Origin of the sequence: Streptomyces sp. NPDC058092, assembly GCF_042884935.1 — a bacterium.
Taxonomy (GTDB): Bacteria; Actinomycetota; Actinomycetes; order Streptomycetales; family Streptomycetaceae; genus Streptomyces.
Genome location: NZ_JBHVSY010000009.1, coordinates 154,783 through 211,176, shown reverse-complemented (window position 1 = coordinate 211,176; position 56,394 = coordinate 154,783). Strand labels below are relative to the sequence as shown.

51 protein-coding genes and 5 pseudogenes (2 of these 56 cut by a window edge) are annotated in these 56,394 nt (G+C 70.2%); 37 read left to right on the top strand and 19 right to left on the bottom strand.

Annotation, left to right across the window (positions count from 1 at the left end):
• Together hrpB and ACFVV1_RS17615 are read right to left on the bottom strand one after the other, a co-directional pair.
• A protein-coding gene (gene hrpB / locus ACFVV1_RS17620) for an ATP-dependent helicase HrpB (RefSeq protein WP_389990092.1) crosses the window boundary here: on the bottom strand, positions 1–823 show its start. Its footprint begins 1,670 nt before the window's first position; 823 of the gene's 2,493 nt are visible here — the first part of the coding sequence; it begins with the start codon at positions 821–823; its stop codon lies beyond the left edge, outside the window.
• A 64-nt stretch (positions 824–887) separates the two neighbouring features.
• Positions 888–1,700, bottom strand: coding sequence for a class I SAM-dependent methyltransferase (locus ACFVV1_RS17615; protein ID WP_389990091.1), 813 nt, complete (start codon positions 1,698–1,700; stop codon positions 888–890).
• Positions 1,701–2,099: 399 nt separating this feature from the next.
• Here ACFVV1_RS17615 and rpsA point away from each other — a divergent pair, with 399 nt between their 5' ends.
• Positions 2,100–3,614: a 30S ribosomal protein S1 gene (gene rpsA, locus ACFVV1_RS17610; protein ID WP_355759156.1), complete on the top strand. Its 1,515-nt coding sequence runs from the start codon at positions 2,100–2,102 to the stop codon at positions 3,612–3,614.
• A 108-nt stretch (positions 3,615–3,722) separates the two neighbouring features.
• On the opposite strand, the gene ACFVV1_RS17605 is transcribed toward rpsA, so the two are convergent.
• Positions 3,723–4,685, bottom strand: a complete 963-nt coding sequence (locus tag ACFVV1_RS17605) for a right-handed parallel beta-helix repeat-containing protein (protein ID WP_389990090.1) — start codon at positions 4,683–4,685, stop codon at positions 3,723–3,725.
• A 722-nt stretch (positions 4,686–5,407) separates the two neighbouring features.
• Here ACFVV1_RS17605 and ACFVV1_RS17600 point away from each other — a divergent pair.
• The 3 genes from ACFVV1_RS17600 (at position 5,408) to ACFVV1_RS17590 (ending at position 7,412) form a co-directional block, all read left to right on the top strand.
• Positions 5,408–6,328, top strand: a complete 921-nt coding sequence (locus tag ACFVV1_RS17600; RefSeq protein ID WP_389990180.1) for a PAC2 family protein — start codon at positions 5,408–5,410, stop codon at positions 6,326–6,328.
• A gap of 43 nt (positions 6,329–6,371) precedes the next feature.
• Complete coding sequence (coaE, locus tag ACFVV1_RS17595) at positions 6,372–6,974, top strand: dephospho-CoA kinase (protein WP_389990089.1); 603 nt, start codon at positions 6,372–6,374, stop codon at positions 6,972–6,974.
• Positions 6,975–7,043: 69 nt separating this feature from the next.
• Positions 7,044–7,412 carry a tetratricopeptide repeat protein gene (locus ACFVV1_RS17590; RefSeq protein WP_389990088.1) on the top strand — a complete coding sequence of 123 codons (369 nt, stop codon included), beginning with the start codon at positions 7,044–7,046 and terminating at the stop codon, positions 7,410–7,412.
• 48 nt (positions 7,413–7,460) lie between these two features.
• Here ACFVV1_RS17590 and ACFVV1_RS17585 read toward each other — a convergent pair whose 3' ends face one another.
• Positions 7,461–7,739, bottom strand: coding sequence for a DUF6343 family protein (locus ACFVV1_RS17585; protein WP_389990087.1), 279 nt, complete (start codon positions 7,737–7,739; stop codon positions 7,461–7,463).
• 79 nt (positions 7,740–7,818) lie between these two features.
• On the opposite strand from ACFVV1_RS17585, the gene ACFVV1_RS17580 reads away from it, so the two are divergent.
• The 3 genes from ACFVV1_RS17580 to ACFVV1_RS17570 all read left to right on the top strand — a co-directional run bounded on the left by ACFVV1_RS17580 (position 7,819) and on the right by ACFVV1_RS17570 (position 10,215).
• Positions 7,819–8,937, top strand: coding sequence for an ADP-ribosylglycohydrolase family protein (locus ACFVV1_RS17580; protein WP_389990086.1), 1,119 nt, complete (start codon positions 7,819–7,821; stop codon positions 8,935–8,937).
• A gap of 87 nt (positions 8,938–9,024) precedes the next feature.
• Positions 9,025–9,663 (top strand): PucR family transcriptional regulator, encoded by a 639-nt coding sequence (locus ACFVV1_RS17575; protein WP_389990085.1) that lies wholly within the window; start codon positions 9,025–9,027, stop codon positions 9,661–9,663.
• Between the two features lie 69 nt (positions 9,664–9,732).
• Positions 9,733–10,215, top strand: a complete 483-nt coding sequence (locus ACFVV1_RS17570) for a DoxX family protein (RefSeq protein WP_389990084.1) — start codon at positions 9,733–9,735, stop codon at positions 10,213–10,215.
• Positions 10,216–10,262: 47 nt separating this feature from the next.
• Here the strand turns inward: ACFVV1_RS17570 and ACFVV1_RS17565 are convergent, their stop codons facing one another.
• Positions 10,263–10,610 (bottom strand): hypothetical protein, encoded by a 348-nt coding sequence (locus ACFVV1_RS17565; RefSeq protein WP_389990083.1) that lies wholly within the window; start codon positions 10,608–10,610, stop codon positions 10,263–10,265.
• 252 nt (positions 10,611–10,862) lie between these two features.
• Here ACFVV1_RS17565 and ACFVV1_RS17560 point away from each other — a divergent pair, with 252 nt between their 5' ends.
• The 3 genes from ACFVV1_RS17560 (at position 10,863) to ACFVV1_RS17550 (ending at position 16,444) form a co-directional block, all read left to right on the top strand.
• Entirely contained in the window at positions 10,863–11,876 is a 1,014-nt protein-coding gene (locus tag ACFVV1_RS17560) for an SPFH domain-containing protein (RefSeq protein WP_389990082.1), read from the top strand.
• 258 nt (positions 11,877–12,134) lie between these two features.
• Positions 12,135–15,113, top strand: coding sequence for a DEAD/DEAH box helicase (locus tag ACFVV1_RS17555; RefSeq protein WP_389990081.1), 2,979 nt, complete (start codon positions 12,135–12,137; stop codon positions 15,111–15,113).
• Positions 15,110–16,444 carry an SWIM zinc finger family protein gene (locus ACFVV1_RS17550; protein WP_389990080.1) on the top strand — a complete coding sequence of 445 codons (1,335 nt, stop codon included), beginning with the start codon at positions 15,110–15,112 and terminating at the stop codon, positions 16,442–16,444. The genes ACFVV1_RS17555 and ACFVV1_RS17550 overlap by 4 nt, the downstream gene beginning before the upstream one ends.
• 24 nt (positions 16,445–16,468) lie before the next feature.
• Here the strand turns inward: ACFVV1_RS17550 and ACFVV1_RS17545 are convergent, their stop codons facing one another.
• Positions 16,469–16,780: a hypothetical protein gene (locus tag ACFVV1_RS17545; protein WP_389990079.1), complete on the bottom strand. Its 312-nt coding sequence runs from the start codon at positions 16,778–16,780 to the stop codon at positions 16,469–16,471.
• Positions 16,781–16,869: 89 nt separating this feature from the next.
• A complete protein-coding gene (locus ACFVV1_RS17540) occupies positions 16,870–17,448 on the bottom strand; it encodes a TetR/AcrR family transcriptional regulator (RefSeq protein WP_389990078.1) in 579 nt (192 codons plus the stop codon).
• Positions 17,449–17,535: 87 nt separating this feature from the next.
• Here ACFVV1_RS17540 and ACFVV1_RS17535 point away from each other — a divergent pair, with 87 nt between their 5' ends.
• Positions 17,536–18,084, top strand: a complete 549-nt coding sequence (locus tag ACFVV1_RS17535) for an HXXEE domain-containing protein (protein ID WP_389990077.1) — start codon at positions 17,536–17,538, stop codon at positions 18,082–18,084.
• Positions 18,085–18,171: 87 nt separating this feature from the next.
• On the opposite strand, the gene ACFVV1_RS17530 is transcribed toward ACFVV1_RS17535, so the two are convergent.
• Positions 18,172–18,684 (bottom strand): DUF3574 domain-containing protein, encoded by a 513-nt coding sequence (locus tag ACFVV1_RS17530; protein ID WP_389990076.1) that lies wholly within the window; start codon positions 18,682–18,684, stop codon positions 18,172–18,174.
• Between the two features lie 300 nt (positions 18,685–18,984).
• Between ACFVV1_RS17530 and ACFVV1_RS17525 the strand changes: the two genes are divergently transcribed.
• Together ACFVV1_RS17525 and ACFVV1_RS17520 are read left to right on the top strand one after the other, a co-directional pair.
• Complete coding sequence (locus tag ACFVV1_RS17525) at positions 18,985–19,716, top strand: hypothetical protein (protein ID WP_389990075.1); 732 nt, start codon at positions 18,985–18,987, stop codon at positions 19,714–19,716.
• A 31-nt stretch (positions 19,717–19,747) separates the two neighbouring features.
• Positions 19,748–19,833, top strand: a pseudogene (locus ACFVV1_RS17520).
• A gap of 316 nt (positions 19,834–20,149) precedes the next feature.
• Here ACFVV1_RS17520 and ACFVV1_RS17515 read toward each other — a convergent pair.
• Both ACFVV1_RS17515 and ACFVV1_RS17510 read right to left on the bottom strand, forming a co-directional pair.
• A complete protein-coding gene (locus ACFVV1_RS17515) occupies positions 20,150–20,803 on the bottom strand; it encodes a peptidase (RefSeq protein WP_389990074.1) in 654 nt (217 codons plus the stop codon).
• Between the two features lie 13 nt (positions 20,804–20,816).
• A pseudogene (locus ACFVV1_RS17510) lies at positions 20,817–22,027 on the bottom strand (pyridoxal phosphate-dependent aminotransferase).
• A gap of 86 nt (positions 22,028–22,113) precedes the next feature.
• Between ACFVV1_RS17510 and ACFVV1_RS17505 the strand changes: the two are divergent.
• Positions 22,114–22,815 (top strand): winged helix-turn-helix transcriptional regulator, encoded by a 702-nt coding sequence (locus tag ACFVV1_RS17505; RefSeq protein WP_389990073.1) that lies wholly within the window; start codon positions 22,114–22,116, stop codon positions 22,813–22,815.
• Between the two features lie 186 nt (positions 22,816–23,001).
• A complete protein-coding gene (locus ACFVV1_RS17500) occupies positions 23,002–23,508 on the top strand; it encodes a cupin domain-containing protein (protein ID WP_389990072.1) in 507 nt (168 codons plus the stop codon).
• A 41-nt stretch (positions 23,509–23,549) separates the two neighbouring features.
• On the opposite strand, the gene ACFVV1_RS17495 is transcribed toward ACFVV1_RS17500, so the two are convergent.
• Positions 23,550–24,065 carry a nuclear transport factor 2 family protein gene (locus ACFVV1_RS17495; protein ID WP_389990071.1) on the bottom strand — a complete coding sequence of 172 codons (516 nt, stop codon included), beginning with the start codon at positions 24,063–24,065 and terminating at the stop codon, positions 23,550–23,552.
• Here ACFVV1_RS17495 and ACFVV1_RS17490 point away from each other — a divergent pair.
• A pseudogene (locus ACFVV1_RS17490) lies at positions 24,046–24,225 on the top strand (uridine kinase); the annotation flags it as partial. The gene ACFVV1_RS17495 and the pseudogene ACFVV1_RS17490 overlap by 20 nt on opposite strands.
• A 376-nt stretch (positions 24,226–24,601) precedes the next feature.
• Positions 24,602–24,736 (top strand): annotated as a pseudogene (locus tag ACFVV1_RS17485) (uridine kinase); the annotation flags it as partial.
• A gap of 39 nt (positions 24,737–24,775) precedes the next feature.
• Here the strand turns inward: ACFVV1_RS17485 and ACFVV1_RS17480 are convergent.
• Together ACFVV1_RS17480 and ACFVV1_RS17475 are read right to left on the bottom strand one after the other, a co-directional pair.
• On the bottom strand, positions 24,776–25,708 hold the full coding sequence (locus tag ACFVV1_RS17480; RefSeq protein WP_389990070.1) for a carbohydrate kinase family protein: 933 nt from the start codon (positions 25,706–25,708) through the stop codon (positions 24,776–24,778).
• A 32-nt stretch (positions 25,709–25,740) separates the two neighbouring features.
• Positions 25,741–26,724 (bottom strand): pseudouridine-5'-phosphate glycosidase, encoded by a 984-nt coding sequence (locus ACFVV1_RS17475; protein WP_389990069.1) that lies wholly within the window; start codon positions 26,722–26,724, stop codon positions 25,741–25,743.
• Between the two features lie 121 nt (positions 26,725–26,845).
• Between ACFVV1_RS17475 and ACFVV1_RS17470 the strand changes: the two genes are divergently transcribed.
• Positions 26,846–27,208 (top strand): cupin domain-containing protein, encoded by a 363-nt coding sequence (locus ACFVV1_RS17470; protein ID WP_389990068.1) that lies wholly within the window; start codon positions 26,846–26,848, stop codon positions 27,206–27,208.
• Positions 27,209–27,230: 22 nt separating this feature from the next.
• On the opposite strand, the gene ACFVV1_RS17465 is transcribed toward ACFVV1_RS17470, so the two are convergent.
• The 3 genes from ACFVV1_RS17465 to ACFVV1_RS17455 form a co-directional block, all read right to left on the bottom strand.
• The gene (locus tag ACFVV1_RS17465) at positions 27,231–28,496 is read right to left on the bottom strand and encodes an MFS transporter (RefSeq protein ID WP_389990179.1); all 1,266 of its coding nucleotides are present in this window, start codon (positions 28,494–28,496) and stop codon (positions 27,231–27,233) included.
• Positions 28,497–28,713: 217 nt separating this feature from the next.
• Complete coding sequence (locus ACFVV1_RS17460) at positions 28,714–29,256, bottom strand: methylated-DNA--[protein]-cysteine S-methyltransferase (RefSeq protein WP_389990067.1); 543 nt, start codon at positions 29,254–29,256, stop codon at positions 28,714–28,716.
• A gap of 82 nt (positions 29,257–29,338) precedes the next feature.
• The gene (locus ACFVV1_RS17455) at positions 29,339–30,283 is read right to left on the bottom strand and encodes a glycerophosphodiester phosphodiesterase (protein ID WP_389990066.1); all 945 of its coding nucleotides are present in this window, start codon (positions 30,281–30,283) and stop codon (positions 29,339–29,341) included.
• 214 nt (positions 30,284–30,497) lie between these two features.
• Here ACFVV1_RS17455 and ACFVV1_RS17450 point away from each other — a divergent pair, with 214 nt between their 5' ends.
• The 5 genes from ACFVV1_RS17450 to ACFVV1_RS17430 all read left to right on the top strand — a co-directional run bounded on the left by ACFVV1_RS17450 (position 30,498) and on the right by ACFVV1_RS17430 (position 37,670).
• The gene (locus ACFVV1_RS17450) at positions 30,498–31,397 is read left to right on the top strand and encodes an MHYT domain-containing protein (protein ID WP_389990065.1); all 900 of its coding nucleotides are present in this window, start codon (positions 30,498–30,500) and stop codon (positions 31,395–31,397) included.
• Positions 31,398–31,460: 63 nt separating this feature from the next.
• Positions 31,461–33,596, top strand: coding sequence for an excinuclease ABC subunit UvrB (gene uvrB, locus ACFVV1_RS17445; RefSeq protein ID WP_389990064.1), 2,136 nt, complete (start codon positions 31,461–31,463; stop codon positions 33,594–33,596).
• A 131-nt stretch (positions 33,597–33,727) separates the two neighbouring features.
• A complete protein-coding gene (locus ACFVV1_RS17440; RefSeq protein WP_389990063.1) occupies positions 33,728–34,306 on the top strand; it encodes a TerD family protein in 579 nt (192 codons plus the stop codon).
• A gap of 148 nt (positions 34,307–34,454) precedes the next feature.
• Positions 34,455–36,401 carry a TerD family protein gene (locus tag ACFVV1_RS17435; protein ID WP_389990062.1) on the top strand — a complete coding sequence of 649 codons (1,947 nt, stop codon included), beginning with the start codon at positions 34,455–34,457 and terminating at the stop codon, positions 36,399–36,401.
• A gap of 264 nt (positions 36,402–36,665) precedes the next feature.
• Positions 36,666–37,670, top strand: a complete 1,005-nt coding sequence (locus ACFVV1_RS17430) for a TerC family protein (protein WP_389990061.1) — start codon at positions 36,666–36,668, stop codon at positions 37,668–37,670.
• A gap of 120 nt (positions 37,671–37,790) precedes the next feature.
• Here ACFVV1_RS17430 and ACFVV1_RS17425 read toward each other — a convergent pair whose 3' ends face one another.
• Positions 37,791–38,447, bottom strand: a complete 657-nt coding sequence (locus ACFVV1_RS17425; RefSeq protein WP_389990060.1) for an MBL fold metallo-hydrolase — start codon at positions 38,445–38,447, stop codon at positions 37,791–37,793.
• A gap of 10 nt (positions 38,448–38,457) precedes the next feature.
• A complete protein-coding gene (locus tag ACFVV1_RS17420) occupies positions 38,458–39,147 on the bottom strand; it encodes a maleylpyruvate isomerase family mycothiol-dependent enzyme (protein ID WP_389990059.1) in 690 nt (229 codons plus the stop codon).
• Positions 39,148–39,322: 175 nt separating this feature from the next.
• Between ACFVV1_RS17420 and uvrA the strand changes: the two genes are divergently transcribed.
• Both uvrA and ACFVV1_RS17410 read left to right on the top strand, forming a co-directional pair.
• Positions 39,323–42,382 (top strand): excinuclease ABC subunit UvrA, encoded by a 3,060-nt coding sequence (uvrA, locus tag ACFVV1_RS17415; protein ID WP_389990058.1) that lies wholly within the window; start codon positions 39,323–39,325, stop codon positions 42,380–42,382.
• Between the two features lie 376 nt (positions 42,383–42,758).
• A complete protein-coding gene (locus tag ACFVV1_RS17410; protein WP_389990057.1) occupies positions 42,759–43,187 on the top strand; it encodes a Rieske (2Fe-2S) protein in 429 nt (142 codons plus the stop codon).
• Positions 43,188–43,216: 29 nt separating this feature from the next.
• On the opposite strand, the pseudogene ACFVV1_RS17405 reads toward ACFVV1_RS17410, so the two are convergent.
• Positions 43,217–43,623: pseudogene (locus ACFVV1_RS17405) on the bottom strand (hypothetical protein); the annotation flags it as partial.
• A gap of 140 nt (positions 43,624–43,763) precedes the next feature.
• On the opposite strand from ACFVV1_RS17405, the gene uvrC reads away from it, so the two are divergent.
• The 12 genes from uvrC to ACFVV1_RS17345 form a co-directional block, all read left to right on the top strand.
• The gene (gene uvrC, locus ACFVV1_RS17400; protein WP_389990056.1) at positions 43,764–45,830 is read left to right on the top strand and encodes an excinuclease ABC subunit UvrC; all 2,067 of its coding nucleotides are present in this window, start codon (positions 43,764–43,766) and stop codon (positions 45,828–45,830) included.
• Positions 45,827–46,816, top strand: coding sequence for an RNase adapter RapZ (gene rapZ, locus ACFVV1_RS17395; RefSeq protein WP_389990055.1), 990 nt, complete (start codon positions 45,827–45,829; stop codon positions 46,814–46,816). The genes uvrC and rapZ overlap by 4 nt, the downstream gene beginning before the upstream one ends.
• Positions 46,813–47,847, top strand: a complete 1,035-nt coding sequence (gene yvcK / locus ACFVV1_RS17390; RefSeq protein WP_389990054.1) for a uridine diphosphate-N-acetylglucosamine-binding protein YvcK — start codon at positions 46,813–46,815, stop codon at positions 47,845–47,847. The genes rapZ and yvcK overlap by 4 nt, the downstream gene beginning before the upstream one ends.
• Positions 47,838–48,827, top strand: a complete 990-nt coding sequence (gene whiA, locus ACFVV1_RS17385) for a DNA-binding protein WhiA (RefSeq protein WP_389990053.1) — start codon at positions 47,838–47,840, stop codon at positions 48,825–48,827. The genes yvcK and whiA overlap by 10 nt, the downstream gene beginning before the upstream one ends.
• A 260-nt stretch (positions 48,828–49,087) precedes the next feature.
• Positions 49,088–50,095, top strand: coding sequence for a type I glyceraldehyde-3-phosphate dehydrogenase (gene gap / locus ACFVV1_RS17380; RefSeq protein WP_389990052.1), 1,008 nt, complete (start codon positions 49,088–49,090; stop codon positions 50,093–50,095).
• A 109-nt stretch (positions 50,096–50,204) separates the two neighbouring features.
• Complete coding sequence (locus ACFVV1_RS17375; protein WP_389990051.1) at positions 50,205–51,416, top strand: phosphoglycerate kinase; 1,212 nt, start codon at positions 50,205–50,207, stop codon at positions 51,414–51,416.
• A gap of 6 nt (positions 51,417–51,422) precedes the next feature.
• Positions 51,423–52,199 carry a triose-phosphate isomerase gene (gene tpiA, locus ACFVV1_RS17370; protein WP_389990050.1) on the top strand — a complete coding sequence of 259 codons (777 nt, stop codon included), beginning with the start codon at positions 51,423–51,425 and terminating at the stop codon, positions 52,197–52,199.
• A gap of 114 nt (positions 52,200–52,313) precedes the next feature.
• The gene (secG, locus tag ACFVV1_RS17365) at positions 52,314–52,550 is read left to right on the top strand and encodes a preprotein translocase subunit SecG (protein WP_266736497.1); all 237 of its coding nucleotides are present in this window, start codon (positions 52,314–52,316) and stop codon (positions 52,548–52,550) included.
• 109 nt (positions 52,551–52,659) lie between these two features.
• Positions 52,660–52,995, top strand: coding sequence for an RNA polymerase-binding protein RbpA (locus ACFVV1_RS17360; protein WP_072483070.1), 336 nt, complete (start codon positions 52,660–52,662; stop codon positions 52,993–52,995).
• 217 nt (positions 52,996–53,212) lie between these two features.
• Positions 53,213–54,865 (top strand): glucose-6-phosphate isomerase, encoded by a 1,653-nt coding sequence (pgi, locus tag ACFVV1_RS17355; RefSeq protein WP_389990049.1) that lies wholly within the window; start codon positions 53,213–53,215, stop codon positions 54,863–54,865.
• Positions 54,866–54,869: 4 nt separating this feature from the next.
• A complete protein-coding gene (locus ACFVV1_RS17350; RefSeq protein WP_389990048.1) occupies positions 54,870–55,373 on the top strand; it encodes a PH domain-containing protein in 504 nt (167 codons plus the stop codon).
• Positions 55,370–56,394 carry the 5' portion of a PH domain-containing protein gene (locus ACFVV1_RS17345; protein WP_389990047.1) on the top strand. The gene runs 541 nt beyond the window's last position, so 1,025 of the gene's 1,566 nt are visible here — the first part of the coding sequence; the start codon lies at positions 55,370–55,372; the stop codon falls past the right edge of the window. The genes ACFVV1_RS17350 and ACFVV1_RS17345 overlap by 4 nt, the downstream gene beginning before the upstream one ends.

Here is a 56,394-nt window from a genome sequence, read left to right as displayed (position 1 = left end):
CGGCCAGCACCGCGTCCTGCACCGCCGCCGGAGCCCGCCCGTGCACCTGGAGCACCTCGGCGGCCACCCCCGCCAGCTGACCCGCCACCCGGCCGATCTCGCCCACACCGGGCAGGAAACACAGCACGTCGCCGTCCCGTTCGGCGAGCGCCCGCCGCACCGTCGCCGCGACATGCGTCAGCAGCGCCGGATCGACCCTCATCCCGTGCGGCGGCCGCACCGGCCCGGCGGGCGGCGCCCAGACCACCTCCACCGGATGCGAAACACCCCGCGCCTCCACCACGGGGGCGTCGCCCAGCAGCCGCGCCCAGCCCTGCGCGTCCGTCGTCGCGGACGCGGCGACCAGCCGCAGATCGGGCCGGATCGCCTCCCGCACATCAAGGAGGAACGCGGCGACCGTGTCCGCGTCCAGATGCCGCTCATGGCACTCGTCGATGATCACCGCATCGACCCCGGCCAGCTCCTGGTCGCGCTGCAGCCGCTGGAGCAGCACCCCGGTGGTCACCACCTCCACCACCGTGTCGCGCCCCACCACCCGCTCCCCGCGGACCGTGAACCCCACCCGCCCGCCGGCCTGCTCCCCGACGAGCCACGCCATCCGCCGCGCCGCCGCCCGCGCCGCGATCCGCCGCGGCTCGGCGACCACCACCCTGCGCACCGGGCCGCCCCCGGCCAGACCGGCCAGGACCAGCGGTACGAGGGTGGTCTTGCCGGTGCCGGGCGGCGCGCACAGCACCGCGACACCGCGGTCGTCCAGCGCCCGCTCAAGGGCGGGCACAGCGGTACGTACGGGCAACTGTTCCAGGGCGTCGGTACGGATCACGCCCCCAGTCTCGTACGAGGCACCGGGTCTCCCGTACCCAGAGACCGTTCCCAGGACCTCCGTATCAGTCCCGTACGCAGACGAAGACCGCCGTGCCCGGGATCAGATTCCCGCGCAGCGGGGACCAGCCGCCCCACTCCTGGTGGTTCCAGGCGGGCCACTCCGGTTCGACGAGATCGACGAGCCGGAATCCGCCGGCCACCACGTCCCGCACCCGGTCGCCCAGCGTCCGGTGGTGCTCGACGTAGACCGCGTCGCCCCGCTCGTCCTGCTCGACGTAGGGGGTGCGGTCGAAGTACGAGGCCGTTACCGAGAGCCCCTCGGGCCCCGGTTCGTCCGGGAACGCCCAGCGGATCGGATGCGTCACCGAGAAGACCCAGCGGCCCCCGGGGCGCAGCACCCGGTGCACCTCGCGGAACACCTGCACGGGGTCGGCGACGAACGGCACCGCGCCGTAGGCGGAGCACGCCAGGTCGAAGGAGGTGTCCCGGAACGGCAGCGCCCCGGCGTCCGCCTCCACCAGCGGGACCTCGTCGCCGATCCGCAGGGCGTGCTGCAACTGTCGGTGCGAGAGGTCCAGGGCCACCGGACGGGCTCCCCGGGCGGCGAGCCAGCGCGAGCACTGCGCGGCGCCCGCACCGATCTCCAGGATGTCCAGGCCCTTCAGCGACCCGGCGGGGCCGAGCAGACCCGCCTCGGCCTCATCGAGCCCCTCCGGACCCCAGACGAAACGGTCGTCGCCGAGAAAGGAGCCGTGGTCGCTCTGGTACTCGTCGGCGTTCCGGTCCCACCAGCCGCGACTGGCCCGGCTGCTCTCGGCCTGCGACGCGCTGCGGCGTGTCGCTTCGGGCTCGACCGGGTGGATCTCTTGGCTCATCGTGTCCGTCGTTGTAGTTTGCCTGCACCCCGCCGCACGCGGTACGTAACCAGGGGTGCCTGTCCTTACGGCTCCGTGCCCACGGAATTGTCTCCCGGGGCCGATGTGGCCTCGGAGAACACGAATTGCGCCGGATTTGGGCCGTTGTGCCCCGGGTGTGCGCCTTCGCGCATTGACCGTGCCCGGCTGCCCCCGTATGCTACAAGTTGCGCTGCGAGCCTGCGCGCCTCAGACCTAGCAGGCCGCGCTCGCGTCTGTTGATATGTCCCCTCGGTTCACGAGGCGCCTCCCGCTCGCGGGTCGGGCGCTTCCCAGGCTGTCCGGCTTCTGCAGAGGCGATACGGGCTCTCGGCGTAGCAGTACCTACGACTCACTGTCCGTACCGGAGCCCTTTCCCACATGACGAGCAGCACCGAGACCACCGCCACCACTCCGCAGGTTGCGGTCAACGACATCGGCGACGCGGACGCGTTCCTCGCGGCGATCGACGAGACGATCAAGTACTTCAACGACGGCGACATCGTTGACGGTGTCATCGTCAAGGTTGACCGGGACGAGGTTCTCCTCGACATCGGTTACAAGACCGAAGGTGTCATCCCGAGCCGCGAGCTCTCGATCAAGCACGACGTCGACCCGAACGAGGTCGTCAAGGTCGGCGACGAGATCGAGGCCCTGGTTCTCCAGAAGGAGGACAAGGAAGGCCGCCTGATCCTCTCGAAGAAGCGCGCTCAGTACGAGCGTGCCTGGGGCACCATCGAGAAGATCAAGGAAGAAGACGGCATCGTCACCGGTACCGTCATCGAGGTCGTCAAGGGTGGTCTCATCCTCGACATCGGCCTCCGCGGCTTCCTCCCGGCGTCGCTCGTCGAGATGCGTCGTGTCCGCGACCTTCAGCCCTACGTGGGCAAGGAGCTCGAGGCCAAGATCATCGAGCTGGACAAGAACCGCAACAACGTGGTCCTGTCCCGCCGTGCCTGGCTGGAGCAGACCCAGAGCGAGGTCCGCCAGACCTTCCTCACGACCCTGCAGAAGGGCCAGGTCCGCTCCGGCGTCGTTTCCTCGATCGTCAACTTCGGTGCGTTCGTGGACCTCGGCGGCGTCGACGGTCTCGTGCACGTCTCCGAGCTGTCCTGGAAGCACATCGACCACCCCTCCGAGGTTGTCGAGGTCGGCCAGGAAGTCACCGTCGAGGTCCTCGACGTCGACATGGACCGCGAGCGCGTCTCGCTGTCGCTCAAGGCGACGCAGGAAGACCCGTGGCAGCAGTTCGCCCGTACGCACCAGATCGGGCAGGTCGTTCCCGGTAAGGTCACCAAGCTCGTTCCCTTCGGTGCGTTCGTGCGCGTCGACGAGGGCATCGAGGGTCTGGTCCACATCTCCGAGCTGGCCGAGCGCCACGTGGAGATCCCGGAGCAGGTCGTCCAGGTCAACGACGAGATCTTCGTCAAGGTCATCGACATCGACCTCGAGCGTCGTCGCATCAGCCTCTCGCTGAAGCAGGCCAACGAGGCCTTCGGTGCCGACCCGGCTTCGGTCGAGTTCGACCCGACCCTGTACGGCATGGCCGCGTCCTACGACGACCAGGGCAACTACATCTACCCCGAGGGCTTCGACCCCGAGACCAACGACTGGCTCGAGGGCTTCGAGGCTCAGCGCGAGGTGTGGGAGACGCAGTACGCCGAGGCGCAGGCGCGCTTCGAGCAGCACCAGGCCCAGGTCATCAAGTCCCGCGAGGCCGACGAGGCCGCTGCTGCCGAGGGCGCTGCTGCCCCGGCCGGTGGCGCCCCGGCTGCCTCCGGTGGCACCGGTGGCGGCGGCTCGTACTCCTCGGAGTCCGCGGACAACTCCGGCGCCCTGGCGTCGGACGAGGCCCTGGCTGCCCTGCGCGAGAAGCTGGCGGGCGGCCAGAGCTGACGCTCCGCGCCCCCTCCGGTCGGTGATCGACCGCAGTAGCTGAAAAGTGAGGCCCGCTCCCTTCGGGGGGCGGGCCTCACTCGTGTCCGCGGCCGTCCGTGCGGGCCGTTACGGCGTGACGGTGATGTTGGTCAGGCCCTTGCCACCGGTCACCGTGTTGCTGCTGTAGACGGTGGTCGGACAGCTCGCGCTGTAGTTGGTGACGTTGAACGCGATCTGCTTGTCGCCCGTGGAGCCGGACAGGTCCGACGTGTTGTTGCGGAAGACGGTGCCGCAGCCCCAGCCGCTCTGCTGGGTGTGGGTCTCGTAGCCGTTGTTGGTCGTACGGGAGCCCTTGTTGTCGTCGACCAGGACATTGTTGCCCTTCACGTCGACCCAGGAGTCGTCGTAGTTGGCCCCGGTCAGGCCGCTGCCGTCGAAGGTGTTGCCGATGATCTCCGCCCCGGTGGTGCCTTCCTTGATGTCGACGTTCTCACCGCCGACCCCGGGGCCGATCGTGTTGTTCAGGATCTGGACCCGGTCGCTCCGGTCGGAGAGGCTGCCCGCCGTGCCGACGTAGACGCCCTCGCCCATGCCGCGGCCGTCGAGCCCGGTGTCGTAGATCCGCGAGTTCTTGATGACGCCGTCCTTGCTGGAGTTGCGGAAGTGGACGCCCTCCATGCCCAGGTCGTGCACGGTCACGGAATCGATCACGACCCCGGTGGCGGTGTCGGCCATGATGCCCTTCTGGCCGCCGGTGACGGTGATGCCCTGGACGGTCCAGTAGGAGGCGCCGTTGAGGTGCAGCCCGTAGCCGCCGCCGGCGGTGAGGACCGCCTTGGCGGAACCGGTGAGCGTGATCCGGGCGGAGGCGGTGCCGGGGACGGTCGCCTTGAAGTTTCCGGTGTACGTGCCGTCGGCGAGCCGGATGGTGTCGCCGGGGCTCGCGGCGGTGAGGGCGGACTTGAACTGGGCGGTGGTGCTCACATCGATGACCGTCGCCGCGTCCGCGGTGGTGGCGGAGGCGAGCGCGAGGCCGCCGGCGGCGAGCGCGGTGGTCAGCAGGGCGGGGAGCAGCGTGCGGGTGCGCATGGGGGGTGCCTTCCCGTCGAAGGAGTTCGAGAGGTTCTCGTACGTGAATGAGAGGCGAGTCTCTGAACTTGCTGCCCAGTGACGGTAGGGACGAGGTGTGGCCGTGTCAAGGTATGGACCATTGTTCGCGGGTGGCCGGTGCGACTCGCCTTCCGTTGTCAACTCGGCGCCCTCGTGGAAGTGTTCACTGACATGAATGTCAACGCCCTTACCGACAACGGGAAGGCGGGCATCAGGGCTTCGGTGCGCTGTCAGCCGCCGAGGTCGACACGTACGGGTGTGTCGCAAGTGCGTCCCGGCCACATGAACGCCTGCGGCACGGGGCGTTCACCTCCGCGCAGAAGGTGGTGACGGCATTGCACGCCCGCGTTCTCGCATAAGATCCACCGGCAATTGGGGGGCGGCGTCGCGGGGTTGGGCACGCACTCCCCCAAGGCCTTGAGGGCCAGAGGCCCCCTCCCGCGTTGTCGTCAATCACCATGGCTCCTTCCCCGAGCTCTCGGCTTCGCTCGAGCAGGGGAGACCCCAGCTGCCTCCATCCTCCGCCTGGCAGCTGCACGCACCCGACCCCGCTCCTTCTTCCACCCTCCAATTGCCGGTCGGTCCAAGTTCCGCGCATGAACCGCCGGGTGAAGGGGATGGTCCGGGAATGCTCGTGCCCAGCCGGATGTTCTTGTCAGGGAACACGAGGAGGAGCGGTAACCGTGCTTGATCCGCAGAGTTTGTACGAATGGGAGCCGAAAGGGCTGGCCGTCGTCGACATGGCGCTCGCCCAGGAGTCGGCCGGCCTGGTCATGCTCTACCACTTCGACGGATACATCGACGCGGGCGAGACCGGGGAACAGATCGTCGACGGCCTGCTCGAAACGCTGCCGCACCAGGTCGTCGCCCGCTTCGACCACGACCGGCTCGTCGACTACCGCGCGCGGCGCCCGCTGCTGACCTTCCGGCGCGATCGCTGGGCGGCCTACGAGACGCCGACGCTGGACGTCCGGGTCGTCCAGGACGCGACCGGGGCGCCCTTCCTGCTGCTTTCCGGGCCCGAGCCCGATGTGGAGTGGGAGCGCTTCGCCGCCGCCGTCGAGCAGATCGTCGAGCGCCTCGGCGTCCGCCTCGCGGTGAACTTCCACGGCATCCCGATGGGCGTCCCGCACACCCGCCCCGTCGGCATCACCCCGCACGGCAACCGCACGGACCTCATGCCCGGCCACCGCAGCCCGTTCGACGAGGCGCAGGTCCCCGGCTCCGCCGAGGCCCTGGTGGAGTACCGGCTGATGGAGGCCGGACACGACGTCCTCGGCGTCGCCGCCCACGTGCCGCACTACGTGGCCCGCTCCGCCTACCCGGACGCGGCGCTCACCGCCCTGGAGGCGATCACGGCCGCGACGGGTCTGGTCCTGCCGACCGTCGCCCATGCGCTGCGTACGGAGGCCCACCGCACCCAGACCGAGATCGACCGGCAGATCGACCAGGGCGACGAGGAACTCGTCTCGCTCGTCCAGGGCCTCGAGCACCAGTACGACGCGCTCGCCGGCTCCGAGACCCGGGGCAATCTGGTCGCCGAGCCCGTCGACCTGCCGTCGGCCGACGAGATCGGTCTCGAATTCGAGCGGTTCCTCGCGGAGCGCGAGGGAGACATCTGACCGGCCCCACCGGCCTGCCGGGAGGGGCACTAGGCTGCCCGGCATGCTGAAAGTGGGCCTGACCGGTGGGATCGGCGCCGGTAAGAGTGAAGTGTCACGGCTGCTCGTCGGATACGGAGCCGTGCTGATCGACGCGGACCGGATCGCCCGGGAGGTCGTCGAGCCGGGGACACCCGGCCTCGCGGCCGTCGTCGACGCGTTCGGCGCGGATGTCCTTGCCGCCGACGGCACCCTGGACCGGCCCAGGCTCGGCTCGATCGTCTTCTCCGACGCCGACCGGCTCGCCACCCTCAACGCGATCGTCCACCCGCTGGTCGGCGCCCGCTCCGCCGAGCTGGAACGGGCCGCGGGCCCCGACTCGGTCGTCGTCCACGACGTCCCCCTCCTCACCGAGAACGGCCTCGCCCCGCTCTACGACCTGGTCGTCGTCGTGGACGCCAGTCCGCAGACCCAGCTCGACCGGCTCGTACGGCTGCGCGGCATGACCGAGTCCGAGGCCCGCGCCCGGATGGCCGCGCAGGCCACCCGGGAGCAGCGGCGCGCCGTGGCCGATCTGATCGTCGACAACGACGGACCGCTGGAGGACCTGGAGCCGCAGGTCCGCAAGGTCTGGTCGGAGCTGACGAAGCGGGCCGCCGCCGGCTGATGTCCGTACCGGAATACCGGGCCCCGGCCGGGTGTTGAGAAGCCGCGTAGTGAAGGGAAGGATGCAATCGTGCCCGAGAGGACCCCGGAAACCGACGTCATCGACTTCCGTGCGGCCGAACACCTGCTGGCGGCGCGGGACCCCCGGGGTGCGGTGAAGCTCCTGGACTCGGTGATTGCGGCCCATCCGGAGAACACGGCCGCCCGACTGCTGCGGGCCCGTGCCTTCTTCGCCGCCGCCCAACTGCGTCCTGCCGAGCTCGAATTCGAACTCGTCCTGGAGCGCGAACCCGACAACGCCTTCGCGCATTTCGCGCTCGCCCGCACCTTCGAACGCTCCGGCCGCTCCGACCGGGCCGCCCGCCACTTCCGGCTGGCCGCGGCCCTCGACCCGAACCCGGAGTACCTGAAGGCGGCCCGTTTCCGTGCGGAGGGCTGACACTGCCCCGCCGGGCGGCATGGCCGCCCGGCGGACGTCGCGCCCCGGTCAGTGCCCGTACCTGCCGTGCCCGCCGTGGTCGGGTTCGTACGGCGGAATATTGCGGCCCGGCTGGTAGTGCGGGCCCTGGTGGATGTGGTGGACGATCACCGCCATGTCCACAAGGACCAGCAGAAGCAGCGCACCGCAGGCGGCGGCCCACCCCGGGCGGCCGGTCAGCGTGAAGGCCGCCAGGCCGAAGACGGCCCAGGCCAGCCCCCATAGACTCAGGCAGAGCCGCAGCCGCAGAGGACTGCGTGCAGTCGTCGGTTCGTTACCGGTACGCATGGCAATCGCCCTCTCCTACCAGGATGGACCCGCGGAGCCGTTTTGGGGACATGTCGACATGGGATTGAGGGGATCGTGCGTGAACGGCACATCATGGGGGGACCGCGTCGGCCGCAGGGCGAGGGTCCGGGGCTGTCTGCTGGGCGGAGCGATCGGGGACGCCCTGGGAAATCCCGTGGAGTTCCTCTCGCTCGCCGGTATCCGCCGCGCGCACGGTGAACACGGTGTACAGGGACTTCTCGCGGACGAGGAGGGGGTCGTCGGACGTGTCACGGACGATACGCAGATGACCCTGTTCACGGCCGAGGGGCTGATCAGGGCCCATTCCCGGGCGAATTCGAAGGGAATCGGCGGCGCCGAGATCGGGATCGTGCGGAACGCGTACCTGCGCTGGCTGGACACCCAGAACCACCCCGCTCCGCCGGCCGGCGGAGCGGACAACCTGGTGCGGACCGGCTGGCTCAGGCAGCAGCCCTGGCTGTACGCGCGCCGGGCCCCCGGCAACGCCTGCCTGACGGGCCTCGCGACCGGCCATGTCCCCGAACCGTCAAGGCGGCTCGGCGAGCCCGGTCCCGTCAACACCGGGTCCAAGGGGTGTGGCACGGTGATGCGGTCCGCCCCTTTCGGACTGGTGGGGAAGGACGCCGAGGCGGGCTTCCGGCTCGCCCACTGGTGCGCGCAGATCACCCACGGCCACCCGACCGGTGCGTACGCCGCCGGTGCGTTCGCCGCGATCGTCGCCCATCTCCTGGAGGGCGACTCGATGGCGGGCGCGGTACTGCGGGCCATGGAGCTGCTGCGCGGCCACCCGGGGCACGAGGAGACCACGGCGGCCCTGCGCGCGGCCGTCGACCTGGCCGCCGGGGGCGAGCCGACCGCCGAGAAGGTGGAGACTCTGGGCGCGGGCTGGGTGGCCGAGGAGGCCCTCGCCATCGCCGTGTACTGCGCCCTGGTGCTGCCGGGCGCCGACCAGGTGGCCCAGTCGCTGCTGCTCTCGGTCAACCACTCGGGCGACAGCGACTCCACCGGTGCGGTCTGCGGCAATCTGCTCGGCGCCCGCCACGGGGACGTACACCTTCCGCCGTCCTGGCTGGTTGCGACCGAAGGACGAGCGGTGATCACGGAGGTGGCCGACGACCTGTGCGTGGAGTTCGAGCACGCGGTCGCGTGGCCGGTCGAGCGGTACCCGGTGTACTGACGGGCCGGCCGACGGCTTCGGCGCCGACGGTCCGTCGGTACACCGGGCGGTGCGGTGACGGCCGGTCAGGTCGTCAGTACAAAGGCCTTGACGGCTGATCAGCCCGGGACCGTCGCACGCGGCCAACTGCCGTACCGCGGCCCCGTCACAGCCCGGTACGGGCCACTCGTCGGCACCCGCCGTGGCGGCGGCCGGGACGAGCACGGCGGTGGCGCCGAGCGCCGCCGCCGACAGCCCGCGCAGCAGCCCGTACCGCAGGCCGCGACGCCGGTAGTGCGGCACCCCGTGCCGCTGCCCGTTCGGCGGAGGCGGTTCCGGCCGCCGTGGCCCGTAACAACCGAAACTGTCGGCCTGGTGGCCCGTACGGGCCACCCGCCCGGCCTGTACCGGCTGGCCGATGTCCTGCTGGAGTACCAGCTCAGCCGCCCCAGCGAGGCGCTGCGCGGGCTCGCACGCCTGCTGAAGCCCCTGAACTCGAAGCCGGAGCTGCCGCACACCCTGGAGACGCATCTCGAACTCGGCCTGGACCGGCGGTCCACCGCGGCCGCCCTGCACATCCACCCCAACACCGTCGACTGCCGCATCCGTCGCATCGACCGCCTCACGGGCCTCTCCCCGGCCCGCCCGGCCGACTCCAGCACATCAGCGCGGCGCTGGCCGCCCGTCGTTCGACGTGACCCTCGGGGGAACTCGGGGGAAGGGGATCGGTGGTCCGGCCAGCGATGAATTCCGGACCGTGGGCCGGTCTACCTCTTCGTGAACACCACAGCGCGTAGCTTCCCCGAGGAGACCCGGATGTCCCAGTCCACGCAGGCCCCGAACACCCCCGCCGCCTCCGTCGCCGATGCCTCTGCCGACACCCCTTCCCACACTTCTTCCGATGCCCCGGCCGGGGGCCGCAGCCGGGCGGCCGTCGCGCTGACCGTCGCACGGGTCGTACTCGCCCTGTTCTTCGGGTTCAGCGCGTTCGCCAAGCTGATCGCCCATGAGACGGCGATCGAGTCCTTCGACCGGATGGGCTGGAACCAGGCCGCGATGTACATCATCGGAGGGCTGGAGATGGCGGGGGCCATTGCCCTGTTGATCCCGGTCCTGGCCGGAGTGGCGGCCATTGCCTTCTGCGGACTGATGGCCGGTGCGTCCATCGTCCAACTGACGCTGCTCGACCGGGTGAACGCGATCATGCCGGCGCTGCTCATCGGGCTGCTCGTCCTGATAGCCCGCGAGCGGCGGGGCCGTACGGCGGATCTGGTCGCGTACGTCCGTGGGCGTGCGTAGCGGCTCCCCGGTCCGGGCCCGGCCGGTCGGTGGTTGGTCGTGGCCGGTCAGTGGACTGTGGAGAAGCTGCGCCACGGGAGGTTACGGGCGCCGCTGACGTCGCTGACCGTGGTCGCGACGTATGTCGTACCCGGCCCGGTGCAGTCGCGTGTGCGGTACAGAATGATGTCGATCAGGGTGCCGTTGGTCACTTCCTTGGCACCCGCGGGAGCGAGCCGGTGGCAGCCCTTCACCGAGGGGCTGTTCACCATGATCACGGCGTTCCGCTCGGTCGTGTAGGTGACCGGCCCGACCGCGGTCCGGCCGAGGCCGGAACAGCCTGCGACGGTGAGGGTCAGGAGCACGGTCCCGGCCGCTGTGCCGAGACGGCGGCGTCGGTGGTCGATCACGGGCATGGGCGGGTCCTCGTCTGTCTCGTCCGGCTCAGCCGTCGGCACCGCTCGCGCCACGGCACTGCGTACGCCACGGAGAACGTGCTGACGCTGGTCACCCTGCCCGCTCCCCGGCGACCCGGCATCCGGGGCGGGGCCGGGCGGGGGACGTAGGCGGAGAGCCCCGGCCCATGTTCATATCAGTTGATAGTGGGCATACCGTGGTAATAGCGATTGGTTCTGTGTTTCAGTCTTTCCGGCTTTCAGGGGGCCGTCATGGTCCAGGAGCTCGTGATCGCGATAGTGGCTGCGGCCTCGGCGGGTGCGCTGTACCTGTCGGCGGGGGCCAAGGTCGTCAAGCAGTACGAGCGGGGTGTCGTGCTGAGGCTCGGCAGGCTCCGTAACGATGTGCGAGGGCCCGGATTCACCATGGTGATCCCCGGCATCGACCGGTTGCACAAGGTCAATATGCAGATCGTGACGATGCCGGTGCCCGCGCAGGACGGGATCACCCGGGACAACGTGACGGTGCGGGTCGACGCTGTCATCTACTTCAAGGTGGTCGACGCGGCGAATGCGGTGATCCAGGTGGAGGACTACCGGTTCGCGGTCTCGCAGATGGCACAGACCTCACTGCGGTCGATCATCGGCAAGAGCGACCTCGACGATCTGCTGTCCAACCGCGAGAAGCTGAATCAGGGTCTTGAGCTGATGATCGACAGCCCGGCGGTCGGGTGGGGTGTGCAGATCGACCGGGTGGAGATCAAGGACGTTTCGCTGCCCGAGACGATGAAGCGCTCCATGGCCCGGCAGGCCGAGGCCGACCGTGAGCGGCGGGCCCGCGTCATCAACGCGGACGCCGAGCTTCAGGCGTCGAAGAAACTCGCCGAGGCGGCGGAGCAGATGTCCGCCCAGCCGGCCGCGCTCCAGCTGCGCCTGCTGCAGACGGTGGTCGCGGTCGCGGCCGAGAAGAACTCCACGCTGGTGCTTCCGTTCCCGGTGGAGCTGCTCCGCTTCCTGGAGAGGGCTCAGCAGCCCGCCCAGCAGACGGAGTTGCAGCCGCGGCAGGCCGTGCGGCCGCCGCAGCGCCCCGCGCAGGCGCAGCCCGAGCGTTCGGCCCAGGCCCAGGCCCAGCCCGAGCGCACCGGGCAGGCGCAGGCGCAGCCGCAGCCGCAGCCACGGTCGCGGGCGCAGAAGTCGCAGTCCGGGGCGCCCGTTCCCACGCCCGCTGTTCTCGCGGCCACCGCACCCGCGCGGTCGTCTCGTTCGAAGCCGTTCGCCAGGCACTGAGGCGTGCGTGGATCCCGGCGCTGGACCGGTTGCCGAACCGGGCGCTGGGATGCGCACTGAACCGGGCGCTGAGCCGGAGTGCTCCGTCATACGGACTGGTCGGCCTGGCCAGTAGCGCATACGGACTGGCTGGCCAGTAGCGTCTCTGACCTGCTGGAATGCAGGCGCGCGGCCGGTTGTCAGACCCCCCGCCTAGACTCGCAGGAGTCATAGGGATCAGGACGATCAAGAGGATCAGGGCGGGACGGGAGGGGACCGATGACCACGGCAGAACACCGGCTGGACGAGTCCGCCGTCCGCCTTCTGAGATGTGCCGCTGTCTTCCTTCCGGCATCGCTGCCGAGGGACGGGCGCGTCGCCTTCTGGGATCCCGATGGCGGCCCCCTCCCGGAGCCGGCCGGTTCCGTGGATCGTGAGGGGGCGGCGCCCGGTGCGACCGCCGCGGAGATCACCGTCGTCCGTCGGCACGGACAGCAGGACGGCGTCCGTCGGCGTACGGTGCCCGCAGTCCTGCTGCCTCTGTGCGATGCTCTGCCGCTGCTGGCCCGCGCCCGGCACCAGCAGTCCGCCCACCCCGCGACCCGCTGCTGGGGCGCCGCCGCGCTCCAGGCGCTCAACCTGGTGGCGCGCGGCAGACTGCTCCCCGGCCTGACGGGCGACGACCACGACGCCTGGCGGGCCGGACCGCGCGACGCCGAGGACATCGCCCACCTCCGCGCGATCGCCGCCGCCATGCCGGCCGAGGGCTACGCGGTCCCGCTCCCGGACCGGGCACCGCTCCAGGTCCCCGACCCGGAGTGGCTGCTCGGGGCGTTCCTCGACGCGGTGGCCGACACCCTGCCCCGTACGCCCGCCGCGGCGTACGCGATGGGGGCACCTTTCGCGGCCCGTGAGGCCCAGCATCTGCCGGAAGCCCGTGACTGGGCCGTCGAAGTCGCGGCCGGGCTCGACGCGGGCGTACGGGTCTCGCTGCGCCTCGATCTGTCGGCGTACGAACTCTTCGACACGGCGGATACGTACGCCGACCACCACGACAACAGCGGCGACGGCCACGACCACGACGCCGACAACGGCCGCAACGACGACACCCCCGCCGCGGCGGGGGCGGATGCTCGTCCCGGCGCCGCACGGCACGCCGCCGCGGCCATCACCCAGGTGCACAGCCTGGCCGACCCGACCTACGTCGTCGACGCCGCCGCCCTGTGGCACGGCGGGGCCGGAGAGCCGTTCGGTCCCCGGGCCAGGATCGACGCGGTGCTCGCACTGCGCCGCGCCGCCCGCGTCTGGACGCCGCTGGAGCGGCTGCTGGACCAGCCGGTACCCGATGTGCTCGCGCTCGACGAGGACGAGCTGTACGAGCTGCTGGGCGACGCGGGAGCCCGGCTGGCGGCGGCCGGGGTGAGCGTCCACTGGCCCAGGGAGCTCGCCCGTTCCCTCACCGCCGCCGCCGTCGTGCGGCCCGCACCCGGCTCGGCCACCGACGGCACCTCGTTCTTCGACGCCGAGCAGCTCTTCTCCTTCAACTGGCAGTTGTCGCTGGGCGACGAGCGGCTGACCGAGGCGGAGATGGACGTTCTCGCGGAGGCCCACCGGCCGGTGGTGCGGCTGCGGGACCAGTGGGTCGTCGTCGACCCCGCGCTCGTACGCAAGGCGCGCAAGCGGGAGCTCGGGCTGCTCGATCCGGTCGATGCCCTCGCCGTCGCGCTGACCGGCAGCGCCGAAGTCGACGGAGAGCAGGTCGAAGCGGTGCCCGTCGGCGCGCTGGCCGCGCTCCGAACCCGCATCACCGCCGACGACGCCACCATCGCCCCGCCGCCCGGTCTCGACGCCACGCTCCGCGACTACCAACTGCGCGGCCTCGCCTGGCTGGACCGGATGACCTCGCTCGGCCTCGGTGGCTGCCTCGCCGACGACATGGGCCTGGGCAAGACGATCACCCTGATCGCCCTGCATCTGCACCGCGCCCATCCCGCGCCGACCCTGGTGATCTGCCCCGCCTCGCTCCTGGGCAACTGGCACCGGGAGATCAACCGTTTCGCTCCCGGTGTCCCCGTACGCCGCTTCCACGGCACCGGCCGCACACTCGCCGATCCCGACGGCGGCTTCGTCCTCACCACGTACGGCACGATGCGTTCGAGCGCGGCGCAACTCGCCGACCACAGCTGGGGACTGATCGTCGCCGACGAGGCCCAGCACGTGAAGAACCCGCACTCCTCCACGGCGAAGGCGCTGCGTACCATCCCGGCCCCGGCCAAAGTCGCCCTCACCGGCACGCCCGTGGAGAACAACATCTCCGAGCTGTGGGCCCTGCTCGACTGGACCACTCCCGGACTGCTCGGTCCGCTCAAGGCGTTCCGGGCCCGCCACGCCCGTATCGTCGAGAGCACCGGTACGGCCGCCGGGCTCGCCAACGACGAAGCGGTCGAACGGCTCTCCCGGCTGGTCCGGCCCTTTCTCCTGCGCCGCAAGAAGTCGGACCCGGGCATCGCCCCCGAGCTGCCGCCCAAGACGGAGACCGACCACCCCGTCTTCCTCACCCGCGAACAGGCCACGCTCTACGAGGCGGCGGTCCGCGAGACGATGGCGTTCATCGAGGCCTCGGAGGGCATCGCCCGGCGCGGTCTGATCATGAAGCTGCTGGCCTCGCTCAAGCAGATCTGCAATCATCCGGCGCAGTATCTGAAGGAGGAGCCGACCCGCCTCACCGGCCGTTCGGGAAAGCTCGCCCTGCTCGACGAACTCCTCGACACGATCCTCGCCGAGGACGGCTCCGTCCTCATCTTCACCCAGTACGTGACGATGGCCCGGCTCCTCTCCGCCCACCTCGCCTCGCGCGCCGTCCCCTCCCAACTCCTGCACGGCGGTACGCCGGTGGCCGAGCGGGAACGGATGGTGGACCGCTTCCAGTCCGGCGAGGTCCCGGTCTTCCTGCTCTCCCTCAAGGCGGCGGGCACCGGACTGAACCTCACCAGGGCAGCCCACGTCATCCACTACGACCGCTGGTGGAACCCGGCCGTCGAGGAACAGGCCACCGACCGGGCCTACCGCATCGGCCAGACACAACCCGTGCAGGTGCACCGGCTGATCGCGGAGGGCACGGTCGAGGACCGGATCGACGAGCTGCTGCGGGCCAAGCGGGTCCTGGCCGATGCGGTCCTCGGTGCCGGTGAGACCGCGCTGACCGAGCTCAGCGACCGCGACCTGGCCGATCTCGTCTCGCTCAGGAGGCCGTCATGAGCCCCCGCCCGCAACCCCGGCCCCATTCGTACGCCCGCCCCGAGCCCCGGCCGGCCGGTCGGCCGGTCGCCCGGTCACGCCCCGGCCCCGACGATCTGCGGCGCACCTTCGAGGCCGTGCCGCCCCGCACCTCCGACGGCGACGAACCCTTCGCGGACAGCTGGTGGGGCCGCGCCTGGGTGGCCGCCCTGGAGTCCCTGTCGATGGACGAAGGACGGCTCTCCCGCGGCCGTACGTACGCCGACAGCGGCAAGGTCGCCGCGATCACCGTCACCCCCGGACGGGTCGTCGCCTACGTCCACGGCAGCCGCCCCCGCCCCTACCGTGCCGAGCTGCGTCTGCGGTCGCTCACCGACGCCGACTGGGACATCTTCCTGGACGCGGTGGCCGCCCGCCCCGGTCACCTCGCCGCACTGCTCGCCAAGGAGATGCCGCACTCGCTGGCCGACACGGCGGCCGAGGCCGGCATCGGACTGCTGCCCGCCGCGGGCGACCTCGATCCCGGCTGCTCCTGCCCCGACCACGGCTGGCCCTGCAAGCATGTGGCCGCCCTCTGCTACCAGATGGCCCGGCTGCTGGACGCCGACCCGTTCGTCCTTCTGCTGCTGCGCGGCCGGGGCGAGCGCGAACTCCTCGAAGAGCTGGGCCGCCGCAACGCCGCGCACTCCGCCCGGGAACGCCCCGCCGCCCCCGCCACCCCCTCCGTGCCGGCCGGCGAAGCCCTTGCGGACCGCTATCTCCCGCCGCTCCCCGCCCCGCTCCCGGTCCTGTCGCACCCCGGGCAGCCACCCTCGTACCCGAGCCTGCCCGGCGCCCGCGACCCGCTCGCCCTCGACCACCTGGCCACGGACGCGGCGGCCCGTGCGCACACGCTCCTCACCACCGGCCTCGACCCGCTCGCCGGTCTCACCGCCTGGCAGGACGCGGTGCGGCTGGCCGCGTCCCGGCCCACCGCCGGACTCACCGCGACCACCCGCGCCCTCTACCGCGAGCTGTCGTACGCCACCGGCCGCACCCCCACCGACCTGGCCCGGGCCGTCGCGGCCTGGCGCCAGGGCGGCGCCGAAGGGCTGGCCGTCCTCGAAACACCCTGGGATCCTCCGGCCGGCCCCTTCGATCGCGCCCGCCCCGCGCTCGCTGCCGCCGACTTCCCCCGCTTCCACCCCTGGCGCAACCACCTCACGCACCCCAGCGGCACACTCCAGCTCCGCTTCGGCCACGACGGCCGTTGGTACGGCTACGAATCCGAGCCGGGCGAGGACGACTGGTGGCCCCGCGCCACCCCGGACTCCGACCCGGTGGGCGCGCTCATGGAACTCGGCGGAGGCTGAACCCGGCCGGGGCCGGTCCGGGCCTCAGTAGCTCTGCAGATAGACGAAGAGAGCGATCAGGAACACGGCGACGATCGGCAGCACGATCAGTCGCCCCTTGCGGAACCCCTCGTTCTCCTGGTCGGACCGGCCCCGGTCGGCGCCGTGCACCGACGCCAGATGCTCCCAGGCCATATCGGTGATCCTCTTCATCGTCAGCAGCGAAGGCGACCAGTCGCAGTGCGCACAGACCACGAAGTCGCGGTAAGGGTCGTACCGGAAGTCCCGCTCGATATTGACCGTGAACACCTGACCGTCCGGCGTCGTCGCTGTGAAGTGGCGTACTGGCGTGCCCATATGGATCGTTCCCCGTTCGGTGCGTGTGCACGGTCCCGTACCCGGCCGGGGCACAGTACCCGACCGGACCGCGCCCGCTCCCGGCGCCGTCAGCGAGGCAGTACGGCATCGACGACATCCCGGGCGAAGTCCGGCGGCACCGGTTCGCGGCGGAACAGCACCCGCATCCAGACCGCCCCCGCGATCAGGTCCAGCAGCAGCATCGGGTCGGCGTCCACGGGGAGTTCGCCGCGGGCGGCGGCGCGGGTGAAGACCGGCTGTTCACGGGAGAAGCGATCGGCGAAGAAGTCGCGGGTGAGGGCAGCCAGTTCGTCGTCGGGCAGGCCGGTGCCCGAGGTCATGGCGCGGGCGACGGGTTCGGTGCGCCCGTCGGTGAGCAGGCGGGTGATCTGTTCGGTGAGGGCGATCAGATCACCGCGGAGGCTGCCCGTGTCGGGGATGTCGATGTCGAGGACCCGGGCATGGATCAGGGCCGCCCGCAGAAGCGCCGGTTTCGAGGGCCACCAGCGGTAGATCGTCGTCTTGTTGACCCCGGATTCCTGGGCGACGGCCTCGATGGTGAGCCGGGCGTAGCCGCGTTCCGCGAGATGGCGCAGCGTGGTGTCGAAGATCGCCTCCGCGGCTCGGGGGCCCCGGCCCGGGCGGCGGTTCACGGTCGGGTCGGGCATGAGCACTCCAGAGAAAAGCAACGCAACGTTGCGTTGCGCTGTAAGGTGCTGTCATCGTACTTCGTACTGCGACACAGGGGGCCCGATATGGCGGAGGCAACGGTTTCCAAGGCGGTGACCTGGGGGCTGTTCGCCGCCTGGGTGGCCAATGATCTGGAGGAGCTGGCCACCATGGCCGGCTGGGCGCGGGCCGCCCGGCCCGGGCTCCAGGAGCAGTTCCCGCGAGTGCCCGAGGCGTTCTGGAAGCGGATGGAGCTCTCGCAGCGGGACGTCAACGTCGCGATCGGCCTCATGGGCGGGGTCATGGCGGCGGCGTCGGCGGCCGGGGCGCGCACCGGCGGCCGCAGCCCGTTCTTCCGGAGCGTGCTGGTCGGCTTCGGGGTGCATGGTGTCGCGCACCTGGCGCAGTCGCTGGCGTACCGGGGCTACACGCCGGGGGTGGCCACGGCGCCGACGGTCGTCATTCCGTACTCGGTCTGGGCCGTGCGGCGGCTGAAGGCGGCCGGTGTCAAGAGCGGCGGCGCCGGCGCGACGGCCGCGGCGCTGGCGCTTCTCCCGGTGACCGCGGCGGGAGTTCACGCGCTGGCGCACCGGATCAACCGGCCGCGCGGGCGCAGGGCCCGCGCGGCGGCGTGATCGCGCGGCGGCGTGATCGCGCGGCGGCGTGATCGAGCGGCGGCGTGACCGCGTGGCGGCCGCGTGCCGGAAGTCGGCGGCCGGGTGTCAGAAGTCGGCGGTCGTGCGCTCTTCGATCCGGGCCACCGAGTCCTGGGCGTACGCCTTCTCGTAGGCGTCCCGGATCCGCTCGATCTGGGCATCACGTACGCGCGCCTCGGACGCCGGGTAGAGCAGGGTCAGTTCGTAACTGCGCTCCCGTTCGATCTCCCCGCGGGAATCCCGCCACTGGCCTCGGCCGTCCTGGATGGTCAGCCCGTTCGGGAAGCGCGGTGTGACCTCCTCGTCGATGAATGCCAGAAATTGACGATCGGTCACAACAGGACCACCGTCGGGGCGTTCGGTGCCGAAGAACAGCCGGGTCTCGATGTAGGCCTTCCCGCGTGCGGCGACGGACGACGCTGCGCGCTGCGAGGCGGCGGGGGATTCGTCGCCGAGCGTGGCGTATGCGACCGGTGTGCCCACGGCCAGGACGGCCAGGGCGGCGGCCGCGGTGAGTGCGGTGTGCTGCTTAGGGCCGGTGGGGCCCTTCGTGCGGGTGAAGTGGGGGAAGCGAGGCAAGGCGGGAACCTTCGTTCGGAGTCTGCGCGGGGGTCCGTGAGGGCCTGCGGCGCGGATGCGCGGGGCTCACTGTGGCAAGCGACGCGCGCCGGACGGCGGCAGGACATGGGAGCACCCACCGGAAACCACCCGTACGGGTCGGACCGGGGCTTCACCGAGTTCCACTGCTTCACGGAATCCGGGGGCTTCACCGAAATCCCGCCGCGGCCGCGTACCTCGCGCCTCCGGTGGTCGGTTGAAGGGCCGTTGCCGTGAAAAACCCTTGGTTCCCATCGGTTCGGCGCTGCTAGCTTCCTCGATGTGGCGAAACTCAATCAGATCATCGCAGTGGAGAAGGGCGTCAAGTCCAAGGCCCACCAGGACCTGACGGCGGCGCATCACGGCCTTCAGAAGGCCGGTCTGCTGGCCGGGATCTCCCGGACGTATCAGCCGAAGGACGAGGAGGGCGAGCAGCTGCCGCCCGAGTCGACGCTGGTGCAGATCAAGGCCGAGGATGTGCTGCGACAGACCGCGGCGACCCTGACCCGGCTCTTCGATGTGACCGCCACGAAGGACTGGGCGAACTGCGCGGCCCGCGCGGATGTGAAGGTCGACGGACGGGTCCTCGTGAGCGAGGTGCCGGTGTCGTATCTGCTCTTCCTGGAGAAGCAGCTGACGGATATCAACACCTTCGTCCGCAAGCTTCCGGTGCTCGACACTGCCGAGGCCTGGACCCAGGACCCGTCGACGGACTCCTGGAAGACCGAGCCGGTGAGGACGCTCCGTACGAAGAAGGTGCCCCGCAACCACGTGAAGGCGGAGGCCACCGACAAGCACCCGGCGCAGGTCGAGGTGTACTACGAGGACGTTCCGATCGGGTACTGGACGACCGTGAAGTTCTCCGGAGCGCTGCCCGCGCGGCGGGTCAACGAACTGCTGGACCGGGTGGAGAAGCTCCAGCAGGCCGTGAAGTTCGCCCGCGAGGAGGCCAACGGCGTGGACGTCACCGACCAGCGGGTGGGTGATGCGGTATTCGGTTACCTCTTCGGGTGACCGGCCATGGAATCCCCGGCCGTTCACTACGGCCGGGGTGCGCGAGGAGCGCAAGCTGAAACTGAAGCTTGTCGTGACGACGCGGTTCCAGTGGAGGTTCGAGTCCTCCCCCCGGCATTCTGTGCGTGCCGCACATGAACGGGCCGGGGTAGCCCAAATGGCAGAGGCAGACCGCGATCAATCTCAGACTCTTGCTCCAGACTCAGCATTCGCCACCCATCGCCGAATCAAACGGGCCCGTGCCCATGGGCGTCGAGATGCCGGTTCGACTCCGGCCCGCAGAGCTTCGATCTGCGGTCGTCTAAAGGCAGGACGCGACGGCATAAACCTGACACGGTTCCTTAAAAGTGTCGGCGTGCCGCAGGGGTGGCACCTTCAGGGCCCGGGGGCCGGCTACGCCCCCGGGCCCGCTCCCGTTTCCAGGCATCTCCCGTCACGCGCTCGCGGGCAGCGACACCCCGCGCCCCGCGAAGAAGCGCTCGAAGTCGGGCAGCGCGAGCTCCGCGGCCCGCGTCCCCGCAGTCGTGCCCGACGGGTTGTGGAAGTGGACGCCCGTGCCGTCGGCCGTACGGGACGTCAGCAGCACCAGATGCCCGCCGCGCCCCGGAGCGGGCCGCTCCGGATGCCGGATGCCGTAGTGCACCGAGGCCATGACGGTCCGGCCGCCGTCCAGCAGATCGAGGATCTCCCGCGAGGAGAGGTGGCGGTGGACCTTGGCGTCGAGTTCGTGCACCTCCCGTACGTACTCCGCGAAGGGTGCGTAGATCAGGCCCCGGATCACCCCCTCGGCATCCTCCGTGTACGCGCCGTACTTGAGCGCCCCGTCGCGCAGCGCGAACAGGGACGGGGCCCCGGCGGCCTCGGCCGGCACGGCGCGTGAGCTCTCACCGGCGCCGAGCGCCATGCGCAGGCAGGTCATACCGCACAGATGACCGGACCAGCGCGCGTACTCGGCCGGTGACGCCGCTCCCGACTCCGCCCACGCAGGATCGGTGGCCGGATCGAGCCCGCCCTCGACGATCGGGCCGACGAGCTCGGGCGAGGCGAACTGGGTGAGGACGGGAACACGGCAGGCGGGGCAGGTCACCGGGGGCATCCGATCACTGGCGGTATCCGGTCAGGAAGCGGCCGATGCGGCTGATCGCCGCGTCGAGATCGTCAGCGTACGGGAGGGTCAGAATCCGGAAGTGGTCGGGCCGCGGCCAGTTGAAGCCGGTGCCCTGCACGACCTGGATCTTCTCCCGCAAAGCAGGTCCAGGACGAACTTCTCGTCGTCGACGATGCGATGCACCTTCGGGTCGATGCGCGGGAACGCGTACAGCGCGCCCTTCGGCTTGACGCACGACACCCCGGGGATCTCGTTCAGCTTCTCCCAGGCCCGGTTGCGCTGCTCGTACAGCCGGCCCCCCGGTGCGACGAGTTCCCGGATCGACTGCCGGCCGCCCAGCGCAGCCTGGATGGCGTACTGCGCGGGTGCGTTGGGGCACAGGCGCATGGAGGCGAGCGTGGTCAGCCCCTCCAGATAGTTGCGGGCGTGCTGCTGCGGGCCGGAGATCACCAGCCAGCCGGAGCGGAAGCCCGCCACGCGGTACGTCTTCGACAGGCCGCTGAAGGTGAGACAGACCAGGTCCGGGGCGAGGGACGCCACATTGTGGTGCTCGGCGTCGTCGTACAGGATCTGGTCGTAGATCTCGTCCGCGAACACCATCAGGCCGTGCCTGCGCGCCAGATCGAGAATGCCTTCGAGGACCTCGCGCGGGTAGACGGCACCGGTCGGGTTGTTGGGGTTGATGATCACGACGGCCCTGGTGCGGTCGGTGATCTTCGACGCCATGTCCGCGAGGTCCGGGTTCCAGTCCGAGGCCTCGTCGCAGGTGTAGTGCACGGCCTTGCCGCCCGCGAGGGTCACCACCGCGGTCCACAGCGGATAGTCGGGGGACGGGACGAGCACCTCGTCACCGTCCTCCAGGAGCGCCTGGACGGCCATGGAGATCAGCTCCGAGACGCCGTTGCCGAGGAAGATGTCATCGACCCCGACGTCCGCCAGCCCCATCGCCTGGTAGCGCTGCGCCACCGCCCGGCGGGCGGACAGGATGCCGCGCGAATCGGTGTAGCCGTGGGCCTGCGGAAGCATCCGGATCATGTCCTGGACGACCTCCTCCGGTGCCTCGAAACCGAAGAGTGCCGGGTTGCCCGTGTTGAGGCGGAGCACGCTGTGGCCCGCCTCCTCCAGGGCGTTGGCGTGCTCGATGACCGGGCCCCGGATCTCGTAACAGACCTCGTTGAGCTTGCTGGACTGCCGGAATTCCATACGGTGGCCTCCCCGACCTGATTGCGATACTTGGTTTTACCAAGCTCGGGCTTGGAAAGTCCAACAACATGTCTAGACTGCGTCGCATGCCACGTCAGCAAGAGTCCGCAACCCGCCCGGCCCGCCGCCGGAGTTACGACCAGTTCTGCGCCACCGCACGCTCCCTCGATTCCGTGGGCGACCGGTGGACCCTGCTGATCGTCCGTGAACTGCTGGCGGGCCCCCGCCGCTACACCGACCTCCACGCCGACCTGCCGGGCGTCAGTACGGACGTCCTCGCCTCCCGGCTCAAGGACATGGAGCAGGGTGGCCTGGCCACCCGCCGCCGGCTCCCGCCGCCCGCCGCGGCCTCGGTGTACGAACTGACGGAGCGCGGTCGCGGGCTGCTGCCCGTACTCGCCGCCCTCGCGGAGTGGGGCGCGCCCGCGCTCACCGAGCGGCGGCCCACCGATGCGGTGCGGGCGCACTGGTTCGCGCTTCTGCTGCTGCGCGCGCTGGACGGGCTGACCCATGCCGGGGTCGTCGAAGTCCAGCTGGACGAGGGCGAGTTCCATGTACGCGCCGGTGGTGCGACGGCCGGTGGGACAGGGATCTCGACGGCTGGTACGGCTGGTACAGCTGTGTACGGGGATGGCCCTGCCGCCCACGCCGATGCCCGTATCGCCCTCGACGTCGAGGTCTGCCTGGCGCTCGGGCGAGGGGAGCTGACGCTCGCCGAGGCCGTCAAGGACGGGCGCATCGAGGTGTCGGGCGACGGGCCGCTCGTCGCCGAACTCCGCGGCGAATGACCGATGGGCCGCGAGGGATGACCGAAGCGCCGCAGTGAATGACCGTCGGATCGGGACGATTGCGCGGCTCAACTCGCGGGTAGCGTGGGGGCGTTTGGGATGTCCGGTTCGGGGCGTCCGGTTCGGGACGTCCAGTCCGGGGTGTGTCCAGGACGCTTCCGGGACGCCGAGACAGAGGAGTCGCACGTGAAGGTCGGCAGACAGCAGGGGAGCCCGGGGCGGCGCGTACGGCAGGGGCGGCTCGCCAAGGCCCTGGTCGTCGGCGGCTGCGTGGCCGCGCTCGGCTTCGTACCGTCGGCGGCCGTCGCCACACCCGGCAGCGGTGTCAGCGGCACGGTGGTCGCGAAGGGCACATCGGCGGGGAAGCTGAAGGTCAAGACCCCGAACGGCCGCACCGATGTGACCTTCCGGACCATCACCGTCGAGCCCGGCGGCTCCACCGGCTGGCACACCCATGGCGGCCAGTTGATCGCCGTCGTCAAGTCCGGGACGCTGACGCGCACTCTGGACGACTGCTCGGTCGAGGTGACGCCCGCGGGTTCGTCCTTCATCGAGCCGTCCGGGGTCGATCACCGGCACATCGGACGCAATCTGGGGACCGAGCCGGTCGTGCTCTGGGTGACCTATCTGCTGCCCGAGGGCAGCGCCCTCTCGGACGACGCCGACGCGGTGGACTGCGGCACGAAGAAGTAGACCGTGTGACGCGCACCCGTCCACCGCCGCCGGGGCGGTCGTCAGCCGGCGAGCGTCTCCCCGTATGCCCCGAAGCCGGAGATCACCAGGCCGTCGCGGAAGGTCAGCACCTCGCTGACCCGGCCGCCGATCTGGTTGCGATAGTCGATCACCACGGCATGGACGCTCGCCCGGACGTCCACCACCTCGAACTTCAGCTCGGGGATACGCTCCAGCGCTGCCGCCCAGTACCTGCGCAGCGCTTCCCTGCCGTGCACCGTGCCGGACGGATCGCCGGTGAACCGCGCCATGACGGGTGAACTGAACGTCACGTCTTCGTGATAGTGCGACAGAACGCGGTCGAGATCATGGGAGTTCCAGTCGTCCTGCCATTCGGCGGCGAACGCGCGGGCGGCCGCCGACCGGGACCAGGGCCTGCGCCCGCTCGCCGACCGAGTGGTGCGCCTGGCCCGGAGCCACCTGGCGGGGAGCGGCGAGGCGGCACCCCGTCGGCGGGACGGCCGGCGCCGGGGCGCGGGGCCGGGGTGATGATGGGCGGTGCGATTCGAAGCGATCACCTGGGAGCGGCTGGCCGAAGCCTGCGCCGCGCACGCCGACGGTCTGGAGCCGGCCGACGTCGGGCCCTGGCTGAAAGTCGCCGTCGATGGCGCCCCGGCGGCCCGTACCGGGGAGTTGGCCGGGCGAGTTGCGCAGGCGCTGCGGGGCCGGGGGCGTGCTGCTGGTGGTGTCCACCGAGGGGTTCACAACTACTGGTCCAGTACCTCGTTTTGGCGAACATGGGCACTATTGAGTGAACGGTGCTCCGGTCTGTAGGTGCGCCCGGCGGGGTGTGCGTTATGTGTGTGACGCGATCTGGGACGCCGGGTGTGGTGTCAGCAGTCGGGGCCCCCGTATCACCGGAGTGATGGTTCGGGGCCTCCCCGTCGCCTCTGGCCACACCTACATGGCCGGGGCGTAGGGATTCCGCCCACCTGGGACGGACCGCATACGGGATATGCGTCGCCGACCAGGACGCGAAAGCGGAGGACCAGTGCGCCCAACACCGTTCGGGGCGTGCCGGTGAGACAGGACTCAACTCCTGCTCACTGCCCAGGAACGGTTCCTGCGGCCGGCGAGTCTTCGGCACGAGTACGGCACGGAGGACCCCGACTTGTACTGCGGCGGCTGGTTCGACACGGGCGCGCTGTGGCGCGAGGGGTTCGGGCCGCTGGAGGCGGGTGGGAGCGGAGCGGGTAGCGGGCGGGGCCGATCCGGCGAGCCGGGAGCGTCATGGACCGGGACGGCCCCCCACGGTGGTGACCGCCTCCGCCCCCGACCGGCAGCCCGCCGCCGCGGCCGAGGCGTCGTCGGCCCCCGCGAGGTGCGCCGCGAGGAAGCCGCCGGTGAACGCGTCGCCCGCGCCCGTCGAGTCCACGGCGCCCCGCACCTGAACAGCCGGGATGCGCCGGGTCACCGTGCCCGCGACGGCCAGCAGGGCCCCGCTCTTGCCGAGCGTGACGACCACCCGGGGCACCTGAAGGCTCAACTTGGCCGCCGCGTCGGCCGGTTCGGGGAGTCCGGTGAGCAGCCGGGCCTCGTCCGCATTGGGCAGCAGCAGATCCGTGCCCTCCACGACTGTCAGGAACCGGTCGACGCCCAGCTCGGTGAGGAAACCGGCCGAAGCCGGGTCGACGCTCACCGTGACCCGCCGCCGCCGGGCCTCCCGCAGGGCGAGCAGGGCCGTCGCCCGGCTCGTCGCGGCGAAGAGGAGGTACCCGGAGAGGTGGAGATGGGCGATGCCGTCGAGCATCGACGGTGACCAGTCGTCGGGGGAGAGGCGGAGCACGGCACCGCTGTCGGTGAGGAAAGTGCGCTCGGCGGCGGAATCGACGAGGGCGACGACGGTGGCGGTCGGCACGTCGTCGTCCACGGCCAGCAGGCAACGTACCCCTGCCCGTTGGAGCGCGTCACGGTGCCAGGCCGCACGGTCGGCGCCGACGCGGGCCAGCAGCCGTACGTCGCGACAGCCCGAACGCGCCGCCCAGCAGGCGACGTTGGCGCCCGCGCCGCCGGGGAGAGTGCGGATCCGGGCCGAGGTGTCCGTACCGTGGATCAGCGCCGTCGCATGCCGGGCCACTACGTCGGTGACCACGTCGCCGACGACGAGCAGACCGCCGCCGCTCATCGGCCCGCTGTTGGTCATCGACCTGTCGTCGGTCATTGACCCGTCACTGGCCATCGGACTGTCGTCGGTCATTGACCGGCCGCCGGGTTCCGGCGCGATGCCGTGTTCCGCGCGGCGGCGGCCCACGCACCGGAGATCCGCGCGGCAAGCGATACGTTTCCGCGCACGGCCGCCAGATTGGCCTCCAGCGAAGCGCCTCCGGTCCCCCGCATGAGCCGGTCCAGCAGGAACGGCGTGACGGCCTGGCCCACGATGCCGCGCTCCCGGCACGCGTCGAGGGCCTCGGCCAGCACGCGGTCATGGAGCGCGGGGTCCAACTGGTCCTCCACGGACACGGGGTTGGCGACGATCAGCGCGGAGCCGGGACCGCCGAGCGCGTCCTGGGCCCGCATCACCTCCGCGACCTCTTCGGGCGTCCGCACGGTCCAGTCGACCGGTTCGCCCGAGCTGTTCAGATAGAAACCGGGAAAGCGGTCGGTGCCGTAACCGAGCACGCCGACACCGAGCGTCTCCAGACGCTGCAACGTCGCGGGGACGTCCAGGATCGACTTCACCCCCGCGCACACCACGGTGAGGCCGGTACGCCCGAGGAGCCGGAGGTCCGCGGACTCGTCCTGGGTCTCCGTCCAGTTCCGGTGCACGCCGCCGAGACCGCCGGTCGCGAAGACGCGCAGGCCCGCGTGCGCGGCCAGGAACGCCGTCGCGGACACGGTCGTCGCCCCGCTCGCGCCCGCCGCCAGGGCCGGTGCGAGGTCCCGGTGGCCCAGCTTCCGCATCGCAGGGTCGGCGGCGACCCGCTCCAACTGGTCCTTGTCCAGGCCGATGTGGGCCCGTCCGTCCAGTACGGCGATCGTGGCGGGCACCGCGCCCGCGGACCGTACGAGCCCTTCGAGCTCCTCGGCGACCCGCAGATTGCGTGGGCGCGGCAGGCCGTGCGCGATGATCGTCGACTCCAGAGCCACGACGGGGTGGTGCGTGGCGAGGGCCGCCCGTACCTCGGTGGAGAGGACGGGGGCGTAGGAATGTGCGCTGTGCGACGCATTCAATGACATGTCCACATCCCTGTCGCGGGCGCGCCGGCCTCAAACGTGCTGCGGGACTGCTCGTCTTCTGCGCATGCTCTCCCGGTCCTGGTGCCGAGTCGCCCCGGAGCGGTCGCTAGGGTGACCGGCCATGACCACATTTGATCAAGCTCCTGCCTCGTTCGCCGTGCACATTCCGGCTGCCGAACTCGAACCGGAACCGCTCGACCCGGCACAGATCGTCTCGGGCGACCCCGTGGTGACCGGCAAGGTGCTCTGGGAGTCGCCCGACGGCAAGCAGGTGCGCGGCATCTGGCAGATCACGCCCGGCGTGGTCACCGACACCGAGGCCAATGAGCTGTTCGTGGTCGTCAGCGGGCGGGCGACCGTGGCCGTCGAGGGCGGGGCGACGCTGGAGATCGGGCCGGGGGACGCCTGCGTACTGCGCGAGGGCGACCGTACGACGTGGACCGTGCACGAGACGCTGCGCAAGGCTTACCACATCAGCCTGTGAAGCCTCAGCAGCCTCAGCAGCCTCAGACGTCGGAGGAGGGTGCAGCAGGTGCCCCGGGCGCAGTCGCTGTGGGCGCTGTATCGGGGGCTGCTGTTTCGGCGTGTGCCGCGGGCCGGGTGAGCGCCCGGCGCAGCGCCAGCGTTGCCATGGGCAGCAGCAGACATGCTCCGACCACGTTCAGCCAGCCGTAGCTCGCCCGGGCGACGATCACCCCGGCGATCATGCCGCCGATGCCCGCCGCCGTGTTCATGGTCAGATCCGACAGACCCTGCACGGCGGCGCGGGCGGGCTGCGGCACGGAGTCGGTGAGCAGCGCCGAACCCGCGACCAGCCCGGCCGACCAGCCCAGCCCGAGCACGAAGAGACCGGCCGCCGTCTGCCCGTGACTGGCGCCCGCCGTGCCGGCCAGAAGTGCGGCGCAGGCGAGCAACCCGACCGCCAGGCCGATCACGGTCAGCCGGCCGAACCGGTCGGACATCCAGCCCATCACCGGGGAGAAGGCGTACATACCCGCGATGTGGCCGCTGATGACCAGGCCGATCAGCTGGAGCCCGGCGCCGTGATGGCCCATATCGACCGGGGTCATCACCATGATCGAGACCATCGCGGTGTGCGAGACGGCCACCGTCACCAGCGCCAGCCGCGCCATCGGAGACGCCCGGACCGCCGCGACACCGGCACGCAGCGAACGGCCTGCGGGGGACTCGCTCTCCTGCGGCGCCAGCGCCCGCGCGGTGAGCAGCGGATCCGGCCGCAGCAGCACCCAGACCACCAGGGCGGCCAGCAGAAAGATCCCGGCCGCGAAGAAGAACGGACCCGCCTGTTCGGATATCGCGGTGCCGCGGAAGACACGTCCCACCGGGGCCGCGATGTTCGGCCCCAGAACGGAACCGATCGTCGTGGCCCAGATGACGGTGGAGATCGCCCGGCCGCGCCGGTCGGGCTCGACCAGATCCGCGGCGGCGAACCGGGCCTGCAGATTGGCCGAGGAACCGGCACCGAACCCCGCCATGCCGAGCAGCAGCAGCGGGAAGCTCTCCACGACGGTGGCCAGGACCACGAGCCCCGCGCCGAGCGCACCGATCAGATACGCCAGTACGAGACCGGGGCGCCGGCCCCGCGAGGTCATCAGAGCGGCAAGCGGCAGCGAGAGCAGCGCCGTACCGGTCACCGACGCGGTCGGGGCCAGACCGGACAGCGCCTCGGAACCGCTCACCTCCGTGGCCAGGACCGGGGCCAGGGCGATACCGATGGGAACGCCGAGGCCGCCGAGTATCTGGCTGGCCATGAGCACTGCGGACGTTCTGCGCCGCAGTCCGGGCAGCTCGGCCGCCGTGACCGGGCCGGCGCCGGGAAGGCCGGACCCGGTGGGGGTGTCAGGTGCGTCGAGGTTGTTGGTCACTGGCGCAGTGTGCCAGCCCGTACACGGGTACGAAACCGGGCTCCGTCCGGACAGGGCCACGGCAGGGGCGCGGATCGGGGAGGACCAGCCTCCGCAACCCGAATCAGAACAGCGGCTGTGGCAGCACACCCTCCAGAGCCAGCAGCTTCCGCTTGGTTTCGAGGCCCCCGCCGAACCCGCCGAGTCCGCCGTCGCTCTCCACCACCCGGTGGCACGGCACCACCACCGGCAGCGGATTGGAGCCCATGGCCGCGCCGACCGCCTGCGCGGCCCCCGGCTGCCCCACGCGCTCCGCCAGGTCCCCGTACCCGGCGACCGCCCCGTAAGGCACCCCCGTAGCCAGCTCGCGGAGCACCTGGCGGTTGAAGCCGGATGTCAGCGACCAGTCCAGGTCGAGCGAGAACTCCCGCAACGAGCCCGCGAAATACTCCGCGAGCTGGCGTATCGGCTCGGCGAGCCGTGCGGAGCCGGGATTCTCCACCGGCTCCGCACCGAGTCGCGTCCGCAACTGCCCGACCGCCTTCTCCCTGACCTCGGGACGGGCATGGAAGGCCACGCTCACCAGCCCCGCGTCGGTCGCGGCCAGCAGCAGCGGGCCGATGTCGCTCTCGACGACGGCCCACTCGACAACCCCGTTGCTGTTCATGGAAACCACCGTACGGCCGACCACTGACAACGGGCCGCGGAGCCGGGGGCAACGGGCCGCGGAGCCGGGGGCGGCCGAGCTGTCAGCCCGTGGCCTCGCGCACCACATCAGGGGTGTTGGTGATGATCCCGTCGACGCCGAAGCCCGCCACCTTCGCCGCGGTCGCCGCGTCGTTGACCGTCCAGGTGTTGACCCGGAGCTTCTTGCCGTGTGCGCCCTTCAGCGCATGCACCGCCTTCACGTAGTCGGCGGAGATCGACGTGTGCGAGGGATTGATCTGGTCGGTGAACGCCGCGTACGAGGGCAGATCGGCCACCGCCGGGGTGCCGAGGAAGCCGGTCGTGACGTCCGGACGCTGCTGGTGCACTTTCTTCACACTGTCCGCGCCGAAGCTCTGGATGACGAGCCGGTGCTTGACGTGATTGCGGTCGAGCCACCCCTTCCGGCCCAGCACCCGCAGGGTCTCCTTCTCGATGCCCGGATAGATCTCCGGGCTCTTGATCTCCAGCAGCAGATTCTGGTGGTTGCGCTCGATCCGGTCCAGGTACTGCTTGAGGGTGGGCACCCGGGTACCGGCGAACTGCGGACCGAACCAGCTGCCCGCGTCCAGCCGGGCGATCTCGGCGGCCGTGAAGTCCTTGACCGCCCACGGCGCGCGGTCCGGGAAGACCTCCTCGACGTCGGTGGTCCGCTTCAGATCGGTGTCGTGCACGACCACCAGTACGCCGTCCCTGGTGAACTGGACGTCGTTCTCCACCCAGTCGAAGCCGAGGGCGTCGGCCTTGTCGACGGCCGCCAGGGTGTTCTCCGGCGCATAGGCCGAAGCGCCCCGGTGGGCGAAGACGACCGGAGCGTCCGGCTTCGTGTCGTCGGTCCGGGCACTCACGGTCCGGATGCCCGTGACCGTGCTGGTGTGCCCGGCCGTGACCGTGGTCGTGGTCCGCGTATCAGTGGTCGACATCAGGAGCGCGCCGGCACCCATGAGGGCGGCGGCAGCGGCGGCGGCGGTGGCGGTACGTGCGTACACGTGTACTCCTCGCGTCAGAGTTACGGACGGGCCGAGAGTGGCAGCCGTCCTGCAACGAGGGACAGGCGAAGGATGGCCACAACGTGAACGCCGCTCCTGAGACCGGGTCACGGACCGATTTCCTTGTCGATAAAATGCAGCTCTTCTGTTTGTCTGCCGGGCCTCGCGCCTTAGGGTCACCTCGAACCCGGGCTTCCGCGAAGGGCGTACGAGCATGCAGGGCACGATCGACGGTTTCAGCTACGGAGCGGTGACGCCCGTCGCGGCCTTCCTCATGGCCTGCCTCGGCGCGGCCCTCGGGCTGCGCTGCACGACTCGTTCGCTGCGCACCGAGCGTTCCTTCAAGGCCGGCTGGCTGGCTCTCGGCGCGACCTCCATCGGCTCCGGCATCTGGACGATGCACTTCGTCGCGATGACGGGTTTCTCCGTCGAAGGGGTGGTCATCGACTACGACAAGCCGATCACCTTCGCCAGTCTCGCGGTCGCGATCGGCATGGTCGCCATCGGCATCTTCATCGTCGGGTACCGGGGCGCCACCCGCATGGCACTGGTGACGGGCGGCACGATCACCGGGCTCGGCGTGGCCACCATGCACTACCTGGGTATGGCCGGAATGCGTCTTCCGGGGCAGTTCGAGTACGACACGATCACCGTGGCCCTCTCCGTCGTCATCGCCGTGGTGGCCGCCACGACCGCGCTCTGGGCGGCCGTCTCCATCCACGGCTTCCTGCCCAGCCTCGGCGCCAGTGTCGTGATGGGCGTCGCGGTGAGCGGCATGCACTACACCGGAATGGCCGCGCTCAGCGTCCATCTGCATCCCGGCGCCCTCGTCGGCGCCGGTTCGGACGACGGGCCGACCGTCCCCCTCGTACCGCTGCTGATCGGTCCCGGCTGCTTCCTGCTCCTCGCCGCGGTGGTCGTGATGTTCGACCCCCTGATGGTGATGGGCACTCCGGACTGGGACGACCCCAAGGCCTTGAACGGGGCCGGACGTCGCCCCGGAATCCCGGCCCCCCGGCAGGTCCCGCGGCAGGTCCCGAGGTTCGGAACACATGCCGATCCGGCGTCGTTCCACTCCCGGCCCCGCGATCCCGCGCCGCCAGGAGAATGGTGACCCCCGGCCCGGCACCACGGCGGACCCGGCCCGGTTGTCAGTGGTGGGTCGTACGGTGGTTGCATGCGGCCCGTTTCGAAGATCGAACGTTCGGTGGCGCCTTTCGAGGTCGTCAGTCCCTACCAGCCCAGCGGCGACCAGCCCGCGGCCATCGCGGAGCTGGAGCGGCGCATCCGTGCAGATGAGAAGGATGTCGTCCTGCTGGGTGCGACCGGCACCGGCAAGTCGGCGACCACCGCCTGGATGATCGAGAAGCTGCAGCGCCCCACCCTCGTCATGGCGCCGAACAAAACGCTCGCGGCCCAGCTGGCGAACGAGTTCCGTGAGCTGCTGCCCAACAACGCCGTCGAATACTTCGTCTCGTACTACGACTACTACCAGCCCGAGGCGTACGTCCCGCAGTCGGACACCTACATCGAGAAGGACTCCTCGATCAACGAGGAGGTCGAACGGCTGCGCCACTCCGCGACGAATTCGCTGCTCACCCGGCGCGATGTCATCGTGGTCGCCTCCGTCTCCTGCATCTACGGCCTCGGTACGCCCCAGGAGTACGTGGACCGGATGGTGCAGCTCAAGATCGGTGACGAGATCGACCGCGACCAACTGCTGCGCCGCTTCGTCGAGATCCAGTACAGCCGCAACGACCTCGCGTTCACCCGCGGCACGTTCCGGGTCCGCGGCGACACCATCGAGATCTTCCCGGTCTACGAGGAGCTGGCCGTCCGCATCGAGATGTTCGGTGACGAGATCGAGGCGCTCTCCACCCTCCACCCGCTCACCGGCGAGGTCATCAGCGAGGACCAGTCCCTCCACGTCTTCCCCGCCAGCCACTACGTCGCCGGCCCCGAGCGCATGGAGAAGGCGGTCAACGGCATCGAGCAGGAGCTGGAGCAGCGCCTTGCCGAGCTGGAGAAGCAGGGCAAGATGCTGGAGGCCCAGCGGCTGCGGATGCGCACCACGTACGACATCGAGATGCTCCGGCAGATCGGCACCTGCTCCGGCGTGGAGAACTACTCGATGCACTTCGACGGCCGCTCACCCGGCACCGCCCCCAACACCCTCCTCGACTACTTCCCCGAGGACTTCCTCCTCGTCCTCGACGAGTCGCATGTCACCGTCCCGCAGATCGGCGCCATGTACGAGGGCGACGCCTCCCGCAAGCGGACCCTCGTCGACCACGGCTTCCGGCTCCCCTCCGCGCTCGACAACCGCCCGCTGAAGTGGGAGGAGTTCCTGGGCCGGATCAACCAGACCGTCTATCTTTCCGCCACGCCCGGGAAGTACGAGCTGTCCAGGGGCGACGGCTTCGTGGAGCAGATCATCCGCCCCACCGGCCTCGTCGACCCGGAAGTCGTCGTCAAGCCCACCGAGGGCCAGATCGACGACCTGGTGCACGAGATCCGCACGCGCGCGGAGAAGGACGAGCGGGTCCTGGTCACCACCCTCACCAAGAAGATGGCCGAGGACCTCACCGACTACTTCCTGGAGCTCGGCATCCAGGTCAGGTATCTGCACAGCGACGTCGACACCCTGCGCCGCATCGAGCTGCTGCGCGAGCTGCGCTCCGGCGAGTACGACGTACTGGTCGGCATCAACCTCCTGCGTGAGGGCCTCGACCTGCCCGAGGTGTCGCTCGTCGCCATCCTCGACGCGGACAAGCAGGGCTTCCTGCGCTCGGGGACGTCCCTGATCCAGACCATCGGGCGCGCCGCCCGTAACGTCTCGGGGCAGGTCCATATGTACGCCGACAAGATCACCCCGGCGATGGCGCAGGCCATCGACGAGACGAACCGCCGCCGCGAGAAGCAGATCGCCTACAACACCGAGCGCGGCCTCGACCCGCAGCCGCTGCGCAAGAAGATCAACGACATCGTCGCCACGCTCGCCCGGGAGGAGGTCGACACCGAGCAGCTGCTCGGCAGCGGCTACCGCCAGGCGAAGGGTGCCAAGGCCCCCGTTCCCACGCTGGGCATCAAGACGGCAGGCGCGAAGACGGCCGGTGCCAAGAAGGCCGGAGGCTACGGCGCAGTGGTCACCGACCGGCCCGCGACCGAACTCGCCGGAATCATCGAGGAGATGACCGACCGGATGCGGGCGGCCGCCGCGGACCTGCAGTTCGAGGTGGCGGCCCGACTGCGTGACGAGGTCGGTGAGTTGAAGAAGGAGTTGCGCCAGATGCGCGAGGCGGGTCTCGCCTGACCCCGTCGCATCGGGTGTGTTGCAGGACCGACACAAAAACGCCCCAAGCGGCCGCGCCCTCGGCGCGACTGCGTAGGGTGCTGGGAAACCGCGCACGGACGGATGCGGGGCAAGCGGAGAGGGGACAGCGCGTGACGGTCAATATGACCAAGGGTCAGGCCATCAGCCTGCAGAAGAGCGACGGGGGGACCCTGACCGCGGTACGGATGGGGCTCGGCTGGCAGGCGGCGCCGCGCCGTGGTCTGTTCGGTTCGCGTACGCGGGAGATCGACCTCGACGCGTCGGCGGTGCTGTTCGCCGACAAGCAGCCGGTCGACGTGGTCTTCTTCCGCCACCTCGTCAGTGACGACGGCTCGGTCAAGCACACCGGGGACAACCTGGTCGGCGGCGCCGGTTCCGGCGGCGACGACGAGGCGATCCTCGTCGACCTGCAGCGGGTTCCGGTCCACATCGACCAGATCGTCTTCACGGTGAACTCCTTCACCGGTCAGACGTTCCAGGAGGTGCAGAACGCCTTCTGCCGCATCGTCGACGAGACCAACGGCCAGGAGCTCGCCCGCTACACGCTGGACGGCGGCGGGCAGTACACCGCCCAGATCATGGCGAAGGTGCACCGTTCGGGGACCGGATGGCAGATGACCGCCCTCGGCAACCCGGCCAACGGCCGCACCTTCCAGGACCTGATGCCGGCGATCCTGCCGCACCTGTAGGCACGGCCCGACCGGCCGGTCGGCATCGGCACGCGCAGCTCCCGGAGGCATCGGCCGCCGGGAGCTGCACCACATGGCACCGGACCACATGACGCCACATCGCGCGACACCGCATGACGCAGCAGCAACTCACCGAGGGGACAGGGCAATGACGGCCGAGCTGGTCCGGGGGCAGAACCACACCTTGCCCCAGACCCGTCTGGAGATCCGGGTATCGGCCGGTACGCCCGTCGTGGCCGGTGCCACGCTCGGCGACGAGAACGGCACGGTGCGCGGCACCGAGTGGATCGCCCACCCGGGGTCGCCCCAGCTGCCCGGGCTCGAAGTGTCCCGACAGGCCGCCGCCGACCACCGGCTCGCCGTGGACCTCGACGCGCTGCCCGCCCCGGTGCACCGGGTCACCGTGCTGCTGGCCCTGCCCATGGGCGCCGGCTGCCCGGCCCGGTTCGGCGCGGTCGCCGCACCGTACGTCGCCGTCACCGGGCTCGACGGCACCGAGATCGCCACCTTCACCCTCACCGGCCTGGACACCGAGTCCGCGGTCACCGCCCTGGAGCTCTACCGCCGCCAGGGCGCCTGGAAGGTCCGCGCCGTCGGCCAGGGCTACGCGGCCGGCCTCGCCGCCATGCTCGCCGACCAGGGCCTGCCGCAGGCGGCCGAGCTGGCCCGCACGATCCAGGACGCGGTCACCCGCGCGACGGCCCGCTCGGTCGCACCGCCCCCGCCGCGCACCCCGGACGCGGACCGGGTCGGTCACGGCACGGGCCCGGTACCGCCCGCGGACCGCCCCCGGCCGTCCGTCGCACCACCGACGGCACCCGAACCGCTCACCGAACCCACCGCCCCGCCGCCCGCGGCCACGACGGGCGGCCCCATCGACTACGCGCACCCGCGCCGCCGGGCCGCCGCGCCCCCGCCGCCCCCTCCCAACACCGCGCCGCCCGCCGAGCCGGGCCGCCCCGCACAGCCCGTCGCCGGGGACGCGACCGGCTGGTCGATGGACGAGCGCCTCTACAACCAGATCTGGGGCATGTTCGAGGACCTGGCCCGCACCACCGCCGCGTACCGCAGCGCCGTCGACTTCGCCGAGTCCCGCATGGACCAGGAGCTCGACCGGACCTTGTCCGACCCGCGCAACCGGATCGGCGGCGCCGGTGACCGGGCCCGCGAACAGGCCCGGGCCAAGCGCGACGAGCTGACCGCCCGGGCCCGCGAGGCCCTCGACCGCGACCTCGCCCAGCTCGCCGCCGAGTCCGCCGTCGTCGAACCCGCACTCCCCGCCGCGTTCGCGGGGTGGGACAACCCCGTCTGGCACGCCTACCGCGTCCCGATGGAGATCCCCATGGCGCTGCGCATCGGCGAGCTCCATCTGCCCGAGAGCCCGAAGCTGCGCATCCCGCTGCTGGTCCGGCTGCCGCTGGAGCGCGGCATCTGGGTCGACAGCGGCCGTACGGCGTCCGAGGCCGCGGCCCTGATGGATACCGCCCAGCTGCGCCGCCTCGCCATGGAGAACGCCGTCGCGCACGCGGCCCGGCTGCTGGCCGTGTACCCGGCCGACGAGTTCTCCGTCCATGTCATCGACCCCGCGGGCTCGGCGGCCAAAGCGCTCGCGCCGCTGGTCGAATCCGGGGCCCTCGCCGGGCCGCCCGCCGCCGGAGCCGGGGGCGTGGCCGCGGTCCTCGCCCGGCTCACCCGGCGCGTCGACCTGGTGCAGATGGCGATACGGGCCGGCGCCGCGGATTCGCTTCCGCCGGACCTGGACACGGGCGAGCAGCTGCTGATCGTCAACGACTTCCCGCACGGCTTCGACGACCGGGCCGTCACCCAGCTCCGGTACCTCGCCGACGAGGGGCCCTCGGTCGGCGTCCATCTGCTGATGGTCGCGGACCGGGAGGACGCCAGTGCGTACGGACCGGTGCTCGACCCGCTGTGGCGCTCGCTGCTCCGGATCACCCCGGTCGCCGACGACCACCTGGCCGATCCCTGGGTGGGCCACGCCTGGACGTACGAGCCACTGAGGATGCCGCCCGGCAGCCGGGTCCTCGAACAGGTGCTCGCCAGGGTGGCCGCGGCCCGCCGCCCCCGGCGGGTCTGAGCGGCGGAGCCGCCGACAACCGAGCTTTACCCCCCTGACCAGCCTTTTTGAAAGATCCTTACCCTCGCCTTTACCTTTTCTTGGTGTTCCCTGTACTGTTCTTTGGGCGGAGGGGAGTACTCCCATACGCGGCGTTCCCGTCAGTACGGACTGTGACCGGTCCCGGGGCGCCGGCCCGTGGTGCGCAGCCCGTGCGCCAGGGTGGAAGAGACCTCCGGCAGCGACGACGCTGATCAGTAGCCGTAGCGAACTGCCGGAGGCGCAGTGGACGTTTCATGGACCCTCTGGGTGCTGACCATCCTTGGTCTGTCAGCCCTTATTGCCATCGACTTCTTCATCGGGCGCAAACCCCATGACGTGACGACCAAGGAAGCCGGAATCTGGACGATCGTCTGGATCGCGCTGGCCGCGCTCTTCGGACTCGGTCTGCTGGTCTTCGGTGGGAGTCAGGCATCGGGTGAGTTCTTCGCCGGTTTCATCACCGAGAAGTCGCTCAGTGTCGACAACCTCTTCGTCTTCGTCCTGATCATGGCGAAGTTCTCGGTCCCCTCCCACCTCCAGCAACGGGTGCTGCTCGTGGGCGTGCTGATCGCGCTGGTCCTGCGAGCGATCTTCATCGCCGCCGGTGCCGCCGTCATCGCCAACTTCTCGTGGGTCTTCTACATCTTCGGCGCGTTCCTGATCTACACCGCCTGGAAGCTCATCCAGGAGGCGCGGGCCGACGAGGAAGAGGAGGAGTTCGAGGAGAACCGTCTCCTCAAGACGATCGAGCGCCGCTTCGGGGTCGCCGACCGGTACCACGGCACCAAGCTCTTCATCCGTAACAACGGCAAGCGCGTCCTGACGCCGCTGATGATCGTCATGCTCGCCATCGGCACCACCGATGTGCTGTTCGCGCTGGACTCCATCCCCGCGATCTTCGGCCTGACCCAGGACCCGTACATCGTCTTCACGGCCAACGCCTTCGCCCTGATGGGGCTGCGGCAGCTGTACTTCCTGATCGGTGGCCTGCTGAAGAAGCTGGTCCACCTCAGCTACGGCCTCTCGGTCATCCTCGGCTTCATCGGCGTGAAGCTGGTGCTGCACGCACTGCACGAGTCCGGAGTGCACGTCCCCGAAATATCCATCCCGGTCTCCCTCGGCGTCATCTGCGGCGTGCTGGTGATCACCACGATCACCAGCCTCATGGCCAACAAGAAGCAGGAGCGGGCCGAGGCCGCCGCGGAAGCGGACAAGGCCGCGGACGAGGGCTCCAGCGTCGACGCCTGACCTACCGGTCCCCGTCGGCCGTCCGACAGGGCGGGAACCAGCACCGGCCGGGGCGCGCAACTGTCCGTTGCCCGCCCCGGCCGGTGTCCGTACGGGTGGAGAGTGCCTTCGCGGCCGCCGTCACCAGCCGCGGGCGCGCCACTGCGGCAGCTGCGGACGCTCGTCGCCGAGCGTGGTGTCGTGACCGTGGCCCGGATAGACCCAGGTCTCGTCGGGCAGCTGGTCGAAAAGCTTGGTCTCCACATCGTGGATCAGGCTCGCGAAGGCCTCGGGGTCCTTGTGGGTGTTGCCGACCCCGCCGGGGAAGAGACAGTCCCCGGTGAACAGATGCGGAGCGCCGTGCGGGTCGTCGTAGATCAGTGCGATGGAGCCCGGGGTGTGACCGACGAGATGACGGGCGGTCAGGCCGACCCGGCCCACCCGGATCGTGTCGTTGTCGTCGACCAGGACATCGGTCGGGACCGGGATGCCCTCGGCGTCGTACCGCCCGGCGAACGTACGCGCGCCGGTGGCCGCCACCACCTCGCCGAGCGCCTGCCAGTGGTCGCCGTGCCGATGGGTGGTGACGACGGAGGCGATGCCGTCGTCACCGATCAGTCGCAGCAGGGTCCCGGCCTCGTTGGCCGCGTCGATCAGGAGCTGCTCGCCGGTGGCCCGGCAGCGCAGCAGATAGGCGTTGTTGTTCACCGGGCCGACGGCGACCTTGGAGATCATCAGATCCGTCAACTCGTGTACATCCGCACGTCCGCCGACCTTGACCGCTCCGCTGTACGTCATACGACTCAGCCTATAGCGGGGGCAGTACGGGAAGGGGTCCGCCTTCGACGGTCAGCGCCGACCCGTCGCGGCGTCCGCAGAGCCAGCCGAGCAGCTCGGGGGCTGTGCCGCGGACCACGACCGGGCCGCCTTCCGCGCCGCCGCCCGTGGTCCAGAACCGGCCGTCGTCGGCGGCCACACCCGTGGACACGACCTCCGGATGCTGCCCGAACCGCTCGGCGAGGAAGTCGATCTCCCGGTCGACGAACTCTTCGGGAAGATCCTCCAGCTCGTAGCCGATGCCCAGGTCGACATGGTGCAGCTCGACCTCGACGCGGCGGCGGAAGGGAATCCGGGAGGCCGAGTCCGTCACGCCGTTGCGCATCGTGACCGTGCGGGACCAGTCCGCCGGGGCCGATGCCGCATCCAGGAAGCGGGCCGCGCTGCCGGCCAGGTCGGCCAGCTGCTCGGCCTTCGGCCGGGGTGCGTCGCGCTCGATGTCGCGGTCGCGGGTTTCGCTGTCTGCGTACATGGGCCGGCCCTGGAGAACATTTACGAGCGCGTCGGCGTTACGAGAGAGGTGCGCAACGACATGGCCCCGGCTCCAGCCCGGCAATCGCGACGGCTGGGCGAGCGTGGCATCGTCCAATTTCTCGGTGGCGCTGAGCAGTCGATCAGTCGCTTCACGTACGGCGTCCAGGTCGTGCGCATGATCAATCATAATGCCGAGCCTAGCTCCGCCACTCAATCGGGTGAAGGAGTCGGCAGCCGTCCGTAAATCGAATGCGCGTGCTATACGCTCGGAGTCGAAAGCTTCGTACATCGCTGTGGCGCCCCCCGTACCCTGGGACAGCGGCTCAGTTCCCCCATTTCTCTCTAGAAAGGTGCGGACCGGCGTGGCCGACCGTCTCATCGTCCGTGGCGCTCGCGAGCACAACCTCAAGAACGTCTCGCTCGACCTCCCCCGCGACTCCCTCATCGTCTTCACCGGGCTTTCCGGGTCGGGCAAGTCGTCTCTCGCGTTCGACACGATTTTCGCCGAGGGCCAGCGGCGCTACGTGGAGTCCCTCTCCTCGTACGCCCGCCAGTTCCTCGGCCAGATGGACAAGCCGGACGTCGATTTCATCGAGGGCCTCTCGCCCGCCGTCTCCATCGACCAGAAGTCGACCTCGCGCAACCCGCGCTCGACGGTCGGCACGATCACCGAGGTCTACGACTACCTCCGGCTGCTCTTCGCCCGGATCGGCAAGCCGCACTGCCCGGAGTGCGGCCGGCCCATCTCGCGCCAGTCGCCGCAGGCCATCGTCGACAAGGTGCTCGGCCTGCCCGAGGGCAGCCGTTTCCAGGTGCTCTCGCCGCTGGTGCGCGAGCGCAAGGGCGAGTTCGTCGACCTCTTCGCCGATCTGCAGACCAAGGGGTACAGCAGGGCCAGGGTCGACGGCGAGACCATCCATCTCTCCGAGCCGCCCAAGCTGAAGAAGCAGGAGAAGCACACCATCGAGGTGGTCATCGACCGGCTCACGGTGAAGGACAGCGCCAAGCGCCGCCTGACCGACTCGGTCGAGACCGCGCTCGGGCTCTCCGGCGGCATGGTCGTGCTCGACTTCGTCGACCTCCCCGAGGACGACCCCGAGCGTGAGCGGATGTACTCCGAGCACCTCTACTGCCCGTACGACGACCTCTCCTTCGAGGAGCTGGAGCCGCGCTCCTTCTCCTTCAACTCGCCCTTCGGCGCCTGCCCCGACTGCACGGGCATCGGTACGCGCATGGAGGTCGACCCGGAACTGATCGTCCCCGACGAGGACAGGTCGCTCGACGGGGGCGCGATCCACCCCTGGTCGCACGGCCACACCAAGGAGTACTTCGGCCGGCTGATCGGCGCCCTCGCCGAGGCCCTCGGATTCCGTACGGACATCCCGTGGGCCGCGCTGCCGCAGCGCGCCAAGAAGGCCCTGCTCTTCGGCCACAAGATCCAGACCGAGGTCCGTTACCGCAACCGGTACGGGCGCGAGCGCGCCTACACCACGCCCGCCTTCGAGGGGGCGGTGCAGTTCGTCAAGCGGCGGCACTCCGAGGCCGAGAGCGACTCCAGCCGGGAGCGCTTCGAGGGCTACATGCGCGAGGTGCCCTGCCCGACCTGTGAGGGCACCAGGCTCAAGCCGATCGTCCTCGCGGTCACGGTGATGGAGAAGTCCATCGCCGAGGTCTCCGCGATGTCGATCAGCGAGTGCGCCGAGTTCCTCGGCCGGATGAAGCTGAACGCGCGCGACAAGAAGATCGCCGAACGGGTGCTGAAGGAGGTCAACGAGCGGCTGAGGTTCCTGGTCGACGTCGGCCTCGACTACCTCTCGCTCAACCGCGCGGCAGGCACCCTGTCCGGCGGCGAGGCCCAGCGCATCCGGCTGGCCACCCAGATCGGTTCCGGTCTGGTCGGCGTGCTGTACGTGCTGGACGAGCCGTCCATCGGCCTGCACCAGCGGGACAACCACCGACTGATCGAGACCCTGGTCCGGCTCCGTGACATGGGCAACACGCTCATCGTCGTCGAGCACGACGAGGACACCATCAAGGTTGCCGACTGGGTCGTCGACATCGGCCCCGGCGCCGGTGAGCACGGCGGCAATGTGGTCCACTCCGGATCGCTCCAGGAGCTGCTGGGCAACGGTGAGTCGATCACCGGTCAGTATCTGACCGGCAAGAAGTCGATCGCGATGCCCGACATCCGGCGCCCCGTCGACCCGTCACGCAGGCTCACGGTGCACGGTGCCCGGGAGAACAATCTCCAGGACATCGACGTCTCCTTCCCGCTCGGCGTGCTCACGGCCGTCACGGGTGTCTCGGGCTCCGGAAAGTCGACGCTGGTCAACGACATCCTCTACACCCACCTGGCACGCGAGCTGAACGGCGCCAAGTCGGTCCCCGGCCGGCACACCCGGGTCGACGGGGACGACCAGGTCGACAAGGTGGTGCACGTCGACCAGTCGCCCATCGGCCGTACGCCCCGGTCCAACCCGGCCACGTACACCGGCGTCTTCGATCACGTCCGCAAGCTGTTCGCCGAGACGATGGAGGCGAAGGTGCGCGGCTATCTGCCGGGCCGCTTCTCCTTCAACGTCAAGGGCGGCCGCTGCGAGAACTGCTCCGGCGACGGCACGATCAAGATCGAGATGAACTTCCTGCCGGATGTGTACGTTCCGTGCGAGGTCTGCCACGGAGCGCGCTACAACCGGGAGACGCTGGAGGTCCACTACAAGGGCAAGTCCATCGCCGAGGTGCTGGACATGCCGATCGAGGAGGGGCTGGAGTTCTTCGAGGCCGTCCCGACGATCGCCCGCCACCTCCGCACGCTCCACGAGGTCGGCCTCGGATACGTCAGGCTCGGCCAGTCCGCGCCGACGCTCTCCGGCGGTGAGGCACAGCGTGTGAAGCTCGCGAGCGAGCTGCAGAAGCGCTCCACCGGCCGGACGGTCTACGTCCTGGACGAGCCGACCACGGGTCTGCACTTCGAGGACATCAGCAAGCTCATCAAGGTGCTCTCCGGGCTGGTCGACAAGGGCAACTCGGTGATCGTCATCGAGCACAACCTCGACGTGGTCAAGACCGCGGACTGGGTCATCGACATGGGCCCCGAAGGGGGCAACGGCGGCGGTCTCGTCGTTGCCGAGGGAACCCCGGAGCAGGTCGCCGGGGCCCCCGCCAGCCACACCGGCAAGTTCCTCCAGGGCATCCTGGACCCGGACCGGGTGAGCGAAGCCGCGGTGCCGGCGGCCCGCAAGCCGGCGCGGAAGGTGGTGGCGAAGAAGGCGATCGCCGCGAAGTCGGCCCCGGCCAGGAAGACGGCCACGGCCAGGACGAGCGCGGGCCAGGCCGCCAAGTCGGCCACGGCCAGGACCGACAGGACGGCCGCGGCGAAGAAGCCTGCGGCGAAGAAGGCGACCCGCGCGCGCAAGGCCTGACGGCCCGCGCGTTCAGATGGCGGCCCCTGGAGCCCGGGGGCCGCCACCTCTGTCGGTACGGGGAGTCTTCGGCCGGTACGGGCCCTGCCCCTGCCCCTCACCGAAGCACCCGGGCGCGCAGCCTGTGCGCCCGCCGGCTGCGCCACCCGCACACCCCCGTACCCCGGAACGCCCACACGCCCTGATCCGACCACCCCCACCCCCTGACCAGGCACAACGAGCCTTGGGCAGCCCGGCCGCCGGGTCCCCGATCTCCGCCGGTATCGTCGGTTCTGTCACCGATGGCTCTGAAACCCGCGGTACCTCTGGTCCGTGTGGTGCCTCAGTCGCCCCGGTAATCCTCTGCACCCTGCCCCCTCTGACCAGTGGAGACCGCATGCCCGGCCAGCCCGCCGCCCGCCGTACCGTGCTGAAGGGCGCCGCTCTCGCCGGCGTCGCCGGGCTGGGAGTGGCCGCCTGTTCGACCGATTCGAAGCTCGGCCACGCCGAGACGCCGACGCCGACCGCCCCCGTCGAACTCGGCGTGCCGGAAGAGGTTCCGGTCGGCGGATCCAAGCTCTACCGCGACCAGCGGGTCGTCGTCACCTGCCCGGCCAAGGGCCAGTACAAGGCGTTCAGCGCCCAGTGCACCCACGCGGGCTGCCTGCTGGACAAGGTCGAGGACAACGTGGGGAACTGCCCCTGCCACGGCAGCCGCTTCGACACGACGACCGGCAAGGCGACGCACGGCCCGGCGACCGCGCCGCTGCCCTCCGTTCCGGTCAGGGTCGAGGGCGGAAAGCTCGTCGCGGGCCCTGACGCCTGACGCCGCGCGGCGGACGGATTCACCAGGCGACGTCCGGTGAGCGTCAGATCCGTACGGGCGCCGCGCGGCACACCGCCGAGACCTGGGCGAAGCGCCGGCACCGTACCGGCAACGCGGCCTCGTCGAAGCGCACCTGCAGCACATATTGTCCGCCGCCGAAGCTGAAGCCGCGCACGTACTCGCCGCACGGCCCTCCCGCGGAACCGCCGAAGCCGGAGCCGAAAAAGTAGGTGTCACCCGCCCTCAGCCGGGTGTCGAAGAGCAGCTCCGTGACGCGCACCCCCGTCTCCCGGTCCCAGCGGACCCGCCCCGTCCGGCAGTTCTCCCCGGCTGTCACCTCCACACGCGTCGGATCGCAGCCCGGATCGCCCCGGTGGACGGCGAGACAGCGGTCGATGCCGTCCTGGTGCGCGCGCACCACATGCTGCGACTCCCGCCGCCACCGGGAAACCCCGTGACCGGCGACGGCACCGCCTGACCCGTGCTCCGGGGCGCGCTCCCTCGCCCCGCGCCCCGGAGCACAGCACCACGGCCGAGCAGGCCGCACTGTCACTGCCCGCAAGTAGGGTGGGACACATGGCAGACCCCTCCAGCTACCGCCCCAAGCCGGGACAGATCCCCGACTCCCCGGGGGTCTACAAATTCCGCGATGAACACCGCCGGGTGATCTACGTCGGAAAAGCCAAGAACCTGCGCCAGCGCCTGGCCAATTACTTCCAGGACCTGGCCGCGCTCCACCCGCGTACGCGCACGATGGTCACCACCGCCGCCTCGGTGGAGTGGACCGTCGTGTCCACGGAGGTCGAGGCGCTCCAGCTGGAGTACTCCTGGATCAAGGAGTTCGACCCGCGGTTCAACGTCAAGTACCGCGACGACAAGAGCTATCCGTATCTCGCGGTCACGCTCAACGAGGAATTCCCGCGCGTCCAGGTCATGCGCGGAGCCAAGAAGAAGGGCGTGCGCTACTTCGGTCCGTACGGGCACGCCTGGGCGATCCGGGAGACGGTCGACCTGATGCTCCGGGTCTTTCCGGTGCGTACGTGCTCCGCCGGAGTCTTCAAGAACGCCGCCAGGACCGGCCGCCCGTGTCTCCTCGGCTACATCGGCAAGTGCTCGGCCCCCTGCGTCGGCCGGGTCACCCCCGAGGAACACCGCGAACTGGCGGTCGACTTCTGCGACTTCATGGCCGGCCGCACCGGGACGTACATCCGCCGCCTGGAGAAGGACATGATGGCGGCGGCCGAAGAGATGGAGTACGAGCGGGCGGCCCGGCTCCGTGACGACGTGGAGGCCCTCAAGCGGGCCATGGAGAAGAGCGCCGTCGTCCTCGCCGACGCCACCGACGCCGACCTGATAGCGGTCGCCGAGGACGAGCTCGAAGCCGCCGTCCAGATCTTCCATGTGCGTGGCGGCCGGGTGCGCGGCCAGCGCGGCTGGGTCACCGACAAGGTCGAGAACGTCGACACCTCGGGCCTGGTCGAGCATGCCCTGCAGCAGCTGTACGGAGAGGAGACGGGCGACTCCGTCCCCAAGGAGGTCCTCGTCCCGGCCCTCCCCGAGCACCCCGACGCGGTCTCCCAGTGGCTCGCCGACCGCCGGGGCTCCCAGGTCAGCCTGCGCATCCCGCAGCGCGGCGACAAGAAGGACCTGATGGCGACGGTCCAGCGCAACGCCCAGCAGGCCCTGGGGCTGCACAAGACCAAACGCGCCTCCGACCTGACGACCCGCTCCCGGGCCCTGGAGGAGATCGCCGAGGCGCTCGGCCTCGACACGGCTCCGCTGCGCATCGAGTGCTTCGACATCTCCCATCTCCAGGGCGACGACGTGGTCGCGTCCATGGTCGTCTTCGAGGACGGTCTTGCCCGCAAGAGCGAGTACCGCCGCTTCCAGATCAAGGGCTTCGAGGGCCAGGACGACGTCCGGTCGATGCACGAGGTGATCGGCCGCCGCTTCAAGCGGTATCTCCAGGAGAAGGAACGGACGGGGGAGTGGGAGGAGACCCCCGCCCCGAGCGGCCCCGTCCCGGCACCGCAAACCGCCTCGACGGCCCCGGCCGACCCGGCCGCCGGCCTGGACACCACCCCCGATCCGGACGCCGAGCCCCGTGAGGACGACGGTCGTCCGAAGCGGTTCGCCTACCCGCCGCAGCTCGTCGTGGTCGACGGCGGCCGGCCGCAGGTCGCCGCGGCCAAGCGCGCCCTCGACGAGCTCGGGATCGATGACATCGCCGTCTGCGGCCTCGCCAAGCGCCTCGAAGAGGTCTGGCTGCCCGAGGACGGCGACCCCGTGGTCCTGCCCCGCTCCAGCGAGGGCCTCTACCTCCTCCAGCGCGTCCGCGACGAGGCCCACCGCTTCGCGATCACGTATCAGCGCGCCAAGCGGGCCAAGCGCATCCGTTCCAGCCCCCTGGATGCCGTCGCCGGCCTCGGCGAGACCCGGAAACAGGCGTTGATCAAGCATTTCGGATCCGTGAAGAAGCTGAAGCAGGCGACAATCGACGAGATCTGCGAGGTGCCGGGGATAGGCCGCAGAACGGCGGAATCAGTGGCCGTTGCCCTGGCCTCGGCCGCCCCGGCCACGCCCGCCGTGAACACGGCGACAGGAGAGATCATTGAAGAGGACGACGGGGGCAGCACGACATGACTGAGCACGAACACGAACACGAAGTCGGGCGCGAACACGAAGTCGAGCACGACAGCACCGACCGAGCAGACGGAGCAGGACACGTGAGTACGGGCACCACGATCGACCCGGGCGACGGGACCGCGGCCATCCCCGAGCTGGTGATCATCTCGGGGATGTCGGGCGCGGGCCGCAGTACCGCGGCCAAGTGTCTGGAGGACCTCGGCTGGTTCGTCGTGGACAACCTGCCGCCCGCCCTGATCCCCACCATGGTCGAGCTCGGCGCCCGCTCGCAGGGCAACGTGGCCCGGATCGCCGTCGTCGTCGACGTACGTGGCCGCCGCTTCTTCGACAACCTCCGCGAATCCCTCGCCGACCTGGAGGCCAAGCACGTCACCCGGCGGATCGTCTTCCTGGAGTCCTCCGACGACGCCCTGGTCCGCCGCTTCGAGTCGGTCCGCCGCCCGCACCCCCTCCAGGGCGACGGCCGGATCGTCGACGGCATCGCCGCCGAGCGCGACCTGCTGCGCGAGCTGCGCGGCGACGCCGACCTGGTGATCGACACCTCCAGCCTCAACGTGCACGAACTGCGCGCCAAGATGGACGCCCAGTTCGCCGGCGACGAGGAGCCGGAGCTGCGCGCCACGGTCATGTCGTTCGGCTTCAAGTACGGCCTGCCGGTCGACGCCGACCTGGTGGTCGACTGCCGCTTCCTGCCCAACCCGCACTGGGTCCCCGAGCTGCGCCCGTTCACCGGGCTCAACGCGGAGGTCTCCGACTACGTCTTCGATCAACCCGGCGCCAAGGAATTCCTCAACCAGTACACGGAACTGCTCCAGCTCATTGCCGCCGGGTACCGCCGCGAGGGCAAGCGCTACGTGACGATCGCCGTCGGCTGCACGGGCGGCAAGCACCGCTCGGTCGCCATGTCCGAGAAGCTCGCGGCCCGGCTCGCGACCGAAGGCATCGAGACGGTACTCGTCCACCGGGACATGGGGCGCGAGTGACCAGTCGTAATCTGCGCCTGCGGAGGCTGCGCAGAGCCACCTCTGCACTGTCCGCCCGCAAGCGCGGCGCACAGCCCAAAGTCGTCGCCCTCGGCGGCGGCATGGGCCTGTCCGCGTCGCTCGCTGCGCTCCGCCGGATCACCGGCGACCTCACGGCCGTGGTCACGGTCGCCGACGACGGCGGCTCCAGCGGCCGGCTCCGCGAGGAGCTCGGCGTCCTGCCGCCCGGCGACCTCCGCAAAGCGCTCGCCGCCCTGTGCGGTGACGACGACTGGGGCCAGACCTGGGCCCAGGTCATCCAGCACCGCTTCCAGTCCAAGGGCGACCTGCACGAGCACGCGGTCGGCAACCTGCTGATCGTCGCCCTGTGGGAGCAGCTCGGCGACCACGTCCAGGCCCTGGACCTGGTCGGCAAGCTCCTCGGGGCGCACGGCCGGGTGCTGCCCATGTCCGCCGTGCCGCTGGAGCTCCAGGCGCTCGTACGGGGACACGACCCGGCCCGCCCCGACGACGTGGACACGGTCCGCGGCCAGGCCACCGTGGCGCTCACCCCGGGCGAGGTGCAGTCCGTCCACGTCGTCCCGCACGACCCGCCGGCCGTTCCCGAGGCCGTCGCCGCCGTCCTGGACGCCGACTGGGTGGTGCTCGGCCCGGGGTCCTGGTTCTCCTCCGTGATCCCGCACCTGCTCGTACCGGAACTGCTCGACGCGCTCGTCGAGACCAAGGCCCGCAAGGTCCTCTCGCTGAACCTCGCACCGCAACCCGGTGAAACTGATGGCTTCTCCCCGCAGCGTCATTTGGAGGTTTTGGGACGACACGCCCCTAAACTCGCCATGGACGTGGTGCTGGCCGACGAAGCCGCCGTGCCCGATCGTGAGTCCCTCGCCGACGCCGCCAAGCGGCTCGGTGCCGCGGTCGAGCTGGCGCCGGTCGCCTCACCCGACGGCGTTCCGATTCATGACCCGGAGCTGTTGGCCGCCGCGTACGACCGTATTTTTCGGATGCATGGAAGGATCGGCCCATGGCGATGACGCCCGCGGTGAAGGACGAAATCTCTCGGCTTCCCGTGACCCGGACCTGCTGCAGGAAGGCAGAAGTCTCGGCGATTCTTCGGTTCGCAGGTGGGCTGCACCTGGTGAGCGGCCGGATTGTGATCGAGGCCGAACTGGACACCGGGAGCGCGGCGCGCCGGCTGAAGCGGGACATCCTGGAGATCTTCGGGCACAGCTCGGAGCTGATCGTGATGGCTCCCGGCGGGCTGCGGCGTGGCTCGCGCTTTGTCGTACGGGTGGTGGCGGGCGGCGACCAGCTGGCGCGCCAGACCGGTCTGGTGGACGGCCGTGGCCGGCCCATCCGGGGGCTGCCCCCGCAGGTGGTCTCGGGGGCCACCTGCGACGCCGAGGCCGCCTGGCGCGGGGCCTTCCTGGCCCATGGCTCGCTCACCGAGCCGGGCCGCTCCTCCTCGCTGGAGGTGACCTGCCCGGGGCCGGAGGCGGCGCTCGCCCTGGTCGGCGCGGCCCGCAGGCTGTCCATCGCGGCGAAGGCCCGCGAGGTGCGCGGCGTGGACCGGGTCGTCGTCCGCGACGGCGACGCGATCGGTGCGCTGCTGACCCGGCTGGGCGCCCACGACGCGGTGCTGGCCTGGGAGGAGCGGCGGATGCGGCGCGAGGTCCGCGCCACCGCCAACCGGCTCGCCAACTTCGACGACGCCAACCTGCGCCGTTCCGCGCGGGCCGCGGTCGCCGCGGGCGCCCGGGTGGGGCGTGCGCTGGAGATCCTGGGCGAGGAGGTGCCCGAGCACCTCGCGGCCGCCGGGCGGCTGCGCATGGAGCACAAGCAGGCATCCCTGGAGGAGCTGGGCGCGCTCGCCGAACCGCCGCTGACCAAGGACGCGGTCGCCGGCCGGATCCGCCGGCTGCTGGCGATGGCCGACAAGCGGGCCCAGGACCTGGGCATTCCGGGTACGGAATCCACCCTCAGCGAGGAGCTCGCCGACGGCCTGGTGGGGTGACCCGCGAAAAGCCATGAAATCGGCCGAATCCAGAACGCACGGCTTTCCCGAGGGTGTTGACTCTCCGTAATTGCCACTGCCTGTACGGCCGGGTATCCGGAGGCCCGTACTCCTAGCCGCGGAGTACGGGCCTCGGCGCTTCTTACGGCCCCGCTCGATGTCACTCCCCGGTCGTCGGAGAGGTAGGGTCGGAGGCGGTCGGGGACATCTCATACAACTCGCCGGGGGAAACCCCGCGTACCTAACGAGGAGATCGGTTCGTGACGATCCGCGTAGGCATCAACGGCTTTGGCCGCATCGGTCGTAACTACTTCCGCGCGCTGCTGGAGCAGGGTGCGGACATCGAGATCGTGGCTGTCAACGACCTGGGTGACACCGCGACCACGGCACACCTTCTGAAGTACGACACGATCCTGGGCCGTCTCAAGGCCGAGGTCAGTCACACCGCCGACAGCATCACCGTCGACGGACACACCATCAAGGTGCTCTCCGAGCGCAACCCGGCCGACATCCCCTGGGGTGAGCTGGGCGTCGACATCGTCATCGAGTCGACCGGCATCTTCACCAAGAAGGCCGACGCCGAGAAGCACATCGCGGGTGGCGCCAAGAAGGTCCTCATCTCGGCCCCGGCCAAGAACGAGGACATCACGATCGTGATGGGTGTCAACGAGGACAAGTACGACGCGGCCAGCCACCACGTCATCTCCAACGCCTCCTGCACCACCAACTGTGTCGCGCCGATGGCCAAGGTTCTGGACGAGAACTTCGGCATCGTCAAGGGCCTCATGACGACGGTCCACGCGTACACGAACGACCAGCGCATCCTGGACTTCCCGCACTCCGACCTGCGTCGCGCCCGCGCCGCCGCGGAGAACATCATCCCGACCACGACGGGTGCCGCCAAGGCCACCGCTCTGGTGCTCCCGCAGCTCAAGGGCAAGCTCGACGGCATGGCGATGCGCGTCCCGGTCCCGACCGGTTCGGTCACCGACCTGGTCATCACGCTGGAGCGCGAGGTGACCCGCGACGAGGTCAACGCCGCGTTCCAGAAGGCCGCCGAGGAAGGCCCGCTCAAGGGCAAGCTGGCCTACACCCAGGACCCGATCGTGTCCTCGGACATCGTCTCGGACCCGGCCTCCTGCACCTTCGACTCCCTGCTGACCATGGCAGAGGGCACGCAGGTCAAGGTCATCGGCTGGTACGACAACGAGTGGGGCTACTCCAACCGCCTCGTCGACCTGACCGTGTTCGTCGGCAGCCGGCTCTGACCGTCGGATCGGCAGGCACCTCGAAGTGAGCACGGGGCTCGAACAGCGCAACGAGGCGCCGTTCGAGCCCCTTTGCGTGCTCTCTCGTCCTCCCAAGGAGTCCAGCAAGATGAAGACGATCGACGAACTTCTCGCCGAAGGGGTCACCGGCAAGCGCGTATTCGTCCGCGCCGACCTCAACGTGCCGCTGAGCGGCACCACCATCACCGACGACGGCCGCATCCGCGCCGTCCAGCCGACCGTGGAGAAGCTCGCCGCGGCCGGTGCGCGGGTCATCGTCGCCTCGCACCTGGGCCGCCCCAAGGGCGCCCCGGACCCCGCCTTCTCCCTGGCACCCGCCGCTGCCCGCCTCGGTGAACTCATCGGCGCGGACGTGGCGTTCGCGACCGACACCGTCGGCGAGTCCGCCCGCGCCACGGTCGCCGCGCTCACCGACGGCAAGGTCGCCGTCATCGAGAACCTCCGCTTCAATCCCGGTGAGACGTCGAAGGACGACGCCGAGCGCGGCGCGTTCGCCGACCGGCTCGCCGAACTCGCCGATGTGTACGTGGGCGACGGCTTCGGAGCCGTACACCGCAAGCACGCCTCGGTGTTCGACCTCCCGGCCCGGCTGCCGCACGCCGCCGGCGATTTGATCGCCACCGAGGTCGGCGTCCTGAAGAAGCTCACCGAGAACGTCGAGCGCCCGTACGCCGTCGTGCTCGGCGGCTCGAAGGTCTCCGACAAGCTCGGCGTGATCGACCACCTGCTGGAGCGCGCCGACCGCATCCTCATCGGCGGCGGCATGGCGTACACCTTCCTCAAGGCCCAGGGCCACGAGGTCGGCAGCTCCCTCCTCCAGGAGGACCAGATCCCGGCGGTGCTGGAGTACCTCGAGCGCGCCAAGGCGAAGGGCGTGGAGTTCGTGCTCCCCGTCGACGTCGTGGTCTCCGAGCAGTTCCCGGACCTCAAGGCCAAGGCGCCGACCGAGCACCGCACCGTGCCCGCGGACGCGATCCCCGCCGGTTTCATGGGCCTGGACAACGGCCCCGAGACCAACAAGCTGTACGCCTCGAAGCTCGCCGACGCCGTCACCGTCTTCTGGAACGGCCCGATGGGCGTCTTCGAGCACCCCGACTACGCCGAGGGCACCCGGGCCGTCGCCCAGGCCCTCGTAGACTCCTCGGGCTTCAGTGTGGTCGGCGGTGGCGACTCCGCCGCTGCCGTCCGCATCCTGGGCTTCGACGAGAACGCATTCGGACACATCTCGACCGGTGGCGGCGCCAGCCTCGAATACCTCGAGGGCAAGACGCTTCCCGGCCTTGCCGCACTGGAGGACTGACCTTTCATGAGCACCCGTACCCCGCTGATGGCGGGCAACTGGAAGATGAACCTCAACCACCTCGAGGCCATCGCACACACCCAGAAGCTCGGCTTCGCGCTGACCGACAAGGACTACGACGCCGTAGAGGTCGCGGTCCTGCCGCCCTTCACCGATCTGCGCTCCGTGCAGACGCTGATCGAAGGCGACAAGCTGAAGATCAAGTACGGTGCCCAGGACATCTCGGCGCACGACTCCGGCGCGTACACCGGTGAGATCTCCGGCCCGATGCTCGCCAAGCTGAAGTGCACCTATGTCGCCGTCGGCCACAGCGAGCGCCGCCAGTACCACGGCGAGACCGACGAGCTCTGCAACGCCAAGGTGAAGGCCGCCTTCAAGCACGGCCTGACCCCGATCCTCTGCGTCGGCGAGGAGCTGGAGGTCCGCGAGGCGGGCAACCATGTCACGCACACGCTCGCGCAGGTCGACGGCGGTCTCAAGGACGTTCCCGCGGAGCTGGCCGAGTCGATCGTGATCGCGTACGAGCCGGTCTGGGCGATCGGGACCGGCAAGGTCTGCGGCGCCGACGACGCCCAGGAGGTCTGCGGGGCGATCCGCAGCCGCCTCGCGGAGCTGTACTCCCAGGACCTGGCCGACGCGGTCCGTATCCAGTACGGCGGCTCCGTGAAGTCCGGGAACGTCGCCGAGATCATGTCGAAGCCCGATGTGGACGGCGCGCTGATCGGCGGCGCCGCACTGGACGCCGACGAGTTCGTCAAGATCGTCCGCTTCCGCGACCAGTGAGTATGCGGTAGCGCGGATCCGTCGTACCCTTGCGGGGGCCGAGGAGGGTGTAGCCTCCCGGCCTCCGCTGTTCGCACATGCAGTCCAGAGAATTCCGGAAAGTAGGGACCAGCCGTGATTTTGGCGTTCGAGATCGCCCTGATCGTCTTCAGCCTGCTGCTGATGCTGCTGGTGCTGATGCACAAGGGAAAGGGCGGCGGCCTCTCCGACATGTTCGGCGGCGGTATGCAGTCGTCCGTGGGCGGCTCCTCGGTCGCCGAGCGGAACCTCGACCGGATCACGGTCTTCGTCGGTCTGGCCTGGTTCGCGTGCATTGTTGTGCTTGGTCTGCTGATCAAGCTGGACAACTGACCCGTCGTACGCGATTCCCGGTGAGGGTGTAACTCCTTTCACTGGACGCGCGTTGGGCCTTACGTAGACTGGGGCATCTTCGAGCACCATCACGCAGGGAGTTACGACCGTGGCAAGTGGCAACGCGATCCGGGGAAGCCGGGTCGGAGCGGGGCCGATGGGGGAGGCCGAGCGGGGCGAGTCAGCACCGCGCCTCCGCATCTCCTTCTGGTGCTCGAACGGGCACGAGACGCAGCCGAGCTTCGCCAGTGACGCGCAGGTACCGGAGACCTGGGACTGCCCGCGCTGTGGTTTCCCGGCCGGCCAGGACCGGGACAGCCCGCCGGACCCGCCGCGCACCGAGCCGTACAAGACGCACCTCGCGTACGTACGCGAGCGGCGCAGCGATGCGGACGGCGAGGCGATCCTCGCCGAGGCCCTGGCGAAACTCCGGGGCGAAATCTAGGGTATTTCGTTTGGATCAGGCCGGACCCCGCGAGCCCGGCATGATCCAAACGAGAGGCCCTGGTTGTTGTTCACCGGCCGGGCACCCACGAGGTGTCCGGCCGGTCCGCTTTCGCCGTGCCGCAGTTCGCCGTCGTCTCGTCCACCCCTCTGATCAATTAGGTTGGAAGGGCAGCGGGGCATCTGCAGGCACGAGAAGAAGTGGGCTGATATCCGGGATGAATACACCAAGCCGAACCAGGCTCAACCAGACGCCCGAGTGGACCGCTCTGGGCAAGCACCGCGAGCAGCTCGGGACGACGCATCTGCGACAGCTCTTCGCGGACGATCCGGAGCGCGGCACCGGATACACCCTCCGGGTCGGCGATCTGTACGTCGACTACTCCAAGCACCTGGTCACCGGCGAGACGCTCCGGCTGCTGCGTGAGCTCGCCGCGGCCACCGGGGTGGCGGAGCTGCGGGACGCGATGTTCCGCGGGGAGAAGATCAACACCACCGAGGACCGCGCCGTCCTGCACACCGCGCTGCGTGCCCCGCGCGATGCGGTGATCGAGGTCGACGGCGAGAACGTGGTGCCGGCCGTGCACGCCGTGCTCGACAGGATGGCGGCCTTCTCCGGCCGCATCAGGTCGGGGGAGTGGACCGGTCACACCGGCAAGCGCATCAAGAACATCGTCAACATCGGCATCGGCGGCTCCGATCTCGGCCCCGCCATGGCGTACGAGGTGCTGCGCTCCTTCACGGACCGCTCGCTCACCGTCCGCTTCGTGTCGAACGTCGACGGCGCCGACCTCCACGAGGCCGTACGCGATCTCGACCCGGCCGAGACGCTCTTCGTCATCGCGTCGAAGACCTTCACGACGATCGAGACGATCACCAATGCCACCTCCGCCCGCAACTGGCTGCTGACCGGGCTGAGGGCCGGTCAGGAAGCGGTCGCCAAGCACTTCGTGGCGCTCTCCACCAACGCCGAGAAGGTCGCGGACTTCGGCATCGACACCGCCAACATGTTCGAATTCTGGGACTGGGTCGGCGGCCGCTACTCCTACGACTCCGCCATCGGTCTCTCGCTGATGATCGCCATCGGCCCGGACCGGTTTTGCGAGATGCTCGACGGCTTCCACCTCGTCGACGAACACTTCCGCAACGCCCCCGCCGAGGACAACGTCCCGCTGCTGCTGGGCCTGTTGGGTGTCTGGTACGGCGCCTTCTTCGACGCCCAGTCGCATGCCGTGCTGCCGTACAGCCACTATCTGTCAAAGTTCACCGCGTACTTGCAGCAGCTGGACATGGAGTCCAACGGCAAGTCCGTGGACCGGGACGGCAATCCGGTCGGCTGGCAGACCGGACCGCTCGTCTGGGGCACCCCCGGCACCAACGGGCAGCACGCCTATTACCAGCTGATCCACCAGGGCACCAAGGTCATCCCGGCCGACTTCATCGGCTTCGCCGAGCCCGTCGCCGACCTGCTGCCCGGTCTCGTCGCCCAGCACGATCTGCTGATGGCCAACTTCTTCGCCCAGACGCAGGCGCTGGCCTTCGGCAAGACGCCGGACGAGGTCCGCGCCGAGGGCGTCGCCGAGGAACTGGTGCCGCACAGGACCTTCCAGGGCAACCACCCGACGACGACGATCCTCGCCGACCGGCTGACGCCGTCCGTCCTCGGCCAGCTGATCGCGCTGTACGAACACAAGGTCTTCGTCCAGGGCGCCATCTGGAACATCGACTCCTTCGACCAGTGGGGCGTCGAACTCGGCAAGGTCCTCGCCAAGAAGATCGAGCCGGTGCTGACCGAAGGCAAGGGGGGCGAGCAGCTGGACAGCTCGACCGCCGCACTCGTTACGGCGTACCGCGCCCGCAGGGGGCGCTGAGCCGATGACCACGGGGGAGCGGACGGTGCGGCTGAGGCCGCCGAACAACACTCTGGACCCGAGGGCCGTCGGCTGGTGGCGGGCCCAGTGGCTGCTGCTGACCGCGGCGCCGGTGGCCGTCCTGGCCGTACTCGGCGCGCTCATCGAGCCCGCCCGGTTCTGGCTGCTGCTGCCCGCCGCGATCCTCGCGGTCCTCGGCGTCGGCTGCGCCGTCCTCTTCCCCCTCTGGTGGTTCCGCACCCATCGCTGGGAGGTCACGGACGAAGCGGTGTACGTCAGAACCGGCGTCCTGCGACAGGAGTGGCGGATCGCCCCGATGTCCCGTATCCAGACCGTGGACACCGTCCGCGGCCCGCTCGAACAGCTCTACCGGCTCGCCACGGTCACGGTGACCACCGCATCGTCCAAGGGCGCGGTCCGGATCGAGGGACTGGGCCACGAGCTGGCGGCCGAGCTGGCCGAGCGGCTGACCCGGATCACCCAGGACACCCCCGGGGACGCCACATGAGCGCCGAGGCGGCCGTCTCCCCGGATGCCGGGGACGACGACCGCGCCGACGGCCCCGATACCGCCACCGACTGGCGGCGGCTGGACCGGCGTACGGTCCTCGTCAGTGCACTCGTCACGGTCGGGGTGGCGGCCGGTGCGGCCGCGCCCACCACGCTCGGGCTCTCCGGGCGGTTCGGTCTCGGGCACGCGGCCGCCTGGGTGCTGGCCGGCGCGCTCGTGCTGATCGGCTGCGCCGCGGCCGGCGACTACGTACGGTGGCGCCGCACCCGCTACCGCATCGGTGCCGAACGGGTCGAGCTCCACACCGGGCTGTTCCTGGTCAAGAAGCGCTCACTGGCCCGTGAACGTATCCGCAGTGTCGACCTCACCGCCCATCCGCTCCAACGGGTCCTCGGCCTGGTCACCGTCCGCATCGGCACCGGCGAGCACTCCGGCGGCGAATCCACCCTGGAACTGGACCCGGTCCCCAAGGCCGAGGGCGAACGGCTCCGCCGTGAACTGCTGGAGCGTACGGCCACCGGCGCTCCGGGCACCCATCGCGAGGGCGAACTCGTCGCCCTCGACCCGCGCTGGATCCGCTACGCACCGGTCTCGTTCGTCGCCCCCGCGCTCGGCGGCGCGGCGGCCGGTGCGGTGATGCAGGTCAGCGACTGGTTCGGGGCGCAGGGGCAGGTGATCGACTGGGTCGGCGACCGGTTCCGGGACACCTCGCTGACGGCCATGATCGTGATCCTCGCCGTCGCGGCCGTGGCCGCCGGTGTCGTCGGCGCGCTCGGCCTGTGGGTCGAGATGTGGTGGAGCTACCGGCTGGAGCGCGAACCCGGCGGCACCCTGCGCATCCGGCGCGGCCTGCTGACCTCCCGGTCCGTCTCCATCGAGGAGCGGCGGCTGCGCGGCGTCGATCTCGTCGAACCGCTCGGCATCCGGTTCTTCGGCGCCGCCCGCGTCGACGCGATCACCACCGGACTCGCCAAGGACGACGAGGAGCAGCACGGCGACCACAACACTCTGCTGCCCGC

What these genes read in the sequence shown, in the direction of transcription:
- ACFVV1_RS17615 (WP_389990091.1), bottom strand. Translation starts at nt 1,700, where the DNA reads ATGAGCCAAGAGATCCACCCGGTCGAGCCCGAAGCGACACGCCGCAGC.
- tpiA (WP_389990050.1), top strand. Translation starts at nt 51,423, where the DNA reads ATGAGCACCCGTACCCCGCTGATGGCGGGCAACTGGAAGATGAACCTC.
- ACFVV1_RS17605 (WP_389990090.1), bottom strand. Translation starts at nt 4,685, where the DNA reads ATGCGCACCCGCACGCTGCTCCCCGCCCTGCTGACCACCGCGCTCGCC.
- whiA (WP_389990053.1), top strand. Translation starts at nt 47,838, where the DNA reads ATGGCGATGACGCCCGCGGTGAAGGACGAAATCTCTCGGCTTCCCGTG.
- ACFVV1_RS17545 (WP_389990079.1), bottom strand. Translation starts at nt 16,780, where the DNA reads ATGGGCACGCCAGTACGCCACTTCACAGCGACGACGCCGGACGGTCAG.
- ACFVV1_RS17420 (WP_389990059.1), bottom strand. Translation starts at nt 39,147, where the DNA reads ATGATTGATCATGCGCACGACCTGGACGCCGTACGTGAAGCGACTGAT.
- ACFVV1_RS17375 (WP_389990051.1), top strand. Translation starts at nt 50,205, where the DNA reads ATGAAGACGATCGACGAACTTCTCGCCGAAGGGGTCACCGGCAAGCGC.
- rpsA (WP_355759156.1), top strand. Translation starts at nt 2,100, where the DNA reads ATGACGAGCAGCACCGAGACCACCGCCACCACTCCGCAGGTTGCGGTC.
- ACFVV1_RS17585 (WP_389990087.1), bottom strand. Translation starts at nt 7,739, where the DNA reads ATGCGTACCGGTAACGAACCGACGACTGCACGCAGTCCTCTGCGGCTG.
- ACFVV1_RS17350 (WP_389990048.1), top strand. Translation starts at nt 54,870, where the DNA reads ATGACCACGGGGGAGCGGACGGTGCGGCTGAGGCCGCCGAACAACACT.
- ACFVV1_RS17410 (WP_389990057.1), top strand. Translation starts at nt 42,759, where the DNA reads ATGCCCGGCCAGCCCGCCGCCCGCCGTACCGTGCTGAAGGGCGCCGCT.
- ACFVV1_RS17425 (WP_389990060.1), bottom strand. Translation starts at nt 38,447, where the DNA reads ATGACGTACAGCGGAGCGGTCAAGGTCGGCGGACGTGCGGATGTACAC.
- uvrB (WP_389990064.1), top strand. Translation starts at nt 31,461, where the DNA reads ATGCGGCCCGTTTCGAAGATCGAACGTTCGGTGGCGCCTTTCGAGGTC.
- ACFVV1_RS17470 (WP_389990068.1), top strand. Translation starts at nt 26,846, where the DNA reads ATGACCACATTTGATCAAGCTCCTGCCTCGTTCGCCGTGCACATTCCG.
- ACFVV1_RS17450 (WP_389990065.1), top strand. Translation starts at nt 30,498, where the DNA reads ATGCAGGGCACGATCGACGGTTTCAGCTACGGAGCGGTGACGCCCGTC.
- ACFVV1_RS17480 (WP_389990070.1), bottom strand. Translation starts at nt 25,708, where the DNA reads ATGACCGACGACAGGTCGATGACCAACAGCGGGCCGATGAGCGGCGGC.
- ACFVV1_RS17465 (WP_389990179.1), bottom strand. Translation starts at nt 28,496, where the DNA reads ATGGCCAGCCAGATACTCGGCGGCCTCGGCGTTCCCATCGGTATCGCC.
- ACFVV1_RS17550 (WP_389990080.1), top strand. Translation starts at nt 15,110, where the DNA reads ATGAGCCCCCGCCCGCAACCCCGGCCCCATTCGTACGCCCGCCCCGAG.
- ACFVV1_RS17555 (WP_389990081.1), top strand. Translation starts at nt 12,135, where the DNA reads ATGACCACGGCAGAACACCGGCTGGACGAGTCCGCCGTCCGCCTTCTG.
- ACFVV1_RS17535 (WP_389990077.1), top strand. Translation starts at nt 17,536, where the DNA reads ATGGCGGAGGCAACGGTTTCCAAGGCGGTGACCTGGGGGCTGTTCGCC.
- ACFVV1_RS17475 (WP_389990069.1), bottom strand. Translation starts at nt 26,724, where the DNA reads ATGTCATTGAATGCGTCGCACAGCGCACATTCCTACGCCCCCGTCCTC.
- ACFVV1_RS17560 (WP_389990082.1), top strand. Translation starts at nt 10,863, where the DNA reads ATGGTCCAGGAGCTCGTGATCGCGATAGTGGCTGCGGCCTCGGCGGGT.
- ACFVV1_RS17570 (WP_389990084.1), top strand. Translation starts at nt 9,733, where the DNA reads ATGTCCCAGTCCACGCAGGCCCCGAACACCCCCGCCGCCTCCGTCGCC.
- ACFVV1_RS17565 (WP_389990083.1), bottom strand. Translation starts at nt 10,610, where the DNA reads ATGCCCGTGATCGACCACCGACGCCGCCGTCTCGGCACAGCGGCCGGG.
- pgi (WP_389990049.1), top strand. Translation starts at nt 53,213, where the DNA reads ATGAATACACCAAGCCGAACCAGGCTCAACCAGACGCCCGAGTGGACC.
- rapZ (WP_389990055.1), top strand. Translation starts at nt 45,827, where the DNA reads ATGACTGAGCACGAACACGAACACGAAGTCGGGCGCGAACACGAAGTC.
- ACFVV1_RS17435 (WP_389990062.1), top strand. Translation starts at nt 34,455, where the DNA reads ATGACGGCCGAGCTGGTCCGGGGGCAGAACCACACCTTGCCCCAGACC.
- ACFVV1_RS17460 (WP_389990067.1), bottom strand. Translation starts at nt 29,256, where the DNA reads ATGAACAGCAACGGGGTTGTCGAGTGGGCCGTCGTCGAGAGCGACATC.
- coaE (WP_389990089.1), top strand. Translation starts at nt 6,372, where the DNA reads ATGCTGAAAGTGGGCCTGACCGGTGGGATCGGCGCCGGTAAGAGTGAA.
- uvrC (WP_389990056.1), top strand. Translation starts at nt 43,764, where the DNA reads ATGGCAGACCCCTCCAGCTACCGCCCCAAGCCGGGACAGATCCCCGAC.
- ACFVV1_RS17505 (WP_389990073.1), top strand. Translation starts at nt 22,114, where the DNA reads ATGCCACGTCAGCAAGAGTCCGCAACCCGCCCGGCCCGCCGCCGGAGT.
- ACFVV1_RS17540 (WP_389990078.1), bottom strand. Translation starts at nt 17,448, where the DNA reads ATGCCCGACCCGACCGTGAACCGCCGCCCGGGCCGGGGCCCCCGAGCC.